Below are 45,846 nucleotides of genomic sequence, written 5' to 3' on the forward strand. Positions count from 1 at the left end.
TGTCCATATTGTTTTCCTATTTTCCCTAAAATCTCTATATTTTATTGTTAATGAGGTGATTGGCTTATCGTTATTTATAGTATTGTTTTAAGCATAAACGATAATGGAAACAGAGTATAAACCATTTTAACGCAACGTTAACCTTTTTAATCAATACTTTTGCTTAATATCAATAATATCTGTTAACTAAACGAGTATCTGGTAGCTGCTTAACGCCTTTATTTAAAAAGCGATTTAAGCAACGCTATACTTTATTAAGTACATTTTTTAACCTGTTAAATGAAAAATAATTTTATGCTGAAGCGGTATAGATTTCTGGATATGTTAACTAGAAATTCCGTCTTTTTTAATAAAGAAAAGCTCAGTTTTATTGCTGACTGTGCTATAACTATATGAAATTTAAAGATTAATTGGTAGAATGAAAAATCCTAATATTCCCTCTATTTTATTCTAATATTACTTTAATAAAAACAATGCATTATAAAATCATTGTTATTATTAAAATCATTGAAAAAGTTGGTGGAAATTTGGTGTTAAATATTTTAATAATAAAACAATGTGTTATAATTGGAGTGTTCCCTATACACATAGGGATAAACCGTTTGCGCGCTATGTCTTGAACTGATAGCGGTTGTGTTCCCTATACACATAGGGATAAACCGAAATCGATCACCAGTCATCCGATGGCAGTATGGTGTTCCCTATACACATAGGGATAAACCGTGTGATATTTATGTAATTAAGTTGCCGGGAACGTGTTCCCTATACACATAGGGATAAACCGGAGGTTTTAAAGGTGGTTAATGAGTTGAGGGAGTGTTCCCTATACACATAGGGATAAACCGCGTTGATACGTGTTTTTACTCTGCTGAGCTGTGTGTTCCCTATACACATAGGGATAAACCGAAACTGTACAAGACATATATCAAGTGGTGGCCGTGTTCCCTATACACATAGGGATAAACCGTAATGAAAATGGTGAGGTCGCATTTAGAATTAGTGTTCCCTATACACATAGGGATAAACCGGTTACCTAAAAGGTTGTCCTTATACTCCAATCGTGTTCCCTATACACATAGGGATAAACCGGAGTAAATAGAATGAATGTTAAAATAATGTTTGTGTTCCCTATACACATAGGGATAAACCGACTATTTCCCATTTTTTGAAAACGGAATGGAAGTGTTCCCTATACACATAGGGATAAACCGCTAACGAAATAACATGGTTTAAATTCGAGGGTGTGTTCCCTATACACATAGGGATAAACCGACATTTTCCCGCTCGTCGGCGATATGGATATCGTGTTCCCTATACACATAGGGATAAACCGTTAAAGATTGATGCCATCTGTATTTCCATTCAGTGTTCCCTATACACATAGGGATAAACCGGGCTTGCTGTCTAATGAATGTTGATTTATCTGCTGTTCCCTATACACATAGAGGAATAAACTCTCAAGCTAGAATGGCTCATAGCGATGAAAAATCAACTAAATTTTATACCAAAAACCATACCGAATGGGTTGAAGTTCCGCACATCCAAATCGTAATTTAAGCGGGGGTAAAACTCGTTTAAGTTATTGATATCTATAACACTCCCTAAACCCCTGTTTTTTCTTACAGTTAAAAGCAAATAATTAATTGAATTATATCATTATTTTTAGTGTTAGAACCTAATTTTAACATAGTGGGGGGGCAGTGGTTAGAGTCCACCTAAGCGTACCATTCTAAAGCCTTACCTAAAAAGCCTTTAAAGTGATTACCTTAAATCTATCTTTTATTAGTGAGATAAAATGAGGGTAAAAATGATATCATCGAATAGCTCTTTAAATGCTAACAACTTCAAAATAAACAAATTTTTTGCAAAAAAACCTCAATAAAATCAATACTTTTCCTGACCGATTTTTTGCTTAAAATTTGAGTTTTATTTTGGTGGAAGGAGTTTGATTATTTTTAATACGTGGCTTAACTCGTCTCCGGTTTGATAACATTCTACTCATTTAACTTTCCCCTTTTTCATTATCAATTTCAAAAAGCAATTTATATATTTCTTTCATAGATTCGAATCGCTCTTTAGTCCAATACTGGCTATTCTGTTATTGTTGTCGATTTGATATTAATAGTTTTTTGCTTGTCATTACTGAATATGCTCAAAAGAATATATAGGTTGCATGTTTTCTATTAGGTTAAGTATGCAGTCTTTGCTAAAACATAAGTATTTCTTGAAACTTTTGACAAAAATCAGTCACTTTTGTTGATACAATTTGCATACTTTCTGATTTATTTATATTTAAATGCTTTTTATCGTGGCAAATACTCTGTTTTTTAGTGATTCTATTTTAGAAATGGCTCCAACCAACTAGCTTCTCATTTTTGGTATTTATAAAATAAAAAAACAGCCTGTTTTTAGGCTGTTTTTTTTAAAATTTTTAAACCAGTTTTAGGAACGGTTAGCTATTCCCATTCTATAGTCGCCGGTGGTTTTCCGCTTATATCATATACGACACGAGAAATACCATTGACTTCGTTGATGATTCGATTGGATACTCGCCCTAAGAAGTCATAAGGTAAATGAGCCCAATGTGCGGTCATAAAATCGATGGTTTCAACAGCACGCAGTGAAACGACCCAGTCATATTTTCGACCGTCACCCATTACGCCAACAGAGCGTACTGGTAAAAATACGGTAAAAGCTTGGCTGACTTTGTGGTATAAATCTGCCTTATATAGCTCTTCAATAAAAATGGCATCGGCTTTGCGTAATAAGTCACAATATTCTTTCTTTACTTCACCAAGTACCCGCACACCTAAGCCTGGTCCTGGAAATGGGTGACGATAAAGCATGTCATAAGGTAGCCCAAGTTCTAAGCCCACTTTGCGAACTTCGTCTTTAAATAGTTCTCTCAAAGGTTCGACCAAGCCCATTTTCATATCTTCGGGTAAGCCACCAACATTATGATGTGATTTAATTACATGGGCTTTGCCGGTATCAGCAGCTGCCGATTCAATAACATCAGGATAGATAGTGCCTTGAGCTAACCATTTTACCTCTTTTAACTTTGCTGCTTCTTCATCAAATACAGCAACAAATTCACGTCCAATAATTTTGCGTTTCGCTTCGGGATCTGCTTCACCTTTTAGTGCAGCTAAAAAACGCTCTTCGGCATTTACGGCAATAATATTTAAGCCAAATTTATTACCAAACATCTCCATAACTTGTTGTGCTTCGTTCAAGCGTAATAAGCCATGATCAACAAAGACACAAGTTAACTGATCACCAATCGCTTGATGCAATAACAATGCTGTAACAGAAGAATCTACCCCACCCGATAAACCGAGTAAGACTTTGTCATTACCAACCTGTTCTTTAATTCGAGCAATAGCATCGGTAATAATTGAAGATGGTGTCCAAAGTTTTTCGCAGTGACAGATATCAATCACAAAACGTTGCAATAACTCGAAACCTTTAACTGTATGAGTCACTTCTGGATGGAATTGAACTCCATAAAATTGTTTTTCGTCATTAGCCATAATAGCAAATGGGCAAGTTTCAGTACGACCAATCAGAGTAAAACAGTCAGGCAAGGCTGTTACTTTGTCACCGTGGCTCATCCAAACATCAAGTTGATGAATACCTTTTTCGCTTGTGCTATCCAATATGCCATCAGTTAATTTTGACGATCCCACAAGATCCACTTTAGCATAACCAAATTCACGTTGGTTAGAACCAGTCACTTGCCCCCCCTTACCAACTTGAATGGCCATAGTTTGCATGCCATAACAGATACCCAAAACAGGTACACCAGCATTAAAGACATATTGTGGAGCTCGTGGACTATTAGCTTCTGTGGTACTTTCTGGACTTCCTGATAGAATAATACCTTTAGGATTAAATTGTTTGATTTTCTCTTCTGATACATCCCACGGCCAAAGTTCACAGTACACACCAATTTCACGAATACGTCGAGCAATTAATTGAGTAACTTGTGAACCAAAATCGAGGATTAATATGCGCTGTTGGTGGATGTCTTTTTTCATCAATTTTATTCCTAAACTATGAACTAATACAAAATCAGGGTGATATTGTACCATTTACCAAATAAATTGAGAGCATTAATTAAAAACAATTATAAATATTTTATATTATTAATAATTTTGAAATCATCTTATTACAGAATTCAATATCATGGTCATCAAACCAACCTTGTGATAAGTCAACAAATCAAAAAAATTGAATTCTCTTTACTTAATTAATAAGTAAACTTATAATAAGTTAACTTACCAAAAGGAGGCTCTATGAATACCATTTCAATTTCTTTCATATTACCAACCAAAGCTAAACCAACTCAAATTTGGCAATACTATACTGATCTTAATTTAAGAAAATTATGGGAAACTGATCTTGAAGACTTTCGTATATTTGGTAACTTAAAAACAGGGGCTAAAGGTATTTTCAAATTACAAAATATACCGAAAATGGAAGTGACTTTATCAAAGATTATTGATGAGCAAGAATTTACAGAACAATTTGATATGCCTGAAATAGGTTTACTGTTTTTCTCACATCAAATTATTGAAATATCGCATAATCAATATGCATTAAAATCAGAAATTTCTCTAAAACCGGATCCAAAAATGGATACTAAAGCATCCTATGATTTTATAAAACAGATTTCAGATGATATTATTGATAAAACTTACAAATTAAATGGCTTAGTTGAAGGGTAAATTATGACAAAGGACAATAAGTTTTTGACTCAATTCCAAACTGATTCTGAATCTATTGGTTTTATTTTTATGAAAACTTATTCGTCCTGGCATACGAATATCAAAAATTGCTTGAAAAAACAGTCTATCACTCATCCTCAATTTATAGTGCTTGCAACGCTTGCTTATCTATCACAGCAACCAGACGAAATAACACAAGTTATTTTATCAAATAAAACAAATATCGATGTGATGACAATGTCCCAAATATTAGAGAATTTAGAAAAAAAGGATTATATAAAACGCTCTTGCTCAATTAAAGATAGTCGAGCAAAATCCATTCAATTAACACAAAAAGGATTGAATAAAGCAAATGAAACTGTACCTTTGGTTGAACAAATAGATAAAGATTTTTTTTCAACACTACAAGGTGATAAAGAACAATTTATGAAAATGTTATTAACACTATTAAAAACCAACATGGAGGGATAAAATCATTTATAAATTTTTATTATTTATTGTTTTTATCAACTTTGAATGCTTGGATTTGACTTAAAATAAGTTTTTGAAAACTTTGTCTCAAATTTCTAAAACAAAATACTTTAAAACTGAATCGTTATAACTCAAGCTGTTAAAGCTCATTACTTGACTAAATTTAATTAAAAAAAGGTGATATTACATCACCTTTTATCTATAGTTAGAACGTTTTGCTAAACTTATTTTGCAGCGTTTTGTTCTTGTGCTGATTGAATTGCGGTTAATGCAATGGTGTAGACAATATCGTCAACTAATGCACCACGAGACAAATCATTAACAGGTTTACGCATACCTTGTAGCATAGGACCAATCGAAACAAGATCGGCTGAACGTTGTACAGCTTTATATGTCGTATTACCTGTATTAAGATCAGGGAAGATAAATACTGTTGCTTTACCTGCTACTTGTGAATTTGGCGCTTTCGATTTTGCTACATCTGGCATTACCGCGGCATCATATTGCAATGGACCATCGATCATAAGATCTGGACGTTTTTCTTGAGCAATGCGAGTTGCTTCTTTCACTTTTTCAACATCAGCACCTTGACCCGAGCTACCTGTTGAGTAAGAGATCATCGCAACGCGTGGTTCAATACCAAAGGCAATTGCTGTATCAGCTGATTGAATCGCAATTTCGGCTAACTCTTGTGCATTTGGATCTGGATTAATTGCGCAGTCGCCATAAATATACACTTGATCAGGCATTAACATAAAGAATACTGATGAAACAAGTGAACTACCCGGGGCAGTTTTAATTAATTGTAATGGTGGACGGATAGTATTAGCAGTTGTATGCACAGCACCTGACACTAAACCATCAACTTCATTTGCTTCAAGCATCATTGTACCAAGTACTACATTATCAGCTAATTGCTCTCGAGCAATTACTTCTGTCATACCTTTATTTTTACGTAATTCAACTAAACGAGGTACATATTTTTCACGAATTAATTCAGGATCAACAATTTCAACACCTTGACCTAAACTCACGCCTTGAGAAGCGGCAACTTTACGCACTTCGTCCGGATTACCAATTAATACGCATTTAGCGATATTACGCTCAGCACAAATTGCTGCTGCTTTAACTGTTCTTGGTTCATCACCTTCTGGTAATACCACTACTTTTTTCGCATTACGCGCAAGTTCAGTTAATTGGTAACGGAATGCAGGAGGAGACAGACGACGTGCAGAATTTACCACTTCATTTAATGATTTAACCCATTTAGCATCGATATGGTCAGCTACATAATTTTGGGTATTTTCCATACGTTCTTTATCATCCACAGGGATTTCTAAATTGAATTGTTGTAAATTAATCGACGTTTGGAAAGTGTTAGTTTTAACTGTAAATACAGGTAACCCCGTATCAAAAGCAGGTTGGCATAATTTTGCGATTTTTTCGTCGATTTCGTAACCACCAGTTAAAAGTACACCACCAATAGCCACACCATTCATAGCAGCTAAACTAATCGTCACTAATACATCAGCCCGATCAGCAGAAGTCACTAACAGTGCATTTGGTTGTAGATGACTGATAATGTTAGGCACACTACGTGAGCAAAAAGATATATGTTTAATGCGGCGATTTTTGATATCACCTTCATTAATAATTTTAGCGTCAAAATGTTTAGCAATATCAATAGAACGACAAGCACTTAAATCCATATTCCAAGGAATACACCCAAGTATTGGCAATGGACTATGTGCATTTAAATCATCGATAGTGATTTTTTTATCATCAAATTTAGGTGTGTGATAAATTTCAGCGACATCAGGACGAGCAAGACTTTGTTCTTCAACTGGCGCATTGACTTTATTAACAATCACACCAACGATTTTTTCGTTTTTAATGCCACCAAAGTTAGATCGAGCAATTTCAATACGATCTCTAAGTTGCTCTGGCGTATCTTTGCCCATATTGACCACAAAAATAATTTCGGCACCAAGTGTTTTAGCAATATTATTATTGAGTTCATTAGCAAAAGGATAATCAGACGTAGGTACAATCCCTTCAACCAAAACAACATCAGCACCTTTCGTGTTTTCAGCATAAAGGGCTACGATTTCTTCCATTAACACATCTTGTTGATTTAAACCTAATAGGTTTTCAACATGGCTCATTTTAAGCGGTTTTAGTGTTGGGATTGAAGTGTTATGACTAACTAAAGTTGTCGTATTGTCTGGCGCATCGCCACCCGCTCTAGGTTGTGCTACTGGTTTGAACACGTTTAAGTTAATACCTTGACGCTCCATAGCTCGAATAACACCAAGACTCACCCCCGTTAAACCAACGTTGGTACCGGTAGGAATGAGCATAATAGTACGAGACATAATTTTTACCTCTTAATTCTTTTTATATAAAAAACAAACCGCCATTTAGGCGGTTTTAAATATTTATTACGCAGTTAGGCGCGCAGCATCTTGAGCAATGACAAGCTCTTCATTAGTTGGGATTACCATCGCAATAGCTGAACCCTCTTTAGTGATTGTGCCACCTTTACCAAAACGCGCAGCTAAGTTACGCTCTTGATCAAGTTCAAAACCAAGAATAGTTAATTTTTGTAATGCCATACGACGCACTTCTTCAGCGTTTTCACCGATACCACCAGTAAATATGATAGCATCTAAACGACCGTCTAAAAGCATTGCATAACCACCGATATATTTGACTAAACGATGAACAAACACATCTAAAGCGTTTTTAGCGTTTTCATCTGTTTCGTAATTATCGGTAACATAACGACAGTCGCTACTTACACCTGTCAAACCTAATAAACCTGATTTTTTGTTTAAAAGATTATTAATATCAGCAACCGACATTTTTAAATTGTCGTGTAAGAAGAACATAATCGCTGGGTCGATATCACCACTTCGTGTACCCATGACTAAACCTTCAAGTGGAGTTAAGCCCATTGAAGTTTCAACACATTTACCATTTTTAACGGCAGTGATTGATGCACCATTACCTAAGTGACAAGTGATCACATTAGTTTCTTCAACTGGTTTATTCAATAATCTTGCCGCTTCGCGACTAACATAATAATGACTAGTACCGTGGGCACCATAACGACGAACTCCATGTTTAGTATAAAGTTCGTTAGGAAGAGCATATAGATAAGCTTCTTTTGGCATTGTGGTATGGAATGCAGTATCAAATACAGCAACGTTTTTAGTTTTTAAGTGTGGGAAGGCAGCAAAGGCTTCTCGAATACCGATTAAATGCGCAGGGTTATGTAATGGTGCAAATGCAGCGGCATCTTCGATTCCTTTTAATACTGAATCATCAATAATCACTGATTGTGTATATTTTTCGCCACCATGAACGATACGGTGACCAATCGATTTTATACTATCTAATAATTCTGGTTTTTGTGGGAAGATGCTATTAACAATAAAACGAATTGCTTCGCTGTGTGCTGCGCCAGCACCTAAAGAAGCTTCGTTCTTAACACCATCAAGTTTCCACTTAATACGAGCATCAGGAAGATGAAAACATTCAGCTAATCCAGATAAAAACTCATCACCATTTTCAGGGTTGATAATGGCAAATTTTAATGATGAACTTCCGCAATTAAGAACAAGAGCGTTATTACTTGATGACATAGTAATTCCTATAAATTGAATAAAAAGACATATACCAATCAAAATTGGTAACTTAACACATGATTAAAATCAATGTGACTACGCTAAGGTGACTTCTGATATCTTGTTTTTTGAGATAGAATAAAGAGAGCCCCCAATTTGAATGGGACTATTTTAAGATAATAAGAAGTGAATGTCGAGGAATCACAAAAATATGAATTTAATAAATACATTTAAAGCGGGACAAAGATATATAAAGCTTTGCCCGATAGACAAACAACTAGCTCATTCATTTCCTGAATTAAAAATCATTAATTACATAAAAACCGCAACTAAATACTTGCCCCCTATCATTATTGGCTTACTACTTTGGCAATATTACATGTCGGCACAAATTGCGGTAACAGTAATAACCATACTATTTACCTTAAGCATGCCGCTACAAGGAATATTTTGGTTAGGCAAACGCGCTCTATCCCCCCTTCCGCTTAACTTAATTGATTGTTATAACCAATTAAAAATAAAGTTAATTGCTAAAAAAATCATCGCCGAACATAGCACAAAAGACAATAAATTAACATTTGAAGCTTTTATGACCCTTATCAATTTAGCGAAATTGCACTTAGGAGATTATTTTGGACAAGATGATGATTCCTCACCTTATTAGAAAAGGTAACAACAATGGCAAATTTACTCACAACACTACAAAATCAAATTGACAAACTAGAACAACAAATCAATTTAACAAACGAGCAACAATTTCACGAGCCTTATTTTGACGAGCAGCTGTTTCAAACAACTAAAATAGTGACAGACAAAACGTTTTACCTTGAAAAAATCAAACAAACTTATCAAGCATTAGTCGCGAATATCGAATCAGAAAAAATTGAACAAATGACTTTTTTATCAGAAACATTAGTCAACCAAATGGCAGCCCTAACTCGCGAACTTGCGACCCATAACTTGCGCCAAAAAAAGTCTCAACCCATTATTGAAGAAACTTTGGCCCAAAAACACATGCGTCATTTAGATTACTTGCGCCGACTACAAGAGATGAAATACGAACTAGAACTATCACCTGAAATTATTAACCAAAGCAAAATAGCCACACTTGATAACCGAATTTACCGCTGTGAACAGGCGATTAAAAAAATTGAATTTGATATGGAATGTGATATTGATGGATTTCATAAAAATACTGAATTAGATTAATACAACATAAAAATCAATAAATTAATTTTAACAAATATTAAAATATCTAAACACAGATAAGCGAGATCACCTGTTTATTGAAATTTAATACAAAAATAGCATACAAATTATTATATATTTGTTAAAACATACCCCTTTTATCAATACTATTCTTATGTCCAAAACGAATATTGTTATAATTATTAATTAGTATCATCTTTTTAAGTTATCTTTATAATAATAACAAAATTACTAAGATTATCCGTTTTTAAATCATTTATAAGGATTCATCCATGAGTAGAATATTTGATGATAACTCGCAAACTATTGGTTATACGCCTCTTGTTCGTCTAAAACACTTTGGTAATGGTAATATTTTAGCCAAAATTGAGTCCCGTAATCCAAGTTTTAGCGTCAAATGTCGAATTGCCTCGAACATGATTTGGGACGCAGAAAAGCGCGGTTTATTAACCTCTGATGTTGAATTAATCGAACCAACAAGCGGTAATACAGGTATTGCGCTTGCTGCTGTTGCGGCTGCTCGTGGCTATAAATTAACTTTAACCATGCCTGAAAGCATGAGCATTGAACGTCGAAAACTGCTAAAAGCCTTAGGTGCAAATTTAATTTTAACTGAAGCAGCCAAAGGGATGAAAGGCGCAATCGAAAAAGCCGAAGAAATGGTGGCAAGTGATCCTAAAAAGAACCTCATGCTACAACAATTTAGTAATCCTGCTAACCCAGAAATCCACGAAAAAACAACGGGCCCCGAAATATGGCAAGATACTGATGGTCAAATCGATATTTTTATTGCTGGTGTCGGAACGGGTGGTACATTCACTGGCGTAACGCGTTATATCAAAAAAAACCAAGGCAAAAATATTACTGCGGTTGCCGTTGAACCCACCAATTCACCCGTCATTAGCCAAGCACTAGCAGGCGAAACTATTAAGCCAGGACCGCATAAAATTCAGGGCATTGGAGCTGGTTTTATTCCTGCAAATCTTGATTTAACTTTAATTGATATAGTCGAAAAAGTATCAAACGAAGACGCTATCGAAACAGCTCGCGAATTGATGGAAAAAGAAGGCATATTAGCTGGAATATCATCGGGTGCTGCCGTTTTTGCTGCGGATCGCTTAGCAAAATTACCTGAATATGCCAGCAAAACCATTGTGGTGATTTTGCCATCTTCTGGCGAGCGTTATTTAAGTACCGATTTATTTAGTGGGATTTTTACTGAAAAAGAACTCGGTTAAGTCAAAATTAGTAATATAAAATTAGTAATAAAAAACGTGATTCATCCAATAATCACGTTTTTATTCACATTAAATCGCTCTCAACCTTAACCTAATTATCCTGAATAATGCCAAAATGGCGATACGCATGTGGTGTTGCGATTCTGCCACGAGGTGTTCGTTGAATATAACCTTGTTGAATTAAAAACGGTTCGAGAACATCTTCTATCGTTTCGCGCTCTTCACCAATTGCAGCAGCAATATTATCTAATCCGACTGGACCGCCCATGAATTTTTCGATAATAGCCAGCAACAATTTACGATCCATATAATCAAAGCCCTCATTATCAACATCGAGCATATCCAGCGCTTGAGTTGCGATTTTTTTGTCGATAATCCCTTTTGATTTTACATCGGCATAATCGCGTACACGGCGCAAAAGACGATTTGCAATTCGCGGTGTACCTCGTGAACGTTTAGCAATTAAATGCGCGCCTTCGTCTGACAGATCCATTCCCAAAAATTTTGCACTGCGGCTAACAATATATTCCAAATCTTCAACTCGATAAAATTCAAGGCGCTGCACAATACCAAACCGATCCCGCAGCGGTGAAGTTAACGATCCAGCACGAGTTGTTGCGCCAATCAATGTAAAAGGCGGAAGATCGATTTTAATTGAACGCGCTGCTGGTCCTTCGCCAATCATAATATCTAATTGGTAGTCTTCCATCGCAGGGTATAGGATTTCTTCAACTACTGGGGACAGTCGGTGGATTTCGTCAATAAACAGTACATCGTTAGGTTCTAAATTGGTCAGCATGGCGGCTAAATCGCCGGCCTTTTCTAACACAGGGCCTGATGTAGTGCGTAAATTAACATTCATTTCGTTGGCCACAATATTGGCTAACGTTGTTTTACCAAGTCCTGGAGGGCCAAATATAAGCACATGGTCGAGCGCATCACTACGCTGTTTAGCAGCTTGAATAAAGATTTTCATCTGTTCGCGAACTTGTGGTTGACCTATGTATTCGTCCAAATATTTAGGACGAATGGCACGATCTAATGATTCTTCTTCCTTTTGCACTTGTGGAGCAATCAAACGATCCGCTTCAATCATAATCAATCCCTATTTACAATGCTGATTTTAAAGCTTCACGAATCAGCGTTTCGCAATTCATGTCAGGATTAATCACCTTATTAATGATACGGCTAGCTTCTTGTGGCTTATACCCTAATGCAACTAAAGCCGAAACCGCCTCACCTTCAATTTGGTTAGCCGATTTTTGAACGATATTTGTATCAATAACCGAGCTAGAACCTAATGATTGTTCTCCAAAACAACGCTTAATGCGATCTTTCATTTCAACAATTAATCGCTGTGCGGTTTTATTGCCCACGCCCGGCAATTTAACTAGGCTTTTAATTTCACCTTCTTCAACAGCATTAATAAATTGCGATGCTGACATGCCCGAAAGAATGGCTAATGCCAATTTAGGCCCCACGCCATTAACTTTAATGAGTTCACGAAATAATTCACGCTCTTGTTCTTGATTAAAGCCATACAATACTTGCGCATCTTCACGCACGGCAAAATGGGTTAACACAATGACTTCTTGCCCGTTTTCGGGCAATTCATAAAAACAGGTCATCGGCATAAACACGTCATAACCAACGCCAGCGACTTCAATCAGTACTTTAGGAGGTTGCTTTTCAATAATGGTGCCACGTAAACGACCAATCACAATATATCCTTAATAATAAAGCGTAACTAATAAGCAAATAATAAGGTGTAGTTTACCTGATAGCAAAAAAATAATAAAGAAAAACTGTATAAATAGACAGTTAAACCAAATATTAATTATCATCAATATCATTTAACTAAATGATATATAGAGCCTATTTATATATAATACCGGTAAAAAATGGTCAATTTGTTTATAAACGTTGTAATTATTCAATAATTAAGAAATATGCTTTGAAGACATAATTTATTCCATTAAGGAGCGTTATATATGATTAGTCAAATAAAAAAACTTTGTAAAGATAAAAATAATGAAGATGCCTATTATGGATTTATAAGAGCTTTGGATGAAGGAAAGGATTATTATTTTGCTAAAAAGGATTTTGATAATTTACCTATAGATGAAATAGGTCTACGAGTGACATTTACTGCCAATGAAAAAGATTCCGGTCAACGATTTGCAACAAATATCAAAATTATCAGCGATCAAGCAGCAGAAAACAATGAACAGAGTTTGTCTACTAATAAATCTTTGGCAAATAAAATTGATGCCAAAGGCTATCAAACACGTTTAATAAATTCAGTCCAACAGATCAAATACATTGATGATCCACTAGCGTTTGAAGATGCCGTCTTCGATTTATTAAAAGTGACTGGTTTAAACAAAATATTTCAATTTGATCGTGATAATCAAGCGGGTAAGGCCGATGGTTTTTTTATTATCGAAAATTTAGCTGTAATGTATGACTGTACGCTACAAAAAACTTTGAATCGTTTAAAGAAGAACAGATAGAAAACTACATCAATAAACTGAACCAAAAAGCACAACTAACCTTCAATATTAAAAAAAATGACGGCGGAATCACCCCTAAAACGATACCATTAACGGGCAAAAATAAACAAGTTTGGATCATTACCAAAGGAGAAAGCAAGGAGATAAGCGATTTCGATAATGTAAAAGTCAAAGAAATTTCGATATATGATTTGTGTGAAATTTACAAAAAACGATTAAGTGATATTACTTACGATAATGAAAAACTAGTAAACGATTTTATCTTTATTGGGAAATAATTCTGACGGAAAAAGCGGAAAGCAAATATAATTTGCCTTTCCGCCTACTGTCAAAATAAGCTACACTTAAAACGGCATTTTAAAACCTGGTGGTAATTGTATACCACCGGTAACTTGTGCCATTCTTTCTTTTTGAGCTTCATCTAAACGGCGAGCCGCATCATTATAAGCCGCTGCAATAAGATCTTCTAACATCTCTTTATCATCAGTCATAAGAGATGGATCAATTTCGACACGCTTACAGCTGTGTGTACCATTAATAGTGACTTTAACTAAACCAGCACCCGATTCGCCAGTCACTTCTAATTTAGCGATCTCTTCTTGTGCTTCTTGCATTTTTGCTTGCATTTGTTGGGCTTGTTTCATTAAATTGCCCAAACCACCTTTTCCACCTGAAAACATAATAATTCCTCATAAAAAAAAATACAGCTATAATTATACAGGACGAACACTTGCTTCATCAATCTTGGCGTCAAAATATCGACAAATTATTGCCACTTTTGGATCTTCAGCAATGTTTTTTTTGGCTTGCGCCAATTTTTGTTGATACAACTCGTCGCGCATTTCAATTGGCGTCTTATAGTTTTGATTATCATCAACAATAATCTTTACATCAAGCTCTTTCTTACGATGTTCACAAAGAGCTCTTTGCACTTTAGTCACATTATTTATTGAATTAATCAAATGTTTAACTGCCGAACGCATATGCAGCACAATAGTGTTATTATCCACTTTTTCAAACGCAGAATTAACTACGATTTGCTTAATCAACGGCGACAAATCCAATTGTTCAATTTCGGCACACCAAGCATCTTTTTGTGCCATTTCGGTAATTAGTTTTTGGATCATTTCAGGCGTTTTACTGCCATTAAGTGACTCACGAAAGGCCTTAGTATCAATCACTAGCTCTTCCTTCATAGCAATTAAACCACTGGCTTGCCATTGATAATTTTCAGCGGTAATTTCTTCTACATTATTATCGCAACTACTATTATGACTATCAGTATTATCATCGCTTACTGGCGTGGTGTTATGTTTAATTCGCGCCAATGATTCATGCATGGTTGAGTTTTTAGGTTGATGCACCTCAACCGTTTCAGACTTTTTTGAATTTTGTTCCCCGTTCATCAACTGCATACGCATTTCTAAAATACTTTTGGTCATCGACGAAACTTCATCGGGAATAGTTAGATCAGCCGTTGCCGGTTTGGCTGCAGTTGTTTGCTTTGCTTTTGAAGGTGCAACGGTTGCCAAATCGCTTGTTTCTTGGTGCTGACTTTGTTCCTTTGGTGATAATAAAGACGAACTTGCCTTTGGTTGTGACGCAATCTGCTCAGCGTGATTAAGTGGCGGGCTGACATGCAGTGCACTTATGGTGTGTGTAGATTGAGATTGTTGAATTTGAGTTTGTTTTTTAACTTGATTTACAACCTGATTATTAATTTCTGCTTGCTTATTCGTTCTCGTCTGCACCGTTGGTTGTGGTTTCGCATCAACCGCCTTTGGCATAAAAGCCAAGGCACGCAAAAAGCTCATTTCAACGCCAATTTTTTTATCGGGTGAAAAAGCAAGTTCTTTACGACCCATTAACAAAATTTGATAAAACAACTGCACATCGTTGGGCGCCATATATTGCGCTAAAAAACGGATACGTACTTCGTTATCGGTATAATCGCCCAATGCACTTGGCACTACTTGCAATAACGCAATTTGATGCAACAAGGTGATAGTTTCAGCTAACAAATTATCCCAATCAATACCTTGCACGGCGGCCGCTTCAATTTGTTGCATTAAGGCATTACCATCACCATTATGCAAAGCTTCAATAATAGTAAACGGAATTGACTTATCCAGCGTGCCAAGCATGACCGCCACCGATTCGGTATCAACCTTACCGTTGCCAAGGGCAATGGCTTGATCAGTTAAACTAAGCGCATCACGCATACTGCCATTAGCAGCTTTAGCTAATAACGCAATGGCTTTGGGATCGTTATTGATTTGCTCTAATTGTAAAATATGCTCAAGTTGCTGACCAATTAACGCTGTATCAAGTACATTTAAATGCAAATGCAAACAGCGTGACAATATCGTTATAGGTAATTTTTGTGGATCTGTAGTCGCCAATAAAAACTTAACATGCTCAGGTGGCTCTTCTAAGGTTTTAAGGAGTGCATTAAAACTACTTCGCGACAACATATGCACTTCGTCAATCAAATAAACCTTAAAACGTCCTTTGGTTGGTAAATATTGGATATTATCAAGGATTTCGCGCGTATCTTCGACCTTGGTACGCGATGCAGCGTCGATCTCGAGCAGATCGACAAATCTGCCTTGCTCAATATCACGACAATTATCACAAATCCCACACGGCGTTGCAGTAATGCCAGTTTCACAATTCAGTCCTTTTGCTAACAAGCGCGCAATCGACGTTTTACCTACACCTCGAGTGCCCGAAAACAGATAAGCATGATGAACTCGCCCAAGCGAAAGTGCATTAGACAGAATTTTAAGAACATGTTGCTGCCCCACAACCTCAGAAAATGATTTTGGTCGCCATTTGCGTGCCAGAACTTGATAACTCATAATCACCATAACTCATTGCCTTTGAATTTGACGCTAATCATACCATAAACTGGCAAAATAATCTTTATACAGACAATAATTGATGCAATACTAAGCAATACAAATTAAACTGCTACAAGTCAAAATTTGCTGTTGGCAAACAAAACACTATTATTCTCAACTACAAAAAATGAAGTTATCCTTGTTGCTATTCCATTATGGTAGTCATTAACTATGCAAACCTATTCATTAATATTTTTCCTTACCATTTTCTCGCACTTTCTCGGTAACATAACTAGCAATAGTAATACAGATAATAATCTCTAACCAAAACTGGTCAAAACTAGGTTAATTCACGTTTTGTAATCATTCATTTTAAGAATTTGATTGGGATGACAACACATTATTTAAACCCAAAAATTAAGAAATATTTGTTAAACTCGATGGTAAAAATAGGATTTTTGTTTTCAATAACCTTTTTTATGGCTTTTTAGATTTCTGTTTTTATCACTTTTCATTTAACAATAAAGATGGTTGACAGGTTTGTATTTTTTCGATAATGCGTAAATTTAACCGCTAAAAAATTCAGATAATGATTTGATTTTATTTGTTTTTTCTTTATGTTTTTTAGAGGAGGAAACTGCAAAAAATAAACAAGCTCTCCACCTAATTTATTCGCAAGTGATTGGAATCGTTTTAAGATTAAATCCGGCCTCTTTATATAACTTATATCTTGCCCTTGCAAGTGACTTTAGTCGTTCATTAACTGGCACAAAATCAATAATATCATAATAAACACCAGCAAATTCCGGAAATTGTTCTTGTAAATTAATCAACAACTGGCGAGTGCTACTACTGCGTTTTTCTGGCCAGCAGATTTCAACGGGAGATCCCCCTTTCATGCCTTCGCCAGCTAAATTGTGTGGTACAAAACTGGCGGTATCGAGTTGCCAAAGGTATTCATCTATTCGCTCGGCTTGAGCCTGATCTTGACAAGCAACTAGCACGCGCTGTTTGGCGTGCCAGGCTTTAACTATCTTTTGGCATGCTAGCTTTTCATAAAATAGCATGCCCGATTCGTTGGCTTCTGTTTGGTTTTCAAGTAAATAGAAGATCACTTTTTTCATAAATTCTTAGCTCGTTTTATTGATCTTGTAGATATTGAATCAACATCGCAACTGGGCGACCTGTTGCGCCTTTTTGCCCGCCCGACTTCCATGCAGTGCCGGCAATATCTAAATGTGCCCATTGATATTTTTCGGTAAAGCGTGATAAGAAGCAAGCAGCGGTAATGGTGCCACCATCACGTCCACCTGCGTTGACAATATCAGCACAAGTTGATTTGATTTGTTCTTGGAACTCACTATCAATTGGCAGAGCCCATGCTTTGTCGCCCGATTTGTTGGAAGATGCTATCAATTGAGCAATTAGCTTGTCGTTGTTACCCATTACCCCGGTGTAGTGATGACCCAACGCAACGATACAAGCGCCTGTTAAGGTGGCAATGTCAATAACAGTTTTTGGATTGTAACGTTCAACATAAGTTAACGCATCACACAATACTAAGCGCCCTTCGGCATCGGTGTTAATGACTTCAACCGTGGTGCCTGACATGGTGGTGAGTATGTCACCAGGGCGATAACTGTTGCCGTCGGGCATATTTTCACAACCCGCCATGATGCCAACCACGTTAATAGGTAATTTGAGTTCAGCTACAGCTTGCATAACGCCATAAACGGTCGCCGCGCCACACATGTCGTATTTCATTTCGTCCATGCCAGCAGATGGTTTGATGGATATTCCCCCTGAATCAAACGTTAGCCCTTTGCCGACTAAGACATAGGGTTGGTCTTTTTTATCTTTAGCGCCTTGGTATTCCATCACTGTCATGATTGATTCATTTTGCGATCCACGTCCGACGGCTAAATAGGCATTCATGTTTAATTTTGCCAGCTCGTTTTCGCCAAGGCAGGTAACTTTTAATGATGAGTGTAATTTGCCAAGCTGTTTGCCTTGTTCGGCTAAGTATTTTGCATTACAAACATTTGATGGCATATTGGCAATCGTTTTTGTTGTCGCAATGGCATTCGCAATAATTTGCCCTTGCAACAAGTTATCAGTTAAAGCTGATAATGCTTTTTTGTCGTGGATTAATAATGTGACGTTAGTTAGGCTAGGTACTGGGGTTTTCGTAGTTTTAAATTCATCAAATCGATAAGTTATGTCACTCACAATTTGTGGCAGTTGTTTGGCAACTTCAAGGCTATTTACTTTATTGAACGCAAATAAATCCCAGGTAATATTTTTAATTTTTTTAGCAAGTAACTCTTTTATGACCGCTTGAATAACTTTTGTAGCTTGAATTAAGTCAAAATCTTTGTTTTTGCCACATCCAACAAATAAGATCTTTTGTTTTAAGCTATTACTGTTTGGATATAACAAGGTGGTTTGACCCAGTTCACCACTTATGTCGCCTGATTTGATAAGTTCACTAACTAAGCCATTGGTTGATTTATCGATATCTTTAACAAAATCAGACTGGCTTTTTCCTGAATCAATTGAAATAACTAAACACTCTGTTTTTTGTTTGGTTATAATAGCGCTGTTTTTTATTTGAAATTTCATAATGCTTCTCATTTGTGAATGGGTAGAGATTGTTAATATTCTATCGGTTCATTGTTAGATAGCAACAAAAAGATAACTAAAACCAAACAAATCAGATTATAATAATCTGATTTTGTGCCAACATGTATAGGTAAAATGTGATAATTCGTCGATATTTAGTTAAAGAGACATTGAAAACCCAAGGGGCAATATTGTTTATTTTATTGCTGATTTTCTTTTCTCAAAAATTAATTAGAATTTTGTCGAGTGCGATTGACGGTTCAATCCCCCGTGAATTAATTATGCCGTTGTTAGTTTTGGGCGTGTCGAATATGGCTGATCTTATTTTGCCGTTGAGCCTTTTTCTTGGTGTATTAGTTACCTTTGGGCGCCTTTATTCTGACAGCGAAATGGTGGCAATGCATGCTTGCGGAGTTAAAAAGAATTTGACTTATCAAGTGGTGCTTTTTCTTTGTATTTTAACCTGCATATTAACGGCACTCAATTCGCTTTGGTTTGGTCCTTGGTCTAACGTTAAGCAAGATCAGTTGCTTGCCAATGCTAAGATAAACCCTAGTTTAGCGGGGTTGTTAGCTGGGCAATTTCAACAAACACCTGATGGTAATTCGGTGATTTATATTGGTAATGTGAATAATAATAATTTAGAAAATGTGTTTATTGCTCAAATTAAACCAAAAGCAAATCAACGACCTTCTATTATTATTGCCAATAAAGGTAAGACTGGGCATGATAATGAAGGTAATCAAATCATCACTCTTGAAAATGCCAATCGTTATGAAGGCACTGCGCAATTAAAAGATTTTCGGATTTCAAACTTTCATAATTATTTAGGCATCATTAAACCCAAAGAGTTAAATACCAACGAGGGCTCAGACAAAGTGGATGTTCAGCAGCTGGGGTTATTAGCACTGACCAACATTAATACGCCTAAAGCTAATGCAGAATTTTATTGGCGTGTAACGTTGATTGTTTCGGTGCCATTGATGGCATTTTTAGTTATTCCACTGAGTGTATCTAACCCACGCCAAGGACGCCTTGCACAAGTTTTACCGGCTTTACTACTTTATTTGGTTTACTTTTTGTCGGCCAGTTCCATCAAAGCTAATGCGGGTAAAGGTCGATTAGATCCCGAATTATGGTTCTATATGCTGAATTTAGGATATTTTGTATTGGCGTTAATTTTGAATTGTTGGGATAACCTATTTATGCGTAAACTTCGCTTAAAATATACGGCTTCTTAAGGAGAAAAGCGTGTTTTCGATTTTAGATCGTTATATCGGTAAAACTATTTTAAGCACCATTGGTGTTAGCCTTTTTTTACTTATTAGTTTGTCGGGTATTATCCGTTTTATTGATCAGCTACGAAAAATTAAAGTTGATTATGATGCGTTTTCGGTGGGTATTTATACCCTGTTAATGGTGCCAAAAGATTTAGAAGTGTTCTTTCCTATGGCAGCACTGTTAGGAGCTTTAATTGGTTTGGGCTTGCTGGCATCACGCAGTGAGTTAATTGTAATGGAAACCTCGGGCTTTAGCCGTTTTAAAATTGCGTTTGCGGTGATGAAAACCGCTTTACCATTAGTGTTAATTACCATGGCGATTGGTGAATGGGTTGCGCCGGTTAGTGAACAAACTGCACGCAATATGCGTTCTGAAAAACTTTATGGTAATTCGTTAATGGCCGAACAAGGTAGTCTTTGGGCAAAAGATGGTAAAGATTATGTATTTATTGGGCATGTGAATAACGATAATTCAATTTCTAATGTTTATATTTATTCGGTCGATGATAATAAGCTACTATCTATTACCCACGCCGCCTATGGTGTTTATGAAAACGATAGTTGGACTTTGTCGCAAGTCGAAAAAAATGAGCTAACGGTGCCCAATAAAGTAGTGGGTGTCAATATGGTCTCCATCCCTTGGAAAACGAATATTACTCCTGATAAATTAAGTATTGTAGCGTTTGATCCTGACTCGTTGTCGGCTTCGGGACTTTATCAGTATTCACAATATCTCAAAAATTCAGGACAAGATACCAAATATTATGATTTGCTGTTTTGGAAAAAGATTATCAAACCAGTATCCGTTGCGGTGATGATGTTGCTAGCGTTGTCGTTCATCTTTGGTCCGCTACGCAGCGTGTCAATGGGAATTCGGGTGCTGATTGGCATTAGCTTTGGTTTCTTGTTTTATATTGCCGATAATTTGTTTGCTCAAGTGAGTATTGTAATAGGTATTTATCCTATTATTGGATCGCTAATAACCAGTTTTGTATTTTTGTTGATTAGTTATATTCTATTTAAACGAAAGAATTAGACTCGTTAAGGTTTTATTAATCCTATCATCTTAGATGATAGGATTTTTTATTTTGTTACGTTTATTCTGTCCGTGTTTATTTACTCTTTGTCAAATAGCTTTAAATACTGCCCATAGCCTTCATCTTCTAGTTCATCTTTAGGTATAAATCGTAAAGAGGCCGAGTTGATGCAATAGCGCAAGCCTCCTAGGGCTTTTGGACCATCATTAAAAACATGCCCAAGATGAGAATCAGCATTCATGGAGCGTACTTCAGTACGTCGCATACCAAAACTGGTGTCTTTTTTTTCAACGATATTGCCCTTTTCTATCGGTTTAGCAAAACTGGGCCAGCCACATCCTGAATCAAATTTATCTAATGAAGTAAATAACGGTTCACCAGATACAATGTCAACATATAGTCCTTCTTGATGATTGGCGTTAAATTCATTTTCGAACGGCGGTTCTGTCCCATTTTTTTGAGTTACATAATATTGCATAGGTGTTAATATGGATAGAGCTTTTTCTTTCATCGTTTTATTCATAAGCCACCTTCTCGTTATGTTATTTAATGTTGTTTATTTTAATTAATGGTGATTAATTTCGATTTAACATCGATTGCAACACTTTATCTTTAATCCAAAAATAATGATACAAAGCACCAACTATATGTATGATAAGTAAAACTAAAAATAAATATGAACAAACTTGGTGAATTTTATGAAATAATAGATAAGTTTCATTTGGCATATCAATGGCAGGTATAGAGATGATACCAAAAATATTCAGTGATCTGCTGCTCATCAAGTAGCCTGAAAGCGGTACAATAATTAATAAAATGTAAATAAATCCTTGCGTTGCTTTTGATAAAATACGCTGTAGTTTTTGATTCCTTGGCAAACCATCAGGAACGCCTTGTCTTTTAATGACGAAAAACCGCCATATTGTTATTACAAAAATCAGCATACCAAAGGATTTGTGCAATACATAAATAGTAAATATACCACCCAAATATTGTGACAACGTCACTTTAAACATCATCAATAAAAACGTTAATACAACCAGTATTACGGTTAACCAATGGATCCATTTTTGTTTACTACTGTATTGTGGGTAGTTTTGCATTATTAATTCATCCTTTATTTGATTTTTGCCAATGTTGAGCCAAAAAATCAGATCGCCTTGATAATTGGTAATATTGGTTGTATTGTTGAGGCTGTTTAGTGTAATAATTTTGGTGATAGTCTTCAGCTGGATAAAAAGCCACCGCAGGCTCTATCGCAACACCAATTGGCTTATCAAACTTTCCACTATCTTGTAACGTTTGTTTAGACGCTAATGCTTGTTTATGTTGATATTCATTGTGATAAAAAATAGCTGGGCGGTAAGAATTTCCACGATCAGCAAATTGCCCTTGAGAATCGGTTGGATCGATTTGTTGCCAAAAGATTTCAAGCAATTTTTTATAGCTGATAAGTTTGGGATCAAACGTAATGAGGACTGCTTCGGTGTGCCCTGTTGTACCTGAACAGACTTGCTGGTAAGTTGGGCTTGCAACATGACCACCGGTATACCCCGATACAACTTTAATCACCCCTTCATACTGATCAAAGGGTTTTACCATACACCAAAAACAACCGCCTGCAAATGTTGCTTGTTCATATTGCTGCATAATAATCTCCGATTTAATAATGACTTTATTTTTACCTAACATCAGCATTATCATTAAAATGAGTTACCATTAGTTAACATCTTACTTGAAAATGTTCAAAAAAAACACCATATCATTAATCAACTATTCCAGTTATAAAAAGGATACATTTATGGCAAGTGGATGGGCATCTGACGATGCCGTTAATCAACAAATCGAAGGCACTATTGCCGATGCTATCGAAAATGCAAGACGACAACTCAATCACAGTACCACTAGCGCTCATTTTTGTATTGAGTGTGGAGAACCTATTGCCGCAGCCAGAAGAGCGGCATTACCCGGCGTACAATATTGCGTATCTTGCCAACAAGAACTCGATAAGCAATTGGCTAAAGCGACAAGTTTATATAACCGCCGTGGTAGTAAAGATAGCCAACTGCGTTAATCAAAACATAAATCTAATTAATCAATCTAAAAAATGGGTGGATTACTCCACCCTAGAAAAGGGATAATGGTTATTTTTTACCTTCACGAATCGCATCATAAGGATAAATAAGTAACTTATTATCAAACCATTCAGCACAAAAAATATCTTCTATTTTTTCATAACCTTGTTTTGAAATTTCACGTTTAACCCAATCTTCATCTTTTTTGAGTTGATCAAGATTATCATGACTAATGCCGCCATTTTCAATGATAAGCACAGCGATATCTTTATCGCCTTTTTTGATTAGGGTTAAAGAACCATTGAGTTCATACCAAACTTCTTTTAATTCATCAAATGAAGCTATACCTTGTATATTCACTAAAGTTTCAAAATCTCTTACCGGTAAGTTGGCTTTTATAAAATTATCTGTTATTAAATGTCCATTTTTCACTAATTGGATTGGTTCGCCATCTATGGCATCGCGTAGGCGTGAGTTTTTAGATTTGATAAAACGAATTAAAACCAGTAAACCCGCCCAAATAGCGACTAACCCAGCGGATTGCCAAGGCGATACTGTTGGGCTAAGTAATGCGCCCCCAACCAGAGCACCAATTACCATGCTACCAACCTGATCAAGCTGGGACATTGGCGCAATTTGGCTTTTGCCTGACAACTTCACATAAACAAGTAAAATAATTAATGCTAACAAAAATTTTGGCGTCATTTCTAATAAATACATTTCCTTTCTCCAAGTTAAACATTATATGTTGAACTACAATCCCAAATGCAGAATTAAATAGAAACTTCTATATTGAAACAGGTAACAATTTATATAAAAATCGAAGTAACTTTTGTTTGATAGATTGAAAATTAATCCATGTTTATTTTTTTATGATAAAATCTAAACATGTTTACAATTATTAAGATAAGCTAGTAACTATATTATACTCGAAAATTTGAATAAATTATAAGATTATTATTTTGATTGCAATAACTAATTTCTATTATGTAATGCGATTTTGGCATGATGAAATATTAAGTGATTGTAATGGATAAAATACGATTAATTATTACTTAAAAACTTGCTCGCATTATGCAGGCCATTATTTGCAAATTTTCAAAGTCACAATAGCTAATGCATTGTCTTCCCTCCCTTAGAATACTTACTGTTAAATTAGCAGTACCTTTCATGATAACTTTTGTTTACGTCGAATTATGAATCTAGTTTGATAAAGTTAATTATTTATTTCAATTAAACTATAAGGTTAGTCGCTTATTCTCATTTATGAACTTTACTATTAAAAAACGCAAACCAATAGAGCAGCCACTTGTTTTTCCAGTAAAATTATTAATAATGTACGCAAAGATGACTAAAGCGTTAGAGTCCGATAACACCGGAAACAGTAAGAAGCTAAAATCATAATGAACTTGACTTGTCGTTAACAATATGACTAACGGATTAGCGCCTGCTGGCGGATGCCCACATCGAAATAACTACATTGCAAATGGCACTCCCCACAACCAAGGCGATAACTAATGCTGAGTCACCGAGCAACTTTAAAAATAATAAGCCGATAAGCGCTGATATTAAGTGCCCAAAGATGATATTCCTAGGCTGCGCCAAAGGAGGCTGAGAAACGGCAAATAAAATAACACACAAAGCTTCAAATGGAGCCATGATAAAATAGCTAGCAGAGTATGTTGTCAAATGTAAAAACTATTTGAGTGGCATGAAAAGTGGTCTTGCAAAGAGAATTTTTACCGTTGCTTATTTATGCGAGCAATGGAAGAAATGTATAAAGATTTGCCCTGCATATCGGATATTGTTATCGAACATAATGCATTCATTCGAAAGATTATTTTCTCAAAGCTTGAAGATTATCCTGATAAAGCCTCTTTAACCAATAAGCTAATGGTAATACTTGAAGGAATGCTTAATATTAGTGTGGTATACAAAACGGATCAACGCCTGCATAAGCAAACTCAACAAGATACACTTAGCCTTGTACCTGATTTGCTAAATAACGAGTCGGTCATTAAGACAGATTAATTAAAAGTAAGTATTGTATTAAAAAGCCAAATAGTTCGAAATAAAAGCGAAGAAACATAATGAAGTGTGTATGACACATCCAGCAACACTAGCGCATTGCTGTTGAATATTAAAGTCATAAACAGCAGTTATCTGGCTTTTTTAGTATGTTATTTGTAGGTTCATTACAGTAACTTAAAGAATGACTGTAATAAACCTACAAATGAAAAAATAAATGTTGTTATATACCATTATTACTCCCCCACTACTTTGAGAATAATTGATTTTCTTGAGTTTCAGCTACACGAGATATTAATATTTGATCAAGATCTTTATTTGCCTCTGTGGTAATCCGTAAATCAAAATTTTCTTGCAAAATATTCAGCAAATTTTCAGTTAAAAATTCTGGTATCGAAGGACCTACATAAATTCCTTTTATTCCAAGCGATAATAACGTAAGTAAAATAACAATGGCTTTTTGTTCAAACCAAGATAACACCAATGTTAACGGTAACTCATTCACTTCTAGTTTAAAAGCTTCAGCTAACGTAAGTGCAAGTTGAATTGCGGAATATGCATCATTGCATTGTCCAATATCCAATAAACGAGGGATACCATTAATATCTCCAAAATCATGCATATTAAAACGATACTTACCACATCCCAATGTCAGAATAACACTATCTTTTGGCACTTGCTTTGCCATTTCTGCATAGTAATGACGTTCACTTTTACTACCATCACAGCCCCCTATTAAAAAGAAGTGTTTAATATTACCTGCTTTAACCTGTTCAACAACGGTTGGAGCAACATTTATTAACGTATTTCGAGCAAAACCAACAGTAATATAGTGTTCAATTTCTGTATAATCAAATCCGGGTAGCTCTAAAGCACAATTAATAACAGGGGTAAAATCATTCGTTTCAATATGAGTTACTCCCGGCCAACCAACCATGCTTCGAGTAAAAATACGAGTGCCATATCCGTGAGAAAAAGGATTAATTATACAATTTGAAGTCATCACAATTGCTCCAGGAAAGTTAGCAAATTCTCTTTGTTGATTTTGCCAAGCACTACCGTAATTACCAACTAAATGTGGATACTTCTTCAATTCGGGATAAGCGTGAGCAGGCAGCATTTCACCATGGGTATATACATTGATGCCTTTTCCTTGAGTTTGTTCTAAAATCAAACTTAAATCATGAAAATCATGTCCAGAAACTAAAATACATTTGCCTGCAATTGGCTTGGTATTAACCTTTGTGGGTACAGGATGACCAAACGAATTCGTTTCACCTGAATCAAGCATCGCCATAACTTTATAATTCAAATGCCCAATTTGCATTGACAATTCAAATAACTGATCAATGTCGGTCGGATTATCACCTAATACGTTCATAAAATGATGATATTCACCATATATTTCATCGTTAAATTGCCCTAATACAGCCGCATGTTCCATATATGCTGCAGCTCCTTTTAAACCATATAAAGCTAATAAGCGTAGTCCAATAATATCATCCCCTACTTGCCCTTTCTCTCGATTTAACATGACATAAGGTGCAAATTCTAAAAGCCCTTTCTTTGTATTTGGATAGTTAAGTTTTGCGACAAAAGTTAAAGGAGGTATAACTTCATTAGCTTTATTCGCAGCTTCTTTAGCTTTTTGTTCCAATTGTTGACTAATTTTTTGTGCTTGTTCAAGATAATCTAGCATTCTATCTGCATCGAAATTGACATTGGTTAATGTGGAAAAAAAAGTTTGAAATGACCACCTATCTATTTCACTGTCTATAATTTGATATTTCCGGCAAACAGATGCCCAGAATGAAACTCTTTGTAAACTAGCAACTAAAACATCTTGCAGATCAGAAACCTCAGCTGTTTTACCACACATACCTTTTACATAACTACAACCTTTTTTATTTGATTTTGTTATTGTTTGCTCACATTGAATACAAAACATAATATCTCCCTGATTTTATCTCCTTATATAACCCTATATATAAAATACATGTTTAATAAAAAAATAAAATGAAAACATTAAATTTTGTTGATGTAACTATTCCCTAAAATAGCACAGCGTCTATTTTGAGATAGTAATACCTTTTTAACTTTGTTGCATTGCATTTCAATACGACTCATTTGTAAACAATAACCGCAGCTATTAGAGAAAATTAACGCATATTTAGATAAAAATACGTCAGGAAGGTTATTGATTTTATTTGATTTTTAATTATATTAAAATCAATTAGTTATATAGGATTGCTATTTTATTATGTTAGCTTAACCGCCTATGCGGCGGTAAACAAGAAGCGGGTATACTATAAAACTTGTTTGGCAAAAGACAAATATGATTTTTATTTTCAAAAGCCCTTTTTTATCAGTAATATTTAATTTTTTGTTTTTATTTATTGATAAAAAAGGGTTAGATGAGTTTTTAATTTTTTGATAATAAGTAAATTTTATTGTTAAAAAAACTTTCAGGTAGCTTATTGATTTTATTTAATTTTAATCTAACCATAAACCTTTGCTACGCCGTATTTTCCTCACGATAAAAATATCCTTTGTTGCCTACATTCAATAATAAAATTACAATAATTTTCTTTTAACCACTTATGGTAAAAAACATGATCACTTACCACAATGCTACATTAGAAGATTTACCTTTTATTGTCGATGTTTATAATTCAACGATTGCTGGGCGCCAAGCGACTGCCGATACGGAGCCTGTTTCTGTTGAAAGTCGATTAGAATGGTTTTACCTGCATAACCCTAAAAATCTTCCGATTTGGTTGATAAAATATCAAGATCAGCCTTGTGGTTGGATTAGCTTATCTTCGTTTTATGGTCGCCCTGCTTTTTATAAAACCGTTGAGATTAGCTTATACCTTCATCAAGATTTTCGAGGTAAAAAAATTGGTCAATTTATGGTAGATAAAATTGAACAATTTGCCAAGCAGGCGGGAATTGAGGCAATTTTTAGCTATGTATTTGGGCATAACTTACCTAGTGTTAATTTATTTAAAAAAATGCAGTATCAACAATGGGGGCTTCTTCCAAAGGTCGCTGAACTGGATAATGTTCAGCGTGATTTGCTGATATTGGGCAAACGATTAGATTCATAAACCGCTTTCAATAAAGTTTCACTATCCTAAAGGATTTTTAATGAGTACCTTAAATGATATTAAATATTACGCAAGTCAATCTAAAATCACCTCGACTTTAGTGGTGATAAATATCCTTTGCTTTTTTGTCTTTCGATTACTTGATAGTCGTGGTTTTTCGATACTTTATGAAAATGATTTTTTGATTGATTGGGGTGCCGATGTTGCAGGACTGACCTTTTCTGGCCAATATTGGCGTATGTTTACCAATTTATTTATGCATGCTAGTTTTACCCATTTAGCTATGAATATGCTGGCGTTATGGAGTATTGGACCAATTTTAGAACAGCGTATACCGCACATGGCTTTTATTGGTATTTATCTTTTTTCAGGACTAGTGGGGAGCTTATCAAGTGATATTGCCACCATTAATCAAAATGTGATCAGCTGTGGTGCTTCGGGGGCTATTTTAGGCATTATTACCGCCTTACTAGCTTATTGCTTGGTGTTTAGAAGCAATATACAAGAAATGCCGATCAAAGCGATGCTGGTCAGTTTAGTCTTAACGGCTGGGCTAGGGATATTACCTTCAATCAATAATATGGCGCATATTGGGGGGGCTTGTGCTGGTTTTGTGCTTGGTGGACTGATTTCGTTGTGTCTTAAAACGTTTAAATATCCAAATAAGTTAATCTTATTTATTATTAGTTTACTATTTGTTATTACCGCATTCGGGTTATATATAGGGTATATGCATTATGCCCTACCCAATGGGTATTACCTTTACTATAAATGATAAAAAAGCGCTGATGATAAACAATCAAACAGCGCCTTTTTATGCGTGCTTAATGCTAAAAACTATTTAAAATTCGAGCAGGTTCGATCTTACAAGCTCGTTTAGCTGGATAATAGCTCGCAATTAAGCTAAGTAACATGGAAGTTATAAACACTACCAACACATCAAATAGATGAATTTCGGAAGGTAAAAAATCGATAAAATAGATATTACTATTTAAGATTTTATGCCCCATTAATGACTCAACAATCCCCATAATATTCGACAGTTGCCAAGACAAGACTACCCCTAAAATTACCCCGATTAAGCTGCCAATTAATCCCGAAATCACCCCATACCAAATAAAAATATGTGTGATTAGTTGGTGGGTTGCGCCTAAGGTTTTTAATATAGCAATATCACGTTGTTTGTCTTTTACGGCAATAACTAACGTTGACACAATATTAAAACAAGCAACGCCAATAACCACAATCATAGCTAGATACATAATTTGCCTGATCATTTGAATATCGCGATACATAAAGCCAAAGGTCTGTTCCCAACTATTAAATAACAGATTTTCGTCAAGCTCTAATGCGGCTTTACCCATAAGGTTATTAGCTTGATAAACATCTTTCACATTTACCATAATACCTGTAACGCTATCGCCCATATTCAATAGTTTTTGTGCATCGGTCAACGGAATCAACGCCACATTGTTACTTAAGCTACCGCTTAATTCTAAAATACCGACCACTTGCAAACGGACTCTTTTGGGTGGTTTGAGTTGGTTTGGACCGCTCGAAACAGGAATTAATAACGAAACCCATCCCCCTTCGTTCACCGACAAGTTTTTGGCAAGTCCTGCACCAATAATGATTTGTTGACTATCGGGTTTAAAATCTTGCCATTTATTATTCAGCACATAATTGGGTAGTGCACTGATTTTTTTTTCTTGTTCGGGGTCAAGGCCTTGTACTTGGACTGCACCAAGTTTGCTACCATTTTCAATTAATCCGGTAAAATTAACAAATGGTAAGGCTGACACAATATTGTTATCGGTTTTAAGCTCTTGTTGCACATGGCGCCAATTAGCTAAATTGCCATATTCTGGATATAATTGACCATGTGGTACGACCGATAAAACACGATGATGTAGCTCCCGTTCAAAGCCATTCATAGCACTTAAACCAATAATTAAGGCTGCGATACCAATAGCAATACTGAGTGTTGAAATAATCGAAATTAACGACACCATACCACTTTTGCGACGCCCTTTTCGAAACTTGATGGCAGTAATTAAAGACAAATTCATATTCATTATCCATTAATTGTTATCTGATGATGCACTATCGAAAAGTTGCCCATCTCTCATTACCCATTGTTTATCAAGTTTCTTGGCTAATTCAAGATCATGCGTTACAACCAAAAACGCTGTGCCGTGTTCACGGTTTAATTGAATTAGCAGTTCAAAAATGGAGTCAGCTGTTGATTTATCAAGATTACCCGTTGGCTCATCAGCCATTACTAAAGCAGGGTTATTAATTAATGCACGCCCTATTGCTACTCGTTGACGTTCTCCCCCCGAAAGTTCAGAAGGTCGATGATTGGCGCGTTTGACTAAGTTAACCGAATCTAGCATTGCCATAGCCCGTTTTTTAGCTTCATGTGGCAAAACGCCACCAATTAACAGTGGCATTGCGATATTTTCAAGCGCCGTAAAATCAGGTAATAAATGATGAAATTGATAAACGAAACCGATTTCTTGATTGCGTAGACGTGCCTTTTCTTGTTCGGATAATTGATTTAGCTGATGAGATTTAAAAATAATTTCGCCTGAGGTTGGTTTATCAAGTCCACCGAGTAAATGCAATAAGGTACTTTTACCTGAACCGGAACTTCCAATAATGGCAAGTAAAGATTTTGAATCAATATCAAACGAGACATTTTTTAACACCTCGGTCACCATTTTGCCTTCATTATAGGTTTTATAAAGATTTTTTGCGCTTAGCAATATTTGTGAATTATTCATAACGTAAAGCCTCGGCAGGTTGAATATTGGCTGCACGATAGGCAGGATAAAGAGTTGAAATTAACGATAACATAAGTAATCCGGTAATAATTAAAATAACTTGCGATGGTTCGACCAGTGACGGTAGCAAAATACCCGCTAAAGATAAACCTAATACTTGCATGATTTCGTTTAAGTTAATAGCAAGTAGCAGCCCTAAAATACTACCTAACAACGTACCAATTATCCCGGAACTTGCGCCTTGAATAATAAAAATTAACATAATTTTAAAACGAGACAAACCTTGTGTTTTTAAAATAGCGACTTCGCCTTGCTTTTCCATTACTAACAAGCTTAACGAGGTAATAATATTAAAAGCTGCCACAATCACAATCAAGCTAATGAGTAACCCCATGACATTTTTTTCCATTTTAATGGCTTGAAATAATTCACCCCGTTTGGCTCGCCAATCGTTAAACACTAGGCCTTCTGGTAATGGCATATCCGTTACCGACGCGATATCTAACGGGTTGTCTAAAAACAGACGCCAACTGCTAATCATATTGGCAGGATAACGTAATAGATTTCTAGCATCAGATTGATTGATATAAATAAGCGATTGATTAATATCATGGTTAACACTAAACAGTCCAACAATGTTAAATAAACGCTGCGAAGGAATACGCCCAACTGGGGTGATTTGACTTGCGCTGGTCACCAATAAGCGAATTTTGTCACCCACAGTTACGCCCAATTGATTGGCTAATGTTTGTCCAATAATGACATTATACTGCCCCGCTTGTAGATCCCATGCCGATCCGCTATAGATATAATCATTGATAGGATCATAATCTTCTGGGTTAATCCCCATCAACGTACTTACGGTAATACTTTGTTCACTCTGCAATACCACATCGCTAGTGACTAAAGGTGTAATACGATTAACACCTTTAATCTTTTCAAATGACGAGCTAGGATTAGCACTTGGATCAAGTTTTCCTTGAATAGAGGTGATTTGTGCTTGGGGAAAGAATCTTAAAATACTGTTTTGCATCTGGTCTTCTAATCCATTCATCACAGATAACACAACAATTAGACCAATAGAACCCAGCATAATGCCAATCATTGACAACCATGACACAAAGCGACCAAATCCATCCGTTTTTTGCCCGTATACATAACGCAAACCGATATAAAATACTAATGGACGAAATATTTTTGACATAAACGTATATATTACCTAAAACTTTTAGACAAAGTTTTGCTAGTTAAATGCAAGGTGCTTATCATACAGGATTAAACAGTTATAGAAAACAACCACGTACTTACGTTATAATCTGGCGATAATTTTTCAACGATATCTACAAATTCATCATGCCTAAAACAGTTAATATTTCAAACATAATTCCTCAAAAGTCAGGTGAAGTAAAGCAAATTGGGCAGCTTGTTGGCTCATCCTTATCACAATTTTGTGCCCAAGCAATAGATGCACATGAAGGTTTAGTTGTGATTGTGACCGATGATATGCAACAAACCTCGCGTATTCACGAAGAACTTAAACAATTTTCACCATTTCCTTCTATTATCTTTCCTGATTGGGAAACATTGCCTTATGATAGCTTCTCGCCCCATCAAGATATCGTATCAGAACGCCTGTCTTGTCTTTATCATCTTGGACATTTAACCAAAGGAGCATTAATTTTACCCATTAATACCTTAATGCAAAAAGTTTGCCCACAAAGCTATTTGGGTGGGCACGTGTTTATGATGAAAAAAGGCTTACAAATTAGTCGTGAACATTTACGCCTTCAACTTGAAAATGCTGGCTATCGCTCAGTCAGTCAAGTAATGGAACATGGCGAATATGCTACTCGTGGTGCTTTGTTTGACATCTATCCGATGGGCAGTGATAAGCCCTATCGTATCGATTTTTTTGATGATGAAATCGACAGCATTCGCACTTTTGATGTCGAAACTCAGCGTACCTTTGATGAAATCGCTGAAATACAATTGCTACCAGCGCATGAGTTTCCTTTTGATAAAACGGCAATCGAACTGTTTCGTAGTCAATGGCGAGAACAATTTGAGGTCAGATTAGATGCAGAAAGTATCTATCAGCAAGTGAGCAAAAATATTTTGCCAACGGGTATTGAATATTGGCAAGCACTGTTTTTTAACGAACCATTAACACCGCTATTTTCTTATTTTTTAGCTAATACCTTAATTATTAATACCGTTAATATTGAGCAATATGCTAACAAATACTGGCAAGACATTACCCAGCGTTATGAAAGCCGCAAAGTTGATCCTATGCGACCATTGCTTGCACCTAGTGTTATTTGGTCTAAAACTGACGAAATTTTTGCCAATTTTAAATGCTACCCAAGAATGGTTGTATCACATGTGGCAACGGCAGAATCAAGTAAAAACCTTAACTTACTTTATGCCGAGCTACCTAATATTGCTATTGAGATCCAACAAAAAGATCCTTACTTGCAATTTCAAAAATTTGTTGACGATTTTTCAGGAAAAATCATCTTTTCAGTTGAATCAGAAGGACGCAAAGAAGCATTACAAGAAATTCTTGGACGCATTCGTATTCATCCAACCACCATCAATCAGCTTGATGAGCTCAAAAATTCTGATAGCCGATTTTATTTAATCGTTGGTGCTAGCGAGCAAGGTTTTATTAATCAGCAAGATAATTTTGCGTTTATTACCGAAAATGAGTTATTAGGGCGGCGGATTATTCGTCGTAGAAAAGAAAGTAAACAAGCCATTAATACCGATTCACTTATTCGAAGTTTAGCTGAACTCACACCTGGTAAACCCGTTGTTCATTTAGAACATGGTGTCGGTCGCTATGCAGGGCTCACCACATTAGAAACAGGCGGCATTACGGCAGAATATCTCATTTTATTATATGCTAATGAGACCAAACTTTATGTGCCAGTTTCGTCATTAAACTTAATAAGTCGTTACTCTGGCGGCGATGAAGAAAACGCCCCACTAAATAAACTAGGCTCTGATGCTTGGAGTAAAGCTCGGCAAAAAGCAGCCGAAAAAGTGCGCGATGTCGCAGCGGAATTACTCGATATTTATGCCGAACGTGAAAGCAAACCCGGATTTCAATTTCAACAAGACCGAGAGCAATATGAACTATTTTGCCAAGGATTTCCTTATCAAGAAACCAGCGATCAACAAAATGCCATTGGAGCAGTCATTGGCGACATGTGCTCGCCTTATGCCATGGACCGATTAGTCTGCGGTGATGTGGGGTTTGGTAAAACCGAAGTTGCCATTCGTGCTGCATTTTTAGCTGTTATTAATCACAAACAAACCGCTGTTTTAGTGCCAACAACTCTACTTGCTGAACAACATTACGAAAGCTTTTGCGACCGTTTTGCCAATTGGCCTATCCGTATAGAAAGCCTGTCTCGCTTCAAAACCGCCAAACAACAAAAAGCCATTATAGAAGCCCTTGGCGAAGGCAAAATTGATATTGTGATTGGTACACATAAATTGCTACAAGAAGATATCAAGTGGAAAGATTTAGGTTTACTAATTGTTGATGAAGAACACCGCTTTGGCGTTCGTCAAAAAGAACGCATTAAAGCAATGCGAGCAAATATCGATATTTTAACGCTAACAGCAACCCCAATTCCACGAACGCTAAACATGGCGATGAGTGGTATGCGAGATCTTTCGATTATCGCAACGCCACCTGCTCGCCGGCTGGCGGTAAAAACCTTTGTTCGAGAATATGATGATCTTGTGATTAGAGAAGCCATTTTACGTGAAATTTTACGTGGTGGTCAGATTTATTATTTACACAATGACATCTCTGATATCGAAAAAGTCAGCGAAAAACTGGCAGAACTGGTGCCCGAAGCACGCATTACCATTGGACATGGGCAAATGCATGAACGCGACTTAGAACGTGTGATGAATGACTTTCATCATCAACGCTTTAACATACTTGTTTGTACTACCATTGTTGAAACGGGTATCGACATTCCTAACGCTAATACCATTATTATTGATCGTGCCGATAAATTCGGTTTAGCTCAGTTACATCAACTCAGGGGGCGAGTTGGACGTTCTTACCATCAAGCCTATGCTTATTTATTAACGCCACATCCTAAATTACTCACTAAAGATGCTAAAAAGCGCTTAGAAGCTATTGCCTCGCTTGAAGATTTAGGCGCAGGTTTTGCGCTAGCCACACACGACCTTGAAATTCGGGGGGCAGGCGAGCTATTAGGTAGCGATCAAAGTGGGCAAATTGAAACTATTGGCTTTAACCTTTATATTGAACTGCTGGATGAAGCCGTTAAATCACTAAAAGAGGGTAAAGAGCCAACCCTAGAATCATTACTCAATAATCAGCAAACTGAAATTGAGTTACGTTTGCCAATACTGATTCCTGATGATTTTATTCCCGATGTTAATACACGCTTATCGCTATATAAACGCATTGCGAGTATCACCGATCTTGTTGAACTCACCGACATTCAAGTCGAAATGCGTGATCGTTTTGGTCAATTGCCCGATGCTGTGCTGTTTTTATTAGAAACCACCAAAATCCGTTATCATGCAAGTCAATTAGGCATTACCAAAATCGAATTTGGCGAGAAAGGTGGTTATATTGAATTTGGTAGCAATAATAAGGTATCAGTCGATTATTTAATTGAAATGATTCAAAAAGAGCCAAAAAATTATCGCCTAGAAAGCTCAAATCGATTAAAATTACAAAAATCAGAATTACAGCGAATCGATCGTATTGAATATATTAAAAATTTGTTGTCTGATTTTGCAAATCATCAAGAATGATAATTTAAAATATAATTAATAAGAGAATTATAATGAAAAAAACCACACTTGCTATAGGAATCGTTGCTGTATTAGGTATTGCCTACGTAGGTACGTCATGGTACACCGGTAACATGCTCGAAAATCATATCGACCACCAATTAACACAAATCACAAACAAAGTTAACCAGAGTCAAGACGATTTCACGTTTTCTGTTACCCAAAGTCATTATCAAAAAGGTATCTTTTCAACTAAATTACATTTAACCGTTACAGCGTCACCTCAAAATGCAACAGGTGAAGATACTCAACCAAAAACTTTTTTTGATGATGATGTCACCATTCATCATGGTCCCTTCCCTATTGCGGCACTAGCTAAAGGAACCTTTGTTCCACAAATGGCTTGGTTAGAATATGAAATGACCGAACAAGCCAATACACAACTTTGGAAACTAGCCGGTAATCAGCCTTTTATTACTGGACATGTAGGTGTAAGTTATGGAGAATATCTCACAGTTAAACTAGCAAGCAAAGCGATTAATGTCACTCAAGATGAATTCCCATCAATTGATGGTGGATTTGAACTTGGAAAAGGCGATTATACCATTAAGAGCAACTCTAATGGCTCTGACATTTCAACTAATATAAAAATCGATAAACTTTCATTAACCTATCCTATTTCGTTTAAATCAAAACCCGTTTCACTGGTTATTAATAAATTTGTGATGAACCAAACAAATGTCTTAAATAACACCACCAACACTGTCGATGGTTCGTTTTCAAGTAGTGTTGATTCGATTATTTATGGTCAACAAAATCTAGGTAATGGATCATTAGATATTAACTTTAAAGGGCTTGATAAACACCTGTTTAGCAATCAATTGGGAATGGGCGAATCTGGCTCAGAGGATGCCGATAAAAAGCACAATATCCAACTCTCGTTAAATAAATTCAATTGGCACACTCCTGCTGGCGATATTAATGCGAACCTAATGTTTGATCTATCTGATGTTGATAGTGTAGCTATTGATGAAGCAGATTACGACAAAATCAACACACTTAAATTAAAGCTTGAAGCGCCATTTGACGTATTAGCTCATTTATCTGCGCAAATTGAAAACCCTAACGCTAACGATGTAACGCCAGAACAAGTTGCTAAAGCAAATCAAAACTTACAATTTATGTCGGCATTAATGATAAGTAACTCTCAATTTTTGACTACAAGCAATGGTGAAACTAAAGGTATCTATTCTGATGTTAGCCTAACTAAAGATAGTGATGAAGTTAGCGTAAATGGCAAAACAGTAACCAAAGAAGAATTCTTTGATCACTTATAACTAGCCAATTAATTTCTCAAACTAACCCATTCCGCCACTAATGCTGGCGGTATTTTATCTTTTATAACTAGAACAAAAAAGCACACTTATGAATACAAATTCATCATCCACATCGGAAAACCAATTTAAACGAACTATGCAAACCCGCCATTTAATTATGCTATCGCTGGGTGGCGTTATTGGTACCGGTCTATTTTTTAATACAGGATATATTATCGCCACTGCAGGCGCAATGGGTGCTATTATTGCTTATTTAATTGGTGCACTAGTCGTTTATTTAGTGATGTTGTGCCTTGGTGAGTTGGCAGTTGCTATGCCAGAAACCGGCGCGTTTCACTCCTATGCTTCGCGCTTTATTAGCCCAGGTACTGGTTATACCGTTGCTTGGCTGTATTGGTTAACTTGGACAGTGGCACTCGGTTCCAGCCTAACCGCAGCTGGCCTATGTATGCAATATTGGTTTCCTACTGTTTCGGTCTGGGTTTGGTGTTTAATCTTTTGTATCGTGATTTTTGCGTTAAACATCGTGACCGCACAATTTTTTGCCGAAAGTGAATTTTGGTTTTCAATCATTAAAGTGATCACTATTATCATCTTTATTATTGCCGGTGCCACTGCTATCTTTGGCTTTGTTCCAATGAAAAACGACATGCCAGCCCCCTTTTTACATAATATTACCGATAATGGTTGGTTACCGAATGGCATCACCCCAATTATTATGACCATGGTTTCCGTCAATTTTGCTTTTTCAGGTACAGAGCTAATCGGCATTGCAGCAGGCGAAACCCATAATCCTGAAAAATCGATCCCACTGGCGATAAAAACAACTATTTTAAGATTGATTATCTTTTTTATTGGAACGATTTTTGTGTTAGCGGCGCTATTGCCTATGGATCAAGCTGGCGTTATTACCAGCCCATTTGTGATGGTATTTGAAAATATCGGCATTCCATACGCAGCCGATATATTTAATTTTGTCATTTTAACGGCTATTTTATCAGCTGCCAATTCAGGGCTTTATGCCGCTGGGCGTATGTTGTGGTCGCTGTCGAATCAAGGTACATTACCAAAGTGCTTTGCTAAATTAACCCATAAAGGCATTCCAGCCACCGCTATTGCAGTGAGTATGCTTGGCGGATTATTAGCATTATTTTCAAGTGTGATAGCGCCCGATACTGTGTTTGTAGCATTAACCGCTATTTCTGGCTTTGCCGTGGTGGCAGTTTGGTTAAGTATTTGTGCTTCGCATTACTTTTTTAGAAAGCAACTATCTGCAACTGAGCAAAAAGCACTAAAATATAAAGCACCATTTTATCCGTTTGTACCTATTTTAGGCTTTATTTTATGCTTAATTGCCTGCATTGGTTTAGCATTCGATTCTGAACAACGCATTGCGCTTTATTGTGGTATTCCTTTTGTGATTGTCTGCTTTATTGCCCACCACTTTACCCAAGCCTATCAAAAGAGAGTAGTGAAAAATGATAACTAATCATCCAATTAGCACATTGTTAAAGCAAAAAAAGCACATCATCATTGATGGTGCACTAGCCAGCGAACTGCAACATCGTGGATGCGATCTTAATGATAGTTTATGGTCAGCAAAAGTGTTAATTGAAAAGCCCGAACTAATCCGCCAAGTCCATTATGACTATTTCAAAGCTGGTGCTGATTGTGCTATCACTGCTAGCTATCAAGCCTCGCCATTAGGGTTTGAAAAAAAGGGGATTACGTTTGAAGAATCTATCAAACTAATTAAAACCAGCGTTGAACTTGCACAGCAAGCTAAGCTGCAGTATTTGAATGAAACAAACCGAAATAAAACATTATTAATTGCCGGTTCAGTCGGTCCTTATGGGGCATATCTTGCCAATGGTTCAGAATATACCGGTGACTATCAACTTACCGAATCTGAATTTATTGTCTTTCATCGTGATCGTATTCAAGCCTTGATTGAGGCTAAGGTTGATATCCTTGCTTGCGAAACTCTACCTTCATTTGCTGAAATCAAAGCGTTAGTTAAATTGATACAACAGTTTCCTACAATCAACGCTTGGTTTTCGTTAACATTAAAAGATGCCCAGCACCTTAGCGATGGTTCGCCGTTATCACAAGTTATCGATTATTTAAACAATATCGAACAAATTGTGAGCATTGGTGTTAACTGTATTGCGTTAGAAAACGTGACACCAGCGTTAGAAGTACTAAATAAACTCACCTCCAAACCATTAATTGTTTATCCAAATTCAGGTGAACAATACAATCCAATCACTAAACAGTGGCACAAAAATCATCAACATAATTGCACTTTCAGCAATCAACTGCCAACTTGGGTTAAATTAGGCGCAAAATTAATTGGCGGCTGCTGCCAAACAACGCCGAATGATATTGAAGAAATTGTGAGGTTATTAAAAAGCTAATTGTATGAAACTATTTCAAATGAAATGCTTAATGTAGACAATGGTAACTTTTAGATTTAGCGACTAAATAAAAGCAAACAGTAATACATATTAATAACCCGCCTAGCGGATAAAAAAGAGATATTTCTTAAAAAAACTGAATGTTTTTTGTCAAGAAATTTCAGGTAATACCTATGTTTTAGTATAAAACAACATAATAAATTCAATAGCAAGAGAGCAAGCTATTTGTTGTTTAGGTCATATTCTGTAAAGATGGGCGAAAATGAAAATCCTATAGGTATACGAAACACCCTTGATTAATGTTTATTAATGCGTATTGATACGGTTTATCCCTATGTGCATAGGGAACACACCTCTTCTGCAGTGGGGTTTTCGTCAATAAGCGGTATCCCTATGTGCATAGGGAACACTCCATCTGCGTGTTTAACGGCTTCTTCAATGGCGGTTTATCCCTATGTGTATAGGGAACACTTGTTTACCGCTATTGAAACCGACACAAATATCGGTTTATCCCTATGTGTATAGGGAACACTAAATGTCCACTTAATGATAACCGAGAGTTTACGGTTTATCCCTATGTGTATAGGGAACACCGATTTAGTAATTGCGTTAATGCTGGTTGATACGGTTTATCCCTATGTGTATAGGGAACACCTATTTACTCCTTGCGTAGCTAATTAAAGTATACGGTTTATCCCTATGTGTATAGGGAACACAATACAAGGGTTTTGATGATTTTTGCAATTACGCGGTTTATCCCTATGTGTATAGGGAACACGATAACAATGATTTTGCTTGCTCGAGCAAATCCGGTTTATCCCTATGTGTATAGGGAACACTCCAATTATAACACATTGTTTTATTATTAAAATATTTAACACCAAATTTCCACCAACTTTTTCAATGATTTTAATAATAACAATGATTTTATAATGCATTGTTTTTATTAAAGTAATATTAGAATAAAATAGAGGGAATATTAGGATTTTTCATTCTACCAATTAATCTTTAAATTTCATATAGTTATAGCACAGTCAGCAATAAAACTGAGCTTTTCTTTATTAAAAAAGACGGAATTTCTAGTTAACATATCCAGAAATCTATACCGCTTCAGCATAAAATTATTTTTCATTTAACAGGTTAAAAAATGTACTTAATAAAGTATAGCGTTGCTTAAATCGCTTTTTAAATAAAGGCGTTAAGCAGCTACCAGATACTCGTTTAGTTAACAGATATTATTGATATTAAGCAAAAGTATTGATTAAAAAGGTTAACGTTGCGTTAAAATGGTTTATACTCTGTTTCCATTATCGTTTATGCTTAAAACAATACTATAAATAACGATAAGCCAATCACCTCATTAACAATAAAATATAGAGATTTTAGGGAAAATAGGAAAACAATATGGACAACACGCTTAATCCCTTAATCGGTGAATTTGGGGACGGATTAGTGACGGGTTTAGGGGGCGTTAGCCATAATCGCTATAGCTTAACTGTTGAGGGGCTGCGCTCGCCGATTTCGGTTTGGCATGTTGACGGTAATGAGTCGTTAAACCAGCCTTGGCGTTATGTGATTACGTTTACCAGCTCTGACAAAGCGTTATCCATTGATTCAGTGCTTAATCAAAAAGCCACATTCTCTTTTAATCCTGTTATCCATCAACCGTATCAAAGCGTAATGTCAACAATCTCATCGTTAAGTGACTTACCGTCGGTGAATGATAAGCGCACCTTACATGGAGTGATTACCGAATTTAGCCAGTTATCCGTCAATAAAGAGGAAGCCCATTATCAGGTGGTGTTATCCTCGTGTTTAGCACGGCTGGCTATTGGGCAACATAGTGCCATATTTCAACAGCAAAGCGTGGTGAGTGTAGTTGAAGACGTGCTGCGCAGTCATGGTTTGACGGGCATTGATTACCGTCTAGAGTTAAAAGAGAGCTATCCTGAGCGGGAGTTTATCACGCAGTGGCAAGAAAGTGACCTTGAATTTATTCAACGCTTATTGGCTGATGTGGGTATCTGGTTTCGCTTTGAAACCCACGCCGAGCACCACTGTGATGTAATGGTGTTAAGTGATTATGAGCAAGGCTATGCGCAAGTGGCCGATATCGACGATAAACCGCCCAGTGGCACGCTCGATAGGGGTGTGGAAAGTGTGTGGGATATCAGCCTGCATAGCGAAGTGGTGGTCTCCTCAGTCAAAGTACAAGACTATCACTACCGTGATGCCCTCGCCGATTTACAGGGCGAAATAAACACCCAACCCAAAGACCGCACCACCTATGGCAGCGACTACCGTTATGCCGAGCACTATCAAGGCTTAGATAGCAACGGACAGGAAAATCCACACACTCGTGGTGATGATAATCGTGATAACGGCAATAATTCTAATGAGAATAATACGCATGACGATAATCAGATTGAAAGTGGTCAGTGGTATGCGCGTATTCGTCATGAACAGGCCATTAGCCAGCAAATTATCCTCAAAGGCAAGAGTAATCACTATAACCTTGCTCCCGGCCAATGGATTAACCTCAACGGCAGCCCGCTGGCAGATATCAATGACGGTATCATCATTTTAAGTGTGCAGGGGCAGGGTAATCGCACTGATGCTTATGAGCTCACCTTTACCGCCATTCCTTATCACCCCTTAAAACCCTATCGCCCCGCGCCCATACGCTGGCCACAAGTCAGTGGTACGTTACCGGCAAGGGTCACCAGCCCCGACAATGATACCTATGGCTATATCGACCCGCAAGGACGCTATCGAGTTAAATTTAATGTTGACCTGAAACAATGGAAAAGTGGCATGGAAAGCTTGTGGGTCCGTTTAGCTAAACCGTATGCGGGTAACACCTATGGCTTTCACTTCCCGTTAATTGACGGCACTGAAGTGGCCATCGCCTTTATGCAGGGCAATCCCGATAGGCCGTATATCGCCCATGCGATGCATGACAGTGCTCACCCCGACCTTGTTACCACCATTAACAAACACCGCAATGTGATTCGCACGCCGGCTAATAACAAACTGCGCATGGATGATAAACGTGGGCAAGAGCATATTAAACTGGCCACCGAATACGGCAAAACTCAACTTAATTTGGGGCATTTGGTCGATAATAAAAAACAACCCCGCGGTGAAGGCTTTGAGCTGCGCACTGACGAATGGGGGGCGATTGCCGCCAATAGAGGCTTATACTTAACCACCCAAACCCAGCCGAAAGCGCAAGGCAAACAACTCGATATGCAAGCGGCAATAAGCCAACTTGAAAATGCCCTCTCTATTGCTAAAGCCCTACAAAATGCCGCCACCCAATCCGACGCGCACAGCGCCGATACCGACAGCCAAGCGCAACTTAAAGCCAACTTAACTCAGCTAACCCAAAGTGGCCTACTGGCCTATGCGCAAGAAGGCATGGCCCTAACTAGTCCTGAAAACATCCAACTGACAACAGCGAGCAGCCTCACCTTAACCAGCGAACATCAAACTGATATCAACGCTTTAAAAAATGTCACCCTCTCATCGGCTGAAGCGATTGGCTTATTTGCGCAAAAAGCGGGCATGAAACTGTTTGCTAACCAAGGCGATATTGAAGTGCAAGCCCAAAACGCCAACCTCAATATGGCGGCCAAGCAAGATATTAAAGTGGATAGTGTGGATGGTAAAGTCACCATTACCGCCAAAGATAACCTCACCCTCATTTGTGGTGGCTCTTATATCAAAATTAGCAGTGAAGGCATTGAACTGGGCACGCCAGATAATGTCTATCTTAAATGTAATGTGATGCAGAAGATGGGGCCGGCAAGTCATCATTTATCCACAAAACTGAATATTAATAATCAAGAGCTCGAGGCCTTATTAAAAAAACATATATCGTTTAACTCAAAAGGCTTTTCCGCATAAGGAATAAGGCAATCAACATGACCATAAAAAGAATCGACAATTTCAACTTTCCCGTTGGTGAAAAACAACTCAGTCAAGATGCGTATTATAAAGCGTTATCAGAGGCAATCAGTGGCTTTTATCCGTTTGGTGAAAATGGGATATGGCATGGGGGGATCCATCTTGATGAAAGGGTACTAAAGAAAATTGATAATGACGGTAAATTGCGTTGTATGGCTCATGGCGAAGTGGTTGCTTATCGAGTCGATAATATTTACCATAAAATAGTGTATCAGGACAATGTTGAGCTAAAAACGCCTTATAAAGAACAGCAAAAAGTGGCGTATTTCTCAACAGGATTTGCCTTAGTTAGACACCTATTACAAATGCCTAAAGTCGCAAATGCAACTAATACGCCCCCCTCAATAACCTTATACAGTTTATATATGCATCAACTCGATTGGTATGGTTATCAGCAAAAAGGACAAGAAAGCGGTAGTCAGGTGAATTACCCTTGTTATTGGCAAGCGCAAGCAGGGAAAGTGGATGAAAAAAAAGCAGACACCATTGCTGGCAGCGTGATATGTGAAAAGGGAAAAGACACAAAGATTATGGGTTTATTGCTTAAAGGCAGTAAAGTACGTTTAGGTGAACAAAAAGCAAATATGCCTGGTTGGTATAAAATTGTGTCGATAACCGCAGGTACGGTGGTGACACCAAACGGCTTTCAAAATGAATTGGGCAATATTACCGGTTATGTTTGGCATAATGATATTGGCACGACAGCAGCCGATAGACCGACAGGAAAGACAGCGGAAGCCAATAAGGATTATGAAATCTGCAAAGAAGATAATAAAAAAGTGGGCAAACCCGAAGTTGAAGTCAAAGGCATTGCGGTTTATGGCACCGCGAATGACAGTCAAAAGTTGACCTATTTGCCACAAACCGCGACTTTTGAATTGGATGGGCAAGAAAATGGCTATGCTAAAATCCGTAAAATTGGTAATTGCACTGTGCCGGCGGTCTTGGTTGCAGAAAATGGCGGGGATGAAGCGCCACATAAAGGGTATGTCAAATTATCCTCACTAATAGTGACCCAACTTAAACCTGAAAAATTAGATAAAGTGGTGGTATTAAAAACGCCTGTGCCAATTAATAAAGGCGACTTTATAGGTTACATCGGCCATAATGTCAGCCAATCCGAACGTTTTGACGAGCCTAAAGAAGCCCCGTTATCGAACATGAAACGGGCGTTAGACAAGCAATTACAGCAAATGGCACACATTGAATTACTGACCTGTGATGATTTGCCGGCGTTTATCACTAAAACCCGCGCTTTAGCGGACAAGCTGCCTGAAAGCGAAAAGAGTATCATATTAGTTGAAAAAGAGGCGCAATTAGTTCAAGCTGCTAAACCGGCAGGTTGGTTAAGCCCTGGGGTGGCGATTCATTTTACCGACACTACCGAGAGCTACTATATTAAAATCAAACCGGTCTATACCGTCAATCTTCCCTCAAGATTTTTTCATACTTCAACCGAGCAGCCGTTATTCGACACAGGGGTTGGCAAGGTGGTTAATGGCATTAATGGAAAGATACAGGCAAAAAGCCCGTCAGCGCAACCGTACACCTTAACCGCAAGTGAGAAAATGTATGTAAGGCGGATATATCCCGAATTAACCGAGGCAGATATCCCCGATAAAGTTGAGCTAATTAGTGGCGGAAAGGGGCAAGATACGACGTTACCGAGTGTCTATTCTGAGCCTGCGAATGATGATGATTTTTTCACGATTCGCTTTATGATTGAAAACAAGCCGTACTGGATAGCCGCCAGTAAAGTCT

General features: G+C 36.8%; 35 protein-coding genes, 3 pseudogenes and 2 CRISPR repeat arrays. Of the genes and pseudogenes, 19 read left to right on the forward strand and 19 right to left on the reverse strand.

Annotated features, from left to right (window positions below; translation table 11 throughout):
- Nucleotides 1-572: 572 nt before the first annotated feature.
- Nucleotides 573-1,394: a CRISPR direct-repeat array (repeat unit 29 nt; unit sequence GTGTTCCCTATACACATAGGGATAAACCG).
- A 52-nt stretch (nt 1,395-1,446) separates the two neighbouring features.
- A pseudogene (locus A9G23_RS11865) lies at nt 1,447-1,557 on the forward strand (integrase); the annotation flags it as partial.
- Nucleotides 1,558-2,456: 899 nt separating this feature from the next.
- On the opposite strand, the gene guaA reads toward A9G23_RS11865, so the two are convergent.
- On the reverse strand, nt 2,457-4,040 hold the full coding sequence (gene guaA / locus A9G23_RS03760) for a glutamine-hydrolyzing GMP synthase (protein ID WP_065586345.1): 1,584 nt from the start codon (nt 4,038-4,040) through the stop codon (nt 2,457-2,459).
- A gap of 258 nt (nt 4,041-4,298) precedes the next feature.
- Here guaA and A9G23_RS03765 point away from each other — a divergent pair, with 258 nt between their 5' ends.
- Nucleotides 4,299-4,730: a hypothetical protein gene (locus A9G23_RS03765; RefSeq protein WP_065586346.1), complete on the forward strand. Its 432-nt coding sequence runs from the start codon at nt 4,299-4,301 to the stop codon at nt 4,728-4,730.
- 3 nt (nt 4,731-4,733) lie between these two features.
- Nucleotides 4,734-5,201 carry a MarR family winged helix-turn-helix transcriptional regulator gene (locus tag A9G23_RS03770; protein ID WP_065586347.1) on the forward strand — a complete coding sequence of 156 codons (468 nt, stop codon included), beginning with the start codon at nt 4,734-4,736 and terminating at the stop codon, nt 5,199-5,201.
- 224 nt (nt 5,202-5,425) lie between these two features.
- Here the strand turns inward: A9G23_RS03770 and pta are convergent, their stop codons facing one another.
- On the reverse strand, nt 5,426-7,576 hold the full coding sequence (pta, locus tag A9G23_RS03775) for a phosphate acetyltransferase (RefSeq protein ID WP_065586348.1): 2,151 nt from the start codon (nt 7,574-7,576) through the stop codon (nt 5,426-5,428).
- 66 nt (nt 7,577-7,642) lie between these two features.
- Nucleotides 7,643-8,848 (reverse strand): acetate kinase, encoded by a 1,206-nt coding sequence (locus A9G23_RS03780; RefSeq protein ID WP_065586349.1) that lies wholly within the window; start codon nt 8,846-8,848, stop codon nt 7,643-7,645.
- A 193-nt stretch (nt 8,849-9,041) separates the two neighbouring features.
- On the opposite strand from A9G23_RS03780, the gene yfbV reads away from it, so the two are divergent.
- The 3 genes from yfbV to cysK all read left to right on the forward strand — a co-directional run bounded on the left by yfbV (nt 9,042) and on the right by cysK (nt 11,277).
- Nucleotides 9,042-9,494, forward strand: a complete 453-nt coding sequence (yfbV, locus tag A9G23_RS03785; protein WP_065586350.1) for a terminus macrodomain insulation protein YfbV — start codon at nt 9,042-9,044, stop codon at nt 9,492-9,494.
- Between the two features lie 14 nt (nt 9,495-9,508).
- A complete protein-coding gene (gene priC / locus A9G23_RS03790; RefSeq protein ID WP_065586351.1) occupies nt 9,509-10,039 on the forward strand; it encodes a primosomal replication protein PriC in 531 nt (176 codons plus the stop codon).
- Between the two features lie 272 nt (nt 10,040-10,311).
- A complete protein-coding gene (gene cysK / locus A9G23_RS03795) occupies nt 10,312-11,277 on the forward strand; it encodes a cysteine synthase A (RefSeq protein ID WP_065586352.1) in 966 nt (321 codons plus the stop codon).
- A gap of 91 nt (nt 11,278-11,368) precedes the next feature.
- Here cysK and ruvB read toward each other — a convergent pair whose 3' ends face one another.
- Nucleotides 11,369-12,373 carry a Holliday junction branch migration DNA helicase RuvB gene (gene ruvB / locus A9G23_RS03800; RefSeq protein WP_065586353.1) on the reverse strand — a complete coding sequence of 335 codons (1,005 nt, stop codon included), beginning with the start codon at nt 12,371-12,373 and terminating at the stop codon, nt 11,369-11,371.
- A gap of 13 nt (nt 12,374-12,386) precedes the next feature.
- Nucleotides 12,387-12,998 (reverse strand): Holliday junction branch migration protein RuvA, encoded by a 612-nt coding sequence (ruvA, locus tag A9G23_RS03805; protein WP_065586354.1) that lies wholly within the window; start codon nt 12,996-12,998, stop codon nt 12,387-12,389.
- A gap of 270 nt (nt 12,999-13,268) precedes the next feature.
- On the opposite strand from ruvA, the gene A9G23_RS03810 reads away from it, so the two are divergent.
- On the forward strand, nt 13,269-13,790 hold the full coding sequence (locus A9G23_RS03810) for a hypothetical protein (protein ID WP_065586355.1): 522 nt from the start codon (nt 13,269-13,271) through the stop codon (nt 13,788-13,790).
- A gap of 344 nt (nt 13,791-14,134) precedes the next feature.
- Here A9G23_RS03810 and A9G23_RS03815 read toward each other — a convergent pair whose 3' ends face one another.
- From A9G23_RS03815 to A9G23_RS03830, 4 genes are all read right to left on the reverse strand, one after another.
- Nucleotides 14,135-14,470, reverse strand: coding sequence for a YbaB/EbfC family nucleoid-associated protein (locus A9G23_RS03815; RefSeq protein ID WP_065586356.1), 336 nt, complete (start codon nt 14,468-14,470; stop codon nt 14,135-14,137).
- A gap of 33 nt (nt 14,471-14,503) precedes the next feature.
- The gene (dnaX, locus tag A9G23_RS03820) at nt 14,504-16,651 is read right to left on the reverse strand and encodes a DNA polymerase III subunit gamma/tau (RefSeq protein ID WP_065586376.1); all 2,148 of its coding nucleotides are present in this window, start codon (nt 16,649-16,651) and stop codon (nt 14,504-14,506) included.
- Between the two features lie 650 nt (nt 16,652-17,301).
- The gene (locus tag A9G23_RS03825) at nt 17,302-17,757 is read right to left on the reverse strand and encodes a DNA polymerase III subunit chi (protein ID WP_065586357.1); all 456 of its coding nucleotides are present in this window, start codon (nt 17,755-17,757) and stop codon (nt 17,302-17,304) included.
- A gap of 16 nt (nt 17,758-17,773) precedes the next feature.
- Nucleotides 17,774-19,255 (reverse strand): leucyl aminopeptidase, encoded by a 1,482-nt coding sequence (locus A9G23_RS03830; protein ID WP_065586358.1) that lies wholly within the window; start codon nt 19,253-19,255, stop codon nt 17,774-17,776.
- A 137-nt stretch (nt 19,256-19,392) separates the two neighbouring features.
- On the opposite strand from A9G23_RS03830, the gene lptF reads away from it, so the two are divergent.
- Nucleotides 19,393-20,496, forward strand: a complete 1,104-nt coding sequence (gene lptF, locus A9G23_RS03835) for an LPS export ABC transporter permease LptF (RefSeq protein ID WP_065586359.1) — start codon at nt 19,393-19,395, stop codon at nt 20,494-20,496.
- 10 nt (nt 20,497-20,506) lie between these two features.
- Entirely contained in the window at nt 20,507-21,571 is a 1,065-nt protein-coding gene (gene lptG / locus A9G23_RS03840) for an LPS export ABC transporter permease LptG (protein ID WP_065586360.1), read from the forward strand.
- A gap of 80 nt (nt 21,572-21,651) precedes the next feature.
- Here the strand turns inward: lptG and msrB are convergent, their stop codons facing one another.
- The 3 genes from msrB to msrA all read right to left on the reverse strand — a co-directional run bounded on the left by msrB (nt 21,652) and on the right by msrA (nt 23,222).
- Nucleotides 21,652-22,083 (reverse strand): peptide-methionine (R)-S-oxide reductase MsrB, encoded by a 432-nt coding sequence (msrB, locus tag A9G23_RS03845; RefSeq protein WP_065586377.1) that lies wholly within the window; start codon nt 22,081-22,083, stop codon nt 21,652-21,654.
- A 64-nt stretch (nt 22,084-22,147) separates the two neighbouring features.
- Nucleotides 22,148-22,675: a cytochrome b gene (locus tag A9G23_RS03850; RefSeq protein WP_065586361.1), complete on the reverse strand. Its 528-nt coding sequence runs from the start codon at nt 22,673-22,675 to the stop codon at nt 22,148-22,150.
- Between the two features lie 7 nt (nt 22,676-22,682).
- Nucleotides 22,683-23,222: a peptide-methionine (S)-S-oxide reductase MsrA gene (msrA, locus tag A9G23_RS03855; RefSeq protein WP_065586378.1), complete on the reverse strand. Its 540-nt coding sequence runs from the start codon at nt 23,220-23,222 to the stop codon at nt 22,683-22,685.
- Between the two features lie 151 nt (nt 23,223-23,373).
- Here msrA and A9G23_RS03860 point away from each other — a divergent pair, with 151 nt between their 5' ends.
- Nucleotides 23,374-23,646 (forward strand): DksA/TraR family C4-type zinc finger protein, encoded by a 273-nt coding sequence (locus A9G23_RS03860; RefSeq protein ID WP_065586362.1) that lies wholly within the window; start codon nt 23,374-23,376, stop codon nt 23,644-23,646.
- A 70-nt stretch (nt 23,647-23,716) separates the two neighbouring features.
- Here the strand turns inward: A9G23_RS03860 and A9G23_RS03865 are convergent, their stop codons facing one another.
- The 3 genes and pseudogenes from A9G23_RS03865 to A9G23_RS11875 all read right to left on the reverse strand — a co-directional run.
- A complete protein-coding gene (locus A9G23_RS03865; protein WP_065586363.1) occupies nt 23,717-24,367 on the reverse strand; it encodes a DUF421 domain-containing protein in 651 nt (216 codons plus the stop codon).
- A gap of 518 nt (nt 24,368-24,885) precedes the next feature.
- Nucleotides 24,886-25,074, reverse strand: coding sequence for an HPP family protein (locus A9G23_RS11870; protein WP_442899763.1), 189 nt, complete (start codon nt 25,072-25,074; stop codon nt 24,886-24,888).
- Between the two features lie 112 nt (nt 25,075-25,186).
- Nucleotides 25,187-25,306, reverse strand: a pseudogene (locus tag A9G23_RS11875) (HPP family protein); the annotation flags it as partial.
- A 114-nt stretch (nt 25,307-25,420) separates the two neighbouring features.
- On the opposite strand from A9G23_RS11875, the gene A9G23_RS03875 reads away from it, so the two are divergent.
- Nucleotides 25,421-25,678: a hypothetical protein gene (locus A9G23_RS03875; protein ID WP_141674911.1), complete on the forward strand. Its 258-nt coding sequence runs from the start codon at nt 25,421-25,423 to the stop codon at nt 25,676-25,678.
- A 244-nt stretch (nt 25,679-25,922) separates the two neighbouring features.
- On the opposite strand, the gene hcp is transcribed toward A9G23_RS03875, so the two are convergent.
- A complete protein-coding gene (gene hcp, locus A9G23_RS03880; protein WP_065586366.1) occupies nt 25,923-27,623 on the reverse strand; it encodes a hydroxylamine reductase in 1,701 nt (566 codons plus the stop codon).
- A 664-nt stretch (nt 27,624-28,287) separates the two neighbouring features.
- Here hcp and A9G23_RS03885 point away from each other — a divergent pair.
- Together A9G23_RS03885 and A9G23_RS03890 are read left to right on the forward strand one after the other, a co-directional pair.
- Complete coding sequence (locus A9G23_RS03885) at nt 28,288-28,785, forward strand: GNAT family N-acetyltransferase (protein ID WP_065586367.1); 498 nt, start codon at nt 28,288-28,290, stop codon at nt 28,783-28,785.
- 40 nt (nt 28,786-28,825) lie between these two features.
- Nucleotides 28,826-29,560 (forward strand): rhomboid family intramembrane serine protease, encoded by a 735-nt coding sequence (locus A9G23_RS03890; RefSeq protein WP_065586368.1) that lies wholly within the window; start codon nt 28,826-28,828, stop codon nt 29,558-29,560.
- A gap of 55 nt (nt 29,561-29,615) precedes the next feature.
- Here the strand turns inward: A9G23_RS03890 and lolE are convergent, their stop codons facing one another.
- From lolE to lolC, 3 genes are read right to left on the reverse strand one after another with little or no spacing between them, the layout of a single operon-like run.
- Nucleotides 29,616-30,860 carry a lipoprotein-releasing ABC transporter permease subunit LolE gene (gene lolE / locus A9G23_RS03895; RefSeq protein ID WP_065586369.1) on the reverse strand — a complete coding sequence of 415 codons (1,245 nt, stop codon included), beginning with the start codon at nt 30,858-30,860 and terminating at the stop codon, nt 29,616-29,618.
- Between the two features lie 6 nt (nt 30,861-30,866).
- Nucleotides 30,867-31,571 (reverse strand): lipoprotein-releasing ABC transporter ATP-binding protein LolD, encoded by a 705-nt coding sequence (gene lolD, locus A9G23_RS03900; protein ID WP_065586370.1) that lies wholly within the window; start codon nt 31,569-31,571, stop codon nt 30,867-30,869.
- Complete coding sequence (gene lolC, locus A9G23_RS03905) at nt 31,564-32,766, reverse strand: lipoprotein-releasing ABC transporter permease subunit LolC (protein ID WP_065586379.1); 1,203 nt, start codon at nt 32,764-32,766, stop codon at nt 31,564-31,566. Before lolC ends, lolD begins: the two co-directional genes overlap by 8 nt.
- Nucleotides 32,767-32,924: 158 nt before the next feature.
- On the opposite strand from lolC, the gene mfd reads away from it, so the two are divergent.
- The 6 genes and pseudogenes from mfd to A9G23_RS03935 form a co-directional block, all read left to right on the forward strand.
- The gene (gene mfd, locus A9G23_RS03910) at nt 32,925-36,383 is read left to right on the forward strand and encodes a transcription-repair coupling factor (protein WP_065586371.1); all 3,459 of its coding nucleotides are present in this window, start codon (nt 32,925-32,927) and stop codon (nt 36,381-36,383) included.
- A gap of 32 nt (nt 36,384-36,415) precedes the next feature.
- On the forward strand, nt 36,416-37,699 hold the full coding sequence (locus A9G23_RS03915) for a YdgA family protein (RefSeq protein WP_065586372.1): 1,284 nt from the start codon (nt 36,416-36,418) through the stop codon (nt 37,697-37,699).
- Nucleotides 37,700-37,787: 88 nt separating this feature from the next.
- A complete protein-coding gene (gene mmuP / locus A9G23_RS03920) occupies nt 37,788-39,188 on the forward strand; it encodes an S-methylmethionine permease (RefSeq protein WP_065586373.1) in 1,401 nt (466 codons plus the stop codon).
- Complete coding sequence (gene mmuM, locus A9G23_RS03925; RefSeq protein WP_065586374.1) at nt 39,178-40,116, forward strand: homocysteine S-methyltransferase; 939 nt, start codon at nt 39,178-39,180, stop codon at nt 40,114-40,116. Before mmuP ends, mmuM begins: the two co-directional genes overlap by 11 nt.
- Nucleotides 40,117-40,438: 322 nt before the next feature.
- A CRISPR array of direct repeats spans nt 40,439-40,955; the repeat unit is 29 nt; unit sequence CGGTTTATCCCTATGTGTATAGGGAACAC.
- A 565-nt stretch (nt 40,956-41,520) separates the two neighbouring features.
- Nucleotides 41,521-44,025 carry a type VI secretion system Vgr family protein gene (locus tag A9G23_RS03930; protein ID WP_065586375.1) on the forward strand — a complete coding sequence of 835 codons (2,505 nt, stop codon included), beginning with the start codon at nt 41,521-41,523 and terminating at the stop codon, nt 44,023-44,025.
- 17 nt (nt 44,026-44,042) lie between these two features.
- Nucleotides 44,043-45,846: pseudogene (locus A9G23_RS03935) on the forward strand (hypothetical protein); the annotation flags it as partial.

Source organism: Gilliamella sp. App4-10 (assembly GCF_001690495.1).
In the GTDB taxonomy this organism is placed as follows: domain Bacteria; phylum Pseudomonadota; class Gammaproteobacteria; order Enterobacterales; family Orbaceae; genus Gilliamella; species Gilliamella apicola_G.

What these genes read in the sequence shown, in the direction of transcription:
- A9G23_RS03810 (WP_065586355.1), top strand. Translation starts at nt 13,269, where the DNA reads ATGATTAGTCAAATAAAAAAACTTTGTAAAGATAAAAATAATGAAGAT.
- yfbV (WP_065586350.1), top strand. Translation starts at nt 9,042, where the DNA reads ATGAATTTAATAAATACATTTAAAGCGGGACAAAGATATATAAAGCTT.
- pta (WP_065586348.1), bottom strand. Translation starts at nt 7,576, where the DNA reads ATGTCTCGTACTATTATGCTCATTCCTACCGGTACCAACGTTGGTTTA.
- priC (WP_065586351.1), top strand. Translation starts at nt 9,509, where the DNA reads ATGGCAAATTTACTCACAACACTACAAAATCAAATTGACAAACTAGAA.
- mmuM (WP_065586374.1), top strand. Translation starts at nt 39,178, where the DNA reads ATGATAACTAATCATCCAATTAGCACATTGTTAAAGCAAAAAAAGCAC.
- A9G23_RS03930 (WP_065586375.1), top strand. Translation starts at nt 41,521, where the DNA reads ATGGACAACACGCTTAATCCCTTAATCGGTGAATTTGGGGACGGATTA.
- dnaX (WP_065586376.1), bottom strand. Translation starts at nt 16,651, where the DNA reads ATGAGTTATCAAGTTCTGGCACGCAAATGGCGACCAAAATCATTTTCT.
- lolD (WP_065586370.1), bottom strand. Translation starts at nt 31,571, where the DNA reads ATGAATAATTCACAAATATTGCTAAGCGCAAAAAATCTTTATAAAACC.
- A9G23_RS03885 (WP_065586367.1), top strand. Translation starts at nt 28,288, where the DNA reads ATGATCACTTACCACAATGCTACATTAGAAGATTTACCTTTTATTGTC.
- mmuP (WP_065586373.1), top strand. Translation starts at nt 37,788, where the DNA reads ATGAATACAAATTCATCATCCACATCGGAAAACCAATTTAAACGAACT.
- ruvB (WP_065586353.1), bottom strand. Translation starts at nt 12,373, where the DNA reads ATGATTGAAGCGGATCGTTTGATTGCTCCACAAGTGCAAAAGGAAGAA.
- A9G23_RS03825 (WP_065586357.1), bottom strand. Translation starts at nt 17,757, where the DNA reads ATGAAAAAAGTGATCTTCTATTTACTTGAAAACCAAACAGAAGCCAAC.
- A9G23_RS03850 (WP_065586361.1), bottom strand. Translation starts at nt 22,675, where the DNA reads ATGCAAAACTACCCACAATACAGTAGTAAACAAAAATGGATCCATTGG.
- A9G23_RS03830 (WP_065586358.1), bottom strand. Translation starts at nt 19,255, where the DNA reads ATGAAATTTCAAATAAAAAACAGCGCTATTATAACCAAACAAAAAACA.
- A9G23_RS03875 (WP_141674911.1), top strand. Translation starts at nt 25,421, where the DNA reads ATGTATAAAGATTTGCCCTGCATATCGGATATTGTTATCGAACATAAT.
- A9G23_RS03765 (WP_065586346.1), top strand. Translation starts at nt 4,299, where the DNA reads ATGAATACCATTTCAATTTCTTTCATATTACCAACCAAAGCTAAACCA.
- A9G23_RS03865 (WP_065586363.1), bottom strand. Translation starts at nt 24,367, where the DNA reads ATGTATTTATTAGAAATGACGCCAAAATTTTTGTTAGCATTAATTATT.
- msrA (WP_065586378.1), bottom strand. Translation starts at nt 23,222, where the DNA reads ATGCAGCAATATGAACAAGCAACATTTGCAGGCGGTTGTTTTTGGTGT.
- lolE (WP_065586369.1), bottom strand. Translation starts at nt 30,860, where the DNA reads ATGAATATGAATTTGTCTTTAATTACTGCCATCAAGTTTCGAAAAGGG.
- A9G23_RS03780 (WP_065586349.1), bottom strand. Translation starts at nt 8,848, where the DNA reads ATGTCATCAAGTAATAACGCTCTTGTTCTTAATTGCGGAAGTTCATCA.
- A9G23_RS03815 (WP_065586356.1), bottom strand. Translation starts at nt 14,470, where the DNA reads ATGTTTTCAGGTGGAAAAGGTGGTTTGGGCAATTTAATGAAACAAGCC.
- cysK (WP_065586352.1), top strand. Translation starts at nt 10,312, where the DNA reads ATGAGTAGAATATTTGATGATAACTCGCAAACTATTGGTTATACGCCT.
- guaA (WP_065586345.1), bottom strand. Translation starts at nt 4,040, where the DNA reads ATGAAAAAAGACATCCACCAACAGCGCATATTAATCCTCGATTTTGGT.
- A9G23_RS03890 (WP_065586368.1), top strand. Translation starts at nt 28,826, where the DNA reads ATGAGTACCTTAAATGATATTAAATATTACGCAAGTCAATCTAAAATC.
- msrB (WP_065586377.1), bottom strand. Translation starts at nt 22,083, where the DNA reads ATGAAAGAAAAAGCTCTATCCATATTAACACCTATGCAATATTATGTA.
- mfd (WP_065586371.1), top strand. Translation starts at nt 32,925, where the DNA reads ATGCCTAAAACAGTTAATATTTCAAACATAATTCCTCAAAAGTCAGGT.
- A9G23_RS03770 (WP_065586347.1), top strand. Translation starts at nt 4,734, where the DNA reads ATGACAAAGGACAATAAGTTTTTGACTCAATTCCAAACTGATTCTGAA.
- A9G23_RS03860 (WP_065586362.1), top strand. Translation starts at nt 23,374, where the DNA reads ATGGCAAGTGGATGGGCATCTGACGATGCCGTTAATCAACAAATCGAA.
- hcp (WP_065586366.1), bottom strand. Translation starts at nt 27,623, where the DNA reads ATGTTTTGTATTCAATGTGAGCAAACAATAACAAAATCAAATAAAAAA.
- A9G23_RS03915 (WP_065586372.1), top strand. Translation starts at nt 36,416, where the DNA reads ATGAAAAAAACCACACTTGCTATAGGAATCGTTGCTGTATTAGGTATT.